This is a genomic window from Streptomyces bambusae, assembly GCF_019400985.1.
In the GTDB taxonomy this organism is placed as follows: Bacteria; Actinomycetota; Actinomycetes; order Streptomycetales; family Streptomycetaceae; genus Streptomyces; species Streptomyces bambusae_A.
This window is the reverse complement of sequence record NZ_WTFF01000009.1, coordinates 1-55,939: the sequence shown is the minus strand read 5'-3', so window position 1 is coordinate 55,939 and position 55,939 is coordinate 1. Positions and strand designations below refer to the sequence as shown.

59 protein-coding genes and 1 tRNA gene (1 of these 60 cut by a window edge) are annotated in these 55,939 nt (G+C 68.5%); 49 read left to right on the top strand and 11 right to left on the bottom strand.

What is annotated here, in order from left to right; all coding sequences use genetic code 11:
• Both GPJ59_RS03005 and GPJ59_RS03000 read right to left on the bottom strand, forming a co-directional pair.
• Positions 1-609, bottom strand: the 5' portion of a protein-coding gene (locus GPJ59_RS03005) for an adenosine deaminase (protein ID WP_219664755.1). Its footprint begins 411 nt before the window's first position; only the first 609 of its 1,020 coding nucleotides appear in the window; the start codon lies at positions 607-609; its stop codon lies off the left edge, out of view.
• A gap of 335 nt (positions 610-944) precedes the next feature.
• A complete protein-coding gene (locus GPJ59_RS03000; protein WP_219664754.1) occupies positions 945-2,171 on the bottom strand; it encodes a pyridoxal phosphate-dependent aminotransferase in 1,227 nt (408 codons plus the stop codon).
• 203 nt (positions 2,172-2,374) lie between these two features.
• On the opposite strand from GPJ59_RS03000, the gene GPJ59_RS02995 reads away from it, so the two are divergent.
• From GPJ59_RS02995 to GPJ59_RS02950, 10 genes are all read left to right on the top strand, one after another.
• Positions 2,375-2,447, top strand: a tRNA-Trp gene (locus tag GPJ59_RS02995).
• Positions 2,448-2,552: 105 nt separating this feature from the next.
• On the top strand, positions 2,553-2,834 hold the full coding sequence (gene secE / locus GPJ59_RS02990; RefSeq protein ID WP_219664753.1) for a preprotein translocase subunit SecE: 282 nt from the start codon (positions 2,553-2,555) through the stop codon (positions 2,832-2,834).
• Positions 2,835-2,918: 84 nt separating this feature from the next.
• Positions 2,919-3,836, top strand: coding sequence for a transcription termination/antitermination protein NusG (gene nusG, locus GPJ59_RS02985; protein ID WP_219664752.1), 918 nt, complete (start codon positions 2,919-2,921; stop codon positions 3,834-3,836).
• A gap of 182 nt (positions 3,837-4,018) precedes the next feature.
• A complete protein-coding gene (gene rplK, locus GPJ59_RS02980) occupies positions 4,019-4,453 on the top strand; it encodes a 50S ribosomal protein L11 (protein ID WP_219664751.1) in 435 nt (144 codons plus the stop codon).
• A gap of 89 nt (positions 4,454-4,542) precedes the next feature.
• Positions 4,543-5,271: a 50S ribosomal protein L1 gene (gene rplA / locus GPJ59_RS02975; protein WP_219664750.1), complete on the top strand. Its 729-nt coding sequence runs from the start codon at positions 4,543-4,545 to the stop codon at positions 5,269-5,271.
• A 161-nt stretch (positions 5,272-5,432) separates the two neighbouring features.
• Positions 5,433-6,296, top strand: a complete 864-nt coding sequence (locus GPJ59_RS02970) for an LppX_LprAFG lipoprotein (protein ID WP_219664749.1) — start codon at positions 5,433-5,435, stop codon at positions 6,294-6,296.
• A 303-nt stretch (positions 6,297-6,599) separates the two neighbouring features.
• On the top strand, positions 6,600-7,130 hold the full coding sequence (gene rplJ / locus GPJ59_RS02965; protein ID WP_219664748.1) for a 50S ribosomal protein L10: 531 nt from the start codon (positions 6,600-6,602) through the stop codon (positions 7,128-7,130).
• Positions 7,131-7,242: 112 nt separating this feature from the next.
• A complete protein-coding gene (rplL, locus tag GPJ59_RS02960) occupies positions 7,243-7,626 on the top strand; it encodes a 50S ribosomal protein L7/L12 (protein WP_219664747.1) in 384 nt (127 codons plus the stop codon).
• Between the two features lie 563 nt (positions 7,627-8,189).
• Entirely contained in the window at positions 8,190-11,672 is a 3,483-nt protein-coding gene (gene rpoB, locus GPJ59_RS02955; protein WP_219664746.1) for a DNA-directed RNA polymerase subunit beta, read from the top strand.
• A gap of 98 nt (positions 11,673-11,770) precedes the next feature.
• Complete coding sequence (locus tag GPJ59_RS02950; RefSeq protein ID WP_219664745.1) at positions 11,771-15,670, top strand: DNA-directed RNA polymerase subunit beta'; 3,900 nt, start codon at positions 11,771-11,773, stop codon at positions 15,668-15,670.
• A gap of 196 nt (positions 15,671-15,866) precedes the next feature.
• Here the strand turns inward: GPJ59_RS02950 and GPJ59_RS02945 are convergent, their stop codons facing one another.
• Complete coding sequence (locus tag GPJ59_RS02945; protein WP_258023772.1) at positions 15,867-18,434, bottom strand: YfhO family protein; 2,568 nt, start codon at positions 18,432-18,434, stop codon at positions 15,867-15,869.
• A 457-nt stretch (positions 18,435-18,891) separates the two neighbouring features.
• Between GPJ59_RS02945 and rpsL the strand changes: the two genes are divergently transcribed.
• From rpsL to tuf, 4 genes are all read left to right on the top strand, one after another.
• Complete coding sequence (gene rpsL / locus GPJ59_RS02940) at positions 18,892-19,263, top strand: 30S ribosomal protein S12 (RefSeq protein WP_007265893.1); 372 nt, start codon at positions 18,892-18,894, stop codon at positions 19,261-19,263.
• 2 nt (positions 19,264-19,265) lie between these two features.
• The gene (rpsG, locus tag GPJ59_RS02935) at positions 19,266-19,736 is read left to right on the top strand and encodes a 30S ribosomal protein S7 (protein ID WP_125642252.1); all 471 of its coding nucleotides are present in this window, start codon (positions 19,266-19,268) and stop codon (positions 19,734-19,736) included.
• Positions 19,737-19,775: 39 nt separating this feature from the next.
• Positions 19,776-21,902 (top strand): elongation factor G, encoded by a 2,127-nt coding sequence (fusA, locus tag GPJ59_RS02930; RefSeq protein WP_219664744.1) that lies wholly within the window; start codon positions 19,776-19,778, stop codon positions 21,900-21,902.
• A 151-nt stretch (positions 21,903-22,053) separates the two neighbouring features.
• Positions 22,054-23,247, top strand: a complete 1,194-nt coding sequence (gene tuf, locus GPJ59_RS02925; protein WP_219664743.1) for an elongation factor Tu — start codon at positions 22,054-22,056, stop codon at positions 23,245-23,247.
• A gap of 160 nt (positions 23,248-23,407) precedes the next feature.
• Here the strand turns inward: tuf and GPJ59_RS02920 are convergent, their stop codons facing one another.
• From GPJ59_RS02920 to GPJ59_RS02910, 3 genes are read right to left on the bottom strand one after another with little or no spacing between them, the layout of a single operon-like run.
• Entirely contained in the window at positions 23,408-23,884 is a 477-nt protein-coding gene (locus GPJ59_RS02920) for a hypothetical protein (protein WP_219664742.1), read from the bottom strand.
• Complete coding sequence (locus GPJ59_RS02915; RefSeq protein ID WP_258023771.1) at positions 23,874-28,328, bottom strand: putative T7SS-secreted protein; 4,455 nt, start codon at positions 28,326-28,328, stop codon at positions 23,874-23,876. The genes GPJ59_RS02920 and GPJ59_RS02915 overlap by 11 nt, the downstream gene beginning before the upstream one ends.
• Positions 28,328-28,987, bottom strand: coding sequence for a hypothetical protein (locus tag GPJ59_RS02910; RefSeq protein ID WP_219664741.1), 660 nt, complete (start codon positions 28,985-28,987; stop codon positions 28,328-28,330). The genes GPJ59_RS02915 and GPJ59_RS02910 overlap by 1 nt, the downstream gene beginning before the upstream one ends.
• A gap of 193 nt (positions 28,988-29,180) precedes the next feature.
• On the opposite strand from GPJ59_RS02910, the gene GPJ59_RS02905 reads away from it, so the two are divergent.
• From GPJ59_RS02905 to truA, 32 genes are all read left to right on the top strand, one after another.
• Complete coding sequence (locus GPJ59_RS02905; protein WP_219664740.1) at positions 29,181-30,356, top strand: hypothetical protein; 1,176 nt, start codon at positions 29,181-29,183, stop codon at positions 30,354-30,356.
• A gap of 487 nt (positions 30,357-30,843) precedes the next feature.
• The gene (gene rpsJ, locus GPJ59_RS02900) at positions 30,844-31,152 is read left to right on the top strand and encodes a 30S ribosomal protein S10 (protein ID WP_003948644.1); all 309 of its coding nucleotides are present in this window, start codon (positions 30,844-30,846) and stop codon (positions 31,150-31,152) included.
• Positions 31,153-31,166: 14 nt separating this feature from the next.
• Positions 31,167-31,811: a 50S ribosomal protein L3 gene (rplC, locus tag GPJ59_RS02895; protein WP_003956465.1), complete on the top strand. Its 645-nt coding sequence runs from the start codon at positions 31,167-31,169 to the stop codon at positions 31,809-31,811.
• Between the two features lie 5 nt (positions 31,812-31,816).
• The gene (gene rplD, locus GPJ59_RS02890) at positions 31,817-32,467 is read left to right on the top strand and encodes a 50S ribosomal protein L4 (RefSeq protein WP_219664739.1); all 651 of its coding nucleotides are present in this window, start codon (positions 31,817-31,819) and stop codon (positions 32,465-32,467) included.
• Positions 32,467-32,787: a 50S ribosomal protein L23 gene (rplW, locus tag GPJ59_RS02885; protein ID WP_219664738.1), complete on the top strand. Its 321-nt coding sequence runs from the start codon at positions 32,467-32,469 to the stop codon at positions 32,785-32,787. The genes rplD and rplW overlap by 1 nt, the downstream gene beginning before the upstream one ends.
• 39 nt (positions 32,788-32,826) lie before the next feature.
• Entirely contained in the window at positions 32,827-33,663 is an 837-nt protein-coding gene (gene rplB, locus GPJ59_RS02880) for a 50S ribosomal protein L2 (RefSeq protein ID WP_125642230.1), read from the top strand.
• A gap of 12 nt (positions 33,664-33,675) precedes the next feature.
• Positions 33,676-33,957: a 30S ribosomal protein S19 gene (gene rpsS, locus GPJ59_RS02875; protein WP_166628878.1), complete on the top strand. Its 282-nt coding sequence runs from the start codon at positions 33,676-33,678 to the stop codon at positions 33,955-33,957.
• 43 nt (positions 33,958-34,000) lie between these two features.
• Positions 34,001-34,348, top strand: a complete 348-nt coding sequence (rplV, locus tag GPJ59_RS02870) for a 50S ribosomal protein L22 (RefSeq protein WP_030201575.1) — start codon at positions 34,001-34,003, stop codon at positions 34,346-34,348.
• Entirely contained in the window at positions 34,348-35,181 is an 834-nt protein-coding gene (gene rpsC / locus GPJ59_RS02865; RefSeq protein ID WP_219664737.1) for a 30S ribosomal protein S3, read from the top strand. The genes rplV and rpsC overlap by 1 nt, the downstream gene beginning before the upstream one ends.
• Before the next feature lie 5 nt (positions 35,182-35,186).
• Complete coding sequence (gene rplP, locus GPJ59_RS02860; RefSeq protein ID WP_030653642.1) at positions 35,187-35,606, top strand: 50S ribosomal protein L16; 420 nt, start codon at positions 35,187-35,189, stop codon at positions 35,604-35,606.
• The gene (gene rpmC, locus GPJ59_RS02855; RefSeq protein WP_125540842.1) at positions 35,606-35,830 is read left to right on the top strand and encodes a 50S ribosomal protein L29; all 225 of its coding nucleotides are present in this window, start codon (positions 35,606-35,608) and stop codon (positions 35,828-35,830) included. The genes rplP and rpmC overlap by 1 nt, the downstream gene beginning before the upstream one ends.
• Positions 35,830-36,111 carry a 30S ribosomal protein S17 gene (rpsQ, locus tag GPJ59_RS02850; RefSeq protein WP_219664736.1) on the top strand — a complete coding sequence of 94 codons (282 nt, stop codon included), beginning with the start codon at positions 35,830-35,832 and terminating at the stop codon, positions 36,109-36,111. The genes rpmC and rpsQ overlap by 1 nt, the downstream gene beginning before the upstream one ends.
• A 103-nt stretch (positions 36,112-36,214) precedes the next feature.
• Positions 36,215-36,583, top strand: a complete 369-nt coding sequence (gene rplN, locus GPJ59_RS02845) for a 50S ribosomal protein L14 (RefSeq protein ID WP_003956455.1) — start codon at positions 36,215-36,217, stop codon at positions 36,581-36,583.
• Positions 36,584-36,585: 2 nt separating this feature from the next.
• Entirely contained in the window at positions 36,586-36,897 is a 312-nt protein-coding gene (rplX, locus tag GPJ59_RS02840) for a 50S ribosomal protein L24 (RefSeq protein ID WP_219664735.1), read from the top strand.
• On the top strand, positions 36,897-37,448 hold the full coding sequence (gene rplE / locus GPJ59_RS02835) for a 50S ribosomal protein L5 (RefSeq protein WP_219664734.1): 552 nt from the start codon (positions 36,897-36,899) through the stop codon (positions 37,446-37,448). The genes rplX and rplE overlap by 1 nt, the downstream gene beginning before the upstream one ends.
• A 5-nt stretch (positions 37,449-37,453) precedes the next feature.
• The gene (locus GPJ59_RS02830) at positions 37,454-37,639 is read left to right on the top strand and encodes a type Z 30S ribosomal protein S14 (protein ID WP_003956452.1); all 186 of its coding nucleotides are present in this window, start codon (positions 37,454-37,456) and stop codon (positions 37,637-37,639) included.
• A gap of 220 nt (positions 37,640-37,859) precedes the next feature.
• Complete coding sequence (gene rpsH, locus GPJ59_RS02825; RefSeq protein ID WP_030201558.1) at positions 37,860-38,258, top strand: 30S ribosomal protein S8; 399 nt, start codon at positions 37,860-37,862, stop codon at positions 38,256-38,258.
• A 20-nt stretch (positions 38,259-38,278) separates the two neighbouring features.
• Entirely contained in the window at positions 38,279-38,818 is a 540-nt protein-coding gene (gene rplF / locus GPJ59_RS02820) for a 50S ribosomal protein L6 (RefSeq protein ID WP_219664733.1), read from the top strand.
• A 4-nt stretch (positions 38,819-38,822) separates the two neighbouring features.
• Entirely contained in the window at positions 38,823-39,206 is a 384-nt protein-coding gene (gene rplR / locus GPJ59_RS02815; RefSeq protein ID WP_030201553.1) for a 50S ribosomal protein L18, read from the top strand.
• Between the two features lie 45 nt (positions 39,207-39,251).
• Positions 39,252-39,857 (top strand): 30S ribosomal protein S5, encoded by a 606-nt coding sequence (rpsE, locus tag GPJ59_RS02810; protein ID WP_030201551.1) that lies wholly within the window; start codon positions 39,252-39,254, stop codon positions 39,855-39,857.
• Entirely contained in the window at positions 39,857-40,039 is a 183-nt protein-coding gene (gene rpmD, locus GPJ59_RS02805; protein ID WP_005313525.1) for a 50S ribosomal protein L30, read from the top strand. The genes rpsE and rpmD overlap by 1 nt, the downstream gene beginning before the upstream one ends.
• 2 nt (positions 40,040-40,041) lie before the next feature.
• Positions 40,042-40,497 carry a 50S ribosomal protein L15 gene (rplO, locus tag GPJ59_RS02800; RefSeq protein WP_219664732.1) on the top strand — a complete coding sequence of 152 codons (456 nt, stop codon included), beginning with the start codon at positions 40,042-40,044 and terminating at the stop codon, positions 40,495-40,497.
• A gap of 189 nt (positions 40,498-40,686) precedes the next feature.
• On the top strand, positions 40,687-42,000 hold the full coding sequence (gene secY, locus GPJ59_RS02795) for a preprotein translocase subunit SecY (protein WP_219664731.1): 1,314 nt from the start codon (positions 40,687-40,689) through the stop codon (positions 41,998-42,000).
• Positions 42,000-42,647 (top strand): adenylate kinase, encoded by a 648-nt coding sequence (locus GPJ59_RS02790; protein ID WP_219664730.1) that lies wholly within the window; start codon positions 42,000-42,002, stop codon positions 42,645-42,647. Before secY ends, GPJ59_RS02790 begins: the two co-directional genes overlap by 1 nt.
• A gap of 109 nt (positions 42,648-42,756) precedes the next feature.
• Complete coding sequence (gene map / locus GPJ59_RS02785) at positions 42,757-43,608, top strand: type I methionyl aminopeptidase (RefSeq protein WP_219664729.1); 852 nt, start codon at positions 42,757-42,759, stop codon at positions 43,606-43,608.
• Between the two features lie 194 nt (positions 43,609-43,802).
• Positions 43,803-44,024, top strand: coding sequence for a translation initiation factor IF-1 (gene infA / locus GPJ59_RS02780; RefSeq protein WP_003956442.1), 222 nt, complete (start codon positions 43,803-43,805; stop codon positions 44,022-44,024).
• Positions 44,025-44,097: 73 nt separating this feature from the next.
• Complete coding sequence (gene rpmJ, locus GPJ59_RS02775; RefSeq protein ID WP_003956441.1) at positions 44,098-44,211, top strand: 50S ribosomal protein L36; 114 nt, start codon at positions 44,098-44,100, stop codon at positions 44,209-44,211.
• Between the two features lie 187 nt (positions 44,212-44,398).
• The gene (gene rpsM, locus GPJ59_RS02770; protein WP_007265919.1) at positions 44,399-44,779 is read left to right on the top strand and encodes a 30S ribosomal protein S13; all 381 of its coding nucleotides are present in this window, start codon (positions 44,399-44,401) and stop codon (positions 44,777-44,779) included.
• Positions 44,780-44,833: 54 nt separating this feature from the next.
• Positions 44,834-45,238, top strand: a complete 405-nt coding sequence (rpsK, locus tag GPJ59_RS02765) for a 30S ribosomal protein S11 (RefSeq protein ID WP_003956432.1) — start codon at positions 44,834-44,836, stop codon at positions 45,236-45,238.
• 155 nt (positions 45,239-45,393) lie between these two features.
• Positions 45,394-46,416, top strand: a complete 1,023-nt coding sequence (locus GPJ59_RS02760; protein ID WP_219664728.1) for a DNA-directed RNA polymerase subunit alpha — start codon at positions 45,394-45,396, stop codon at positions 46,414-46,416.
• A 166-nt stretch (positions 46,417-46,582) separates the two neighbouring features.
• The gene (gene rplQ / locus GPJ59_RS02755) at positions 46,583-47,074 is read left to right on the top strand and encodes a 50S ribosomal protein L17 (protein ID WP_219664727.1); all 492 of its coding nucleotides are present in this window, start codon (positions 46,583-46,585) and stop codon (positions 47,072-47,074) included.
• 141 nt (positions 47,075-47,215) lie between these two features.
• Positions 47,216-48,079, top strand: coding sequence for a tRNA pseudouridine(38-40) synthase TruA (gene truA, locus GPJ59_RS02750; RefSeq protein ID WP_219664726.1), 864 nt, complete (start codon positions 47,216-47,218; stop codon positions 48,077-48,079).
• A gap of 12 nt (positions 48,080-48,091) precedes the next feature.
• Here the strand turns inward: truA and GPJ59_RS02745 are convergent, their stop codons facing one another.
• From GPJ59_RS02745 to GPJ59_RS02730, 4 genes are all read right to left on the bottom strand, one after another.
• Positions 48,092-48,961, bottom strand: a complete 870-nt coding sequence (locus tag GPJ59_RS02745) for a GNAT family N-acetyltransferase (RefSeq protein ID WP_219664725.1) — start codon at positions 48,959-48,961, stop codon at positions 48,092-48,094.
• Positions 48,962-49,047: 86 nt separating this feature from the next.
• Entirely contained in the window at positions 49,048-49,212 is a 165-nt protein-coding gene (locus GPJ59_RS02740; RefSeq protein ID WP_219664724.1) for a hypothetical protein, read from the bottom strand.
• Positions 49,209-50,333 carry a radical SAM protein gene (locus GPJ59_RS02735; RefSeq protein ID WP_219664723.1) on the bottom strand — a complete coding sequence of 375 codons (1,125 nt, stop codon included), beginning with the start codon at positions 50,331-50,333 and terminating at the stop codon, positions 49,209-49,211. The genes GPJ59_RS02740 and GPJ59_RS02735 overlap by 4 nt, the downstream gene beginning before the upstream one ends.
• A gap of 276 nt (positions 50,334-50,609) precedes the next feature.
• Complete coding sequence (locus GPJ59_RS02730; RefSeq protein ID WP_219664722.1) at positions 50,610-50,747, bottom strand: hypothetical protein; 138 nt, start codon at positions 50,745-50,747, stop codon at positions 50,610-50,612.
• Between the two features lie 420 nt (positions 50,748-51,167).
• Here GPJ59_RS02730 and GPJ59_RS02725 point away from each other — a divergent pair, with 420 nt between their 5' ends.
• Positions 51,168-52,526, top strand: a complete 1,359-nt coding sequence (locus GPJ59_RS02725) for a helix-turn-helix domain-containing protein (RefSeq protein WP_219664721.1) — start codon at positions 51,168-51,170, stop codon at positions 52,524-52,526.
• Here the strand turns inward: GPJ59_RS02725 and GPJ59_RS02720 are convergent.
• The gene (locus GPJ59_RS02720; RefSeq protein ID WP_219664720.1) at positions 52,496-53,029 is read right to left on the bottom strand and encodes an NUDIX hydrolase; all 534 of its coding nucleotides are present in this window, start codon (positions 53,027-53,029) and stop codon (positions 52,496-52,498) included. The genes GPJ59_RS02725 and GPJ59_RS02720 overlap by 31 nt on opposite strands.
• A gap of 214 nt (positions 53,030-53,243) precedes the next feature.
• Between GPJ59_RS02720 and GPJ59_RS02715 the strand changes: the two genes are divergently transcribed.
• Together GPJ59_RS02715 and GPJ59_RS02710 are read left to right on the top strand one after the other, a co-directional pair.
• A complete protein-coding gene (locus tag GPJ59_RS02715) occupies positions 53,244-54,872 on the top strand; it encodes an ABC-F family ATP-binding cassette domain-containing protein (protein WP_219664719.1) in 1,629 nt (542 codons plus the stop codon).
• Positions 54,873-54,919: 47 nt separating this feature from the next.
• Positions 54,920-55,939, top strand: a 1,020-nt coding sequence (locus GPJ59_RS02710) for a glycosyltransferase family 87 protein (RefSeq protein ID WP_219664718.1), incomplete at its 3' end; no start/stop codon positions are given.

Genomic DNA, 55,939 nt, shown 5'->3' with positions numbered 1-55,939 from the left:
CTCACCCCCGTGCGGCGCCGCGAGCAGACCGCCCTCACGGGCGATGGCGAAGGCCCGGTCGAAGTCACGGGCCATGCCGCGCCGCTCGTCGTTGGACAGGCCGAAGCCGACGATGCCGCGGTCGGCGTGGCGTACGGCCAGCCGGGCCAGGGTGCGGGCGTCCAGGGGGTGCTTCATGCGGTTCGCGGCGATCAGCACGCGGATGCCGAGGCCGGTGTCGCGGGAGGCGGCGTCGACGGCGTCGAGGATGATCTCCACGGCCGGGATCAGCCCGCCCAGGTGGGGCGCGTACGAGGTGGGGTCCACCTGGATCTCCAGCCAGCCCGCGCCGTCCCGTACGTCCTCCTCCGCGGCCTCGCGGACCAGCCGGCGGATGTCGTCCGGCTCGCGCAGACAGCTGCGGGCGGCGTCGTAGAGCCGCTGGAAGCGGAACCAGCCGCGCTCGTCGGTGGCCCGGAGCTTGGGGGGCTGACCCGCGGTGAGGGCGTCGGGGAGGCGGACGCCGTACTTGTCGGCGAGCTCCAGCAGGGTCGACGGGCGCATCGAGCCCGTGAAGTGCAGGTGGAGGTGGGCCTTCGGCAGAAGCGTGAGATCGCGTGCGTGCTCCATCTGGTGATCCTGCCGCATCTGTCACCCGATCGGCAGCCGATTCCCTGAACGGGAGCTTGCCCGAACCTGAATACGAAGGTGGGGGGTGGGGTGGGGCCGGGCCGCTGCGCGGAGCTGATCCCCTCCCCGCCCCTTCCCGGAACTGGGGCTCCGCCCCAGACCCCGCGCCTCAAACGCCGGCGGGGCTGGTAAAGGCCGGGGCTCCGCCCCAGACCCCGCGCCTCAAACGCCGGCGGGGCTGGAGAGTTAACGCCAACGGGGCTGGAGAGTGAAAGCCGGAGCGGCGTCGCCCCGCTCGGGGTGACGCCGCTCCGTACTGCGGAACCGCCGGAGGCCTACGCCTTGGCCTCCGCCAGCAGCTTCTGGATCCGGGACACGCCCTCGACCAGGTCCTCGTCGCCCAGCGCGTACGACAGGCGCAGGTAGCCCGGGGTGCCGAAGGCCTCGCCCGGGACGACCGCGACCTCGGCCTCGTCCAGGATCAGCGAGGCGAGCTCCGCGGAGGTCTGCGGGCGCTTGCCGCGGATCTCCTTGCCGAGGAGCGCCTTGACCGACGGGTAGGCGTAGAACGCGCCCTCCGGGGTCGGGCAGACCACGCCGTCGATCTCGTTGAGCATCTTCACCATCGTCCGGCGGCGGCGGTCGAAGGCCTTGCGCATCTCCGCGACGGCCTCCAGGTCGCCGGAGACGGCTGCGAGCGCGGCGACCTGGGCCACGTTCGAGACGTTCGAGGTGGCGTGCGACTGCAGGTTCGTCGCGGCCTTGACGACGTCCTGCGGGGCGATGACCCAGCCCACGCGCCAGCCCGTCATCGCGTACGTCTTGGCGACGCCGTTGACGACGATGCACTTGTCGCGCAGGGCCGGCACCAGCACCGGCAGGGAGGTGAACTTCGCGTCGCCGTAGACGAGGTGCTCGTAGATCTCGTCGGTCAGCACCCACAGGCCGTGCTCGGCGGCCCACTCGCCGATCGCCTTCGCGTCCTCCTCGCTGTAGACCGCGCCGGTCGGGTTCGAGGGGGAGACGAACAGGACGACCTTGGTGCGCTCGGTGCGCGCGGCCTCCAGCTGCTCGACGGAGACCCGGTAGCCGGTGGTCTCGTCGGCGACGACCTCGACCGGGACGCCGCCGGCCAGCCGGATCGACTCCGGGTAGGTGGTCCAGTACGGAGCCGGGACGATGACCTCGTCACCCGGGTCCAGGATCGCGGCGAAGGCCTCGTAGATGGCCTGCTTGCCGCCGTTGGTCACCAGCACCTGCGACGCGTCGACCTCGTAGCCCGAGTCGCGCAGCGTCTTCGCGGCGATCGCTGCCTTCAGCTCCGGCAGGCCGCCGGCGGGCGTGTAGCGGTGGTACTTCGGGTTGCGGCAGGCCTCGACCGCGGCCTCGACGATGTAGTCCGGGGTCGGGAAGTCGGGCTCGCCCGCGCCGAAGCCGATCACCGGGCGCCCGGCGGCCTTGAGGGCCTTGGCCTTGGCGTCCACGGCGAGCGTGGCGGACTCGGAAATGGCGCCGATACGGGCGGACACCCGGCGCTCGGAGGAAGGCGTTGCAGAGGTCATGCGGCCCATCGTCCCAGACGGTGCGGGCCCGCGGCGCGACGTTTCAGGGAGCGGACGATGACCGTCCGCAAGCCGTACGGATCATTCCTGTTCGACGTCGGGGCCGGGACCACGTACACTCACCTGTCGTTGGACCTCGCCAGCCGCAGGAAAGCGTGCGCACTCCGTGCACCCGCTCGGATGCGGTAGGTTGGGGGACGCAAAGGGTCGTAGCTCAATTGGTAGAGCACTGGTCTCCAAAACCAGCGGTTGGGGGTTCGAGTCCCTCCGGCCCTGCTCCACACTCCTTCGCCGGATGTGTGCGCAGGTACGTACTTCGATGCACCGCCGTGCGGCTCAACCGGGCGCGGCACGGCCATGACCCGGATTCAGGTGAGAGACGTGACGGACGCCCTGGGCTCCATCGACATGCCTGACGCCGAGGACGCGACCCGCGACAAGAAGGCCCGTAAGGGTGGCAAGCGCGGGAAGAAGGGCCCTCTGGGCCGTCTCGCGCTGTTCTACCGCCAGATCGTCGCGGAACTCCGCAAGGTCGTCTGGCCCACTCGTAGCCAGCTGACGACGTACACCACCGTGGTGATTGTCTTCGTGGTCATCATGATCGGTCTGGTTACCGTGATTGACTATGGGTTCCAGGAAGCCATCAAGTTCGTCTTCGGCTGATCCCCGCGGAGGGCGGCGCCTTGATGGGTGCCGCCCGTTTTCGCATGTTCCACCCATTTTTGTATCCAGGAAGAAGCAGCCACCGTGTCTGACCCGAACCTGAACGTGAGCCCCGACTCCGTCGAGTCCGTCGAGGACGAGCTCGACATCGTCGAGGCGGCGGACGCTGTGGACCCTGACGAGGCCGAGCTCGCCGACGCCGCCGAGGCCGGCGTGCCCGCCGAGGACGCCGCCCTGCACATCGAGGACGACTCCGAGACCGCCGACGAGGACGTCGACGAGGACGTCGAGTCCTACGAGGACGAGACCGACGAGGTCGAGGCCGACGAGGACGCCGTCGTCGAGGCCGCTGCCGAGGAGGCTCCGGAGGAGCCGGCCGAGCCCGTCGACCCCATCGAGGCCCTGCGCGAGGAGCTGCGCACGCTCCCCGGCGAGTGGTACGTGATCCACACCTACGCCGGCTACGAGAAGCGCGTGAAGGCGAACCTCGAACAGCGTGCCGTCTCGCTGAACGTCGAGGAGTTCATCTACCAGGCCGAGGTGCCCGAGGAAGAGATCGTCCAGATCAAGAACGGCGAGCGCAAGAACGTCCGGCAGAACAAGCTGCCCGGCTACGTGCTCGTCCGCATGGACCTGACGAACGAGTCCTGGGGCGTCGTCCGCAACACGCCCGGCGTCACCGGCTTCGTGGGCAACGCCTACGACCCGTACCCGCTGACCCTGGACGAGATCGTCAAGATGCTCGCCCCGGAGGCCAAGGAGAAGGCCGAGAAGGCCGCCGCCGAGGCCGCCGGTCTGCCGGCGCCCGCCGTCAAGCGCACCGTCGAGGTCCTGGACTTCGAGGTCGGCGACTCGGTCACCGTCACCGACGGCCCGTTCGCCACGCTCCAGGCCACCATCAACGAGATCAACGCCGACTCGAAGAAGGTCAAGGGCCTCGTCGAGATCTTCGGCCGCGAGACCCCCGTCGAGCTGAGCTTCGACCAGATCCAGAAGAACTGATCCACTCCGTACGGATCTTCTGGGCGAAAGCTTCCGGACAGGTCAGGCCGGCCCCGCTGGGGCGGTCTGACCTGCTCGGTTTTAAGCCCCGCACCCATACCCGTTATCGTGGTGCGGTATGCCTCCATCCGGATGACCCGGATCGGCGGCTGGAAAACTCTCACTAGGACCCGGAGAGAGCAATGCCTCCCAAGAAGAAGAAGGTCACGGGGCTTATCAAGCTCCAGATCAATGCCGGTGCGGCCAACCCGGCCCCGCCGGTCGGCCCCGCGCTGGGTCAGCACGGCGTCAACATCATGGAGTTCTGCAAGGCCTACAACGCCGCGACCGAGTCGCAGCGTGGCATGGTCGTGCCGGTGGAGATCACGGTCTACGAGGACCGCTCCTTCACCTTCGTGACCAAGACTCCGCCGGCCGCCCGCCTGATCCTCAAGGCCGCGGGTGTGGACAAGGGCTCCGGCGAGCCCCACAAGACCAAGGTCGCCAAGCTGACGCGCGACCAGGTCCGGGACATCGCCACCACCAAGATGCCCGACCTGAACGCCAACGACCTCGACGCCGCCGAGAAGATCATCGCCGGCACCGCCCGCTCCATGGGCATCACGATCGAGGGCTGAGTTCAGCCTCCAGCAGTACCTAGTGGTAGGGCCAAGCGCTGGTCCGCACCACGACTCCACACCCTGAAGCAATACACACAGGAGCAGAAGTGAAGCGCAGCAAGAATCTCCGCGCTGCGGACGCCAAGGTCGACCGGGAGAAGCTGTACGCCCCGCTCGAGGCCGTCCGTCTCGCCAAGGAGACCTCCTCGGTCAAGTTCGACGCCACCGTCGAGGTCGCCTTCCGCCTGGGTGTTGACCCGCGCAAGGCCGACCAGATGGTCCGTGGCACCGTGAACCTCCCGCACGGCACCGGTAAGACCGCCCGGGTCCTGGTCTTCGCGACCGGTGACCGTGCTGCGGCCGCGGAGGCCGCTGGCGCCGACATCGTCGGCAACGACGAGCTGATCGACGAGATCGCCAAGGGCAACCGCCTGAACGAGTTCGACGCGGTTGTCGCCACCCCGGACCTCATGGGCAAGGTCGGCCGCCTCGGCCGCGTGCTCGGTCCGCGTGGTCTGATGCCGAACCCGAAGACCGGCACCGTGACGATGGACGTGGCCAAGGCCGTCACCGACATCAAGGGCGGCAAGATCGAGTTCCGCGTCGACAAGCACTCGAACCTGCACTTCATCATCGGCAAGGTCTCCTTCACCGATGAGCAGCTGGTCGAGAACTACGGCGCGGCCCTGGAGGAGATCCTCCGTCTGAAGCCGTCCGCCGCGAAGGGCCGCTACCTGAAGAAGGCCGCCCTGACCACCACCATGGGCCCCGGCATCCAGCTGGACCCGAACCGCACCCGCAACCTCCTCACCGAGGAGGACCCGGCCGCGGTCTGAGCCTCGTAACGGCTCTCTGAGTGGCTGAAACGGGCCCTCTGCCTCCCTTTGCGGGCGGCGGAGGGCCCGTTTTTCTTGTGCTGTGCGAACCCTGTGCGATTACTGTCAGACCTGACACGTAGAGTCACTCGTAGTAACAGCAGCACCATGGGGGGAACACCATGAACGTGAAGTACCGCAAGACCGCCGGTGCCGTCCTGGCCGCCGTCCTGCTCGCAGGAGGCGCGACCGCGTGCGAGGGCGGTAAGGACGGCAAGAAGGACAAGGGCGCCTCCGCGCCGTCCCAGGCCGCCCAGAAGCCCGCCGAGGCGGCGCCGGCCACGTACCTGGAGAAGACGAAGAAGAAGTCGGAGGAGATCAACTCCCTCCGGTACACCATGTCGGGCACGGCCGCGGGGGAGAACATCTCCGGCGAGACCAGCATGCGGATCAAGCCCACCGTGGCCATGTCCATGAAGATGGCCTCGCCCGAGAAGCCGGGGGAGAGCGTGGAGATCCGCCTCCTCGACGGCGCCGTGTACATGGGCTCCGAGGGCAAGTGGCTGAAGTTCGACCTCAAGGCCCTGGCCCCGGACCAGGCCAAGCAGCTGGACGCGCTCGGCGCCGGCCAGCAGCAGGGTGAGAACCCGGGGGACAAGGCCGGGAACCTCAGTGCCGCCAAGGACCTGAAGAAGGTCGGCGAGGAGACCGTGGACGGGCAGAAGACCACGCACCTGACCGGCACCGTCACCCTCGACCAGCTCAAGGCCCAGAGCGCCACCGCCACGCCTGAGGCCAAGGCGCGGCAGGAGAAGAACCTCAAGGAGATGGAGGCCCAGGGCATCAAGGACCTGGTCATGGACATCTGGATCGACGAGAACGACCAGACCAAGCAGTTCCGCACCCGCGGCCAGGGCACCTCGGGCCCGCTGGACATGACCATCAAGTTCCTGGACATCAACAAGCCGGTCGAGGTGACCGCGCCGCCGGCCGACCAGGTCATGGACCTCGCCGAGCTGGGCGGGGCCGGGCAGCAGCAGGGCTGAGCCGGCCGGCCGGCGGTCGGGCGGAGCCGGGGTCCCTCGTCGGAGGCCGGGAGGGCGATTTGCCCTCCCGGGGGCGGGTCACGTACAGTTCCACAGAAGCCAAAGACCGCTGGTCGTCGCTGTGTCCGTCAGGGCCCGGTGACCGAAGGATCCGCTCAGAGCGGGCGACCCGCGCAGGTGACACTGGAAAAGCTCCCGGACTCGTTCCGGTCGAGCACTGCCCCGTGCGCCTGCGCCCGGGGCGCTTTGTTTTGTCAGCCCCTTCTGAGCGGTCCTCATCACCCGGAAGGAGGCCGACGCACCATGCCGACGCCCAACAAGGCTGCATCGGTGGCCGAGCTCACGGACGCGTTCCAGAGCTCCAACGCCGCCGTGCTGACCGAGTACCGGGGTCTCACCGTCGCGCAGCTCAAGACGCTGCGTCGCTCTCTCGGTGAGAACGCCCAGTACGCCGTGGTGAAGAACACGCTGACCAAGATTGCGGCCAACCAGGCCGGGATCACCGCGCTGGACGAGCACTTCGCTGGTCCGACCGCGGTCGCCTTCGTCACCGGTGACCCGGTGGAGTCGGCGAAGGCCCTGCGTGACTTCGCCAAGGAAAACCCGAACCTCATCATCAAGGCCGGCGTCCTTGACGGCAAGGCGCTGTCGGCCGATGAGATCAAGAAGCTTGCGGACCTCGAGTCCCGCGAGGTTCTGCTCGCCAAGCTGGCGGGTGCCATGAAGGGCAAGCAGTCCCAGGCTGCCGCGCTCTTCCAGGCGCTCCCGTCGAAGCTCGTCCGCACCGTGGACGCGCTTCGCGCCAAGCAGGCCGAGCAGGGCGGTGCCGAGTAATTCGGCTCGCGCATTGATCCGCGCCGCCTAGTGCGCGGGTCGTAGCGGGCCGTTACGCCCGCCTTTCGATACATCTCGGCACCAGCCGAATTACGTGGAAGGATCGCCCATCATGGCGAAGCTGTCTCAGGACGACCTGCTCGCTCAGTTCGAGGAGATGACCCTCATCGAGCTCGCCGAGTTCGTGAAGGCCTTCGAGGACAAGTTCGACGTCACCGCCGCCGCCCCGGTCGCCGTTGCCGCCGCCGGCGTCCCCGGTGCCCCGGCCGAGGCCGCTGAGGAGAAGGACGAGTTCGACGTCATCCTCACCGGCGCCGGCGACAAGAAGATCCAGGTCATCAAGGTCGTGCGTGAGCTGACCTCCCTGGGTCTGAAGGAGGCCAAGGACCTCGTCGACGGCACCCCGAAGCCGGTCCTCGAGAAGGTCAACAAGGAGGCCGCTGAGAAGGCCGCCGAGTCCCTCAAGGCTGCCGGTGCGGCCGTCGAGGTCAAGTAACACCTCCGAGGCCGCCTGACGGCCTCTGACGAAGGGCGATCACCCGAAAGGGTGGTCGCCCTTCGGCGTATCCGCAGTGCCTGACTTGCCCCGCTCTCGTTGGGGAGTATGGTGATCTTCGTTGCCCTGCTGCCGGGTCCGGCGATGATCCGCACGGAGCAGGGGGCCTTGACGAACGGCACGCGGCGCGCAATTCTCAGGACCGTCGCCAGGTCGATCCGGATCCGAGGCATGGATCGACTACGAAGAGGGCAGTATTGATACGCGCTCTGTGCACGAGGGCCGCAGCGTTGATCGCAGGGTTGGTTTGAACAACAGTGGGGAAGGCCTGTTGCCGGACTCCGGAAACCTGGTCTGGACATCAGTGAGCCAAGTGGCTACACTGACCCTTTGCGCTGCCTGTTAGCTGTCCCCTGCCCGTCGCCAGGGGCATGCCCACGCTGAACCACACTGACTGAGCGTCTCTGACCTGGCCTTTTGGTCGGATCAGGAGTCATCCGTCTTCTGTGTCGGCTGGGACCGGTACGCGCGTAGTGAGTCCGAGCCCTCGGAAGGACCCCCTCTTGGCCGCCTCGCGCAACGCCTCGACCAATACGAACACTGGCGCCAGCACCGCCCCGCTGCGCATCTCCTTTGCAAAGATCAAGGAGCCCCTCGAGGTCCCGAACCTCCTGGCGCTGCAGACCGAGAGCTTTGACTGGCTGCTCGGCAATGCGGCCTGGAAGGCTCGCGTCGAGTCTGCCCTTGAGAGTGGACAGGACGTCCCCACCAAGTCCGGTCTGGAAGAGATCTTCGAGGAGATCTCGCCGATCGAGGACTTCTCCGGGTCGATGTCGCTGACCTTCCGCGACCACCGCTTCGAGCCGGCGAAGAACTCCGTCGACGAGTGCAAGGAGCGCGACTTCACGTACGCCGCGCCCCTGTTCGTCACGGCCGAGTTCACGAACAACGAGACCGGTGAGATCAAGTCTCAGACGGTCTTCATGGGCGACTTCCCGCTCATGACCAACAAGGGCACCTTCGTGATCAACGGCACCGAGCGTGTCGTCGTGTCGCAGCTGGTGCGCTCCCCCGGTGTCTACTTCGACTCCTCCATCGACAAGACGTCCGACAAGGACATCTTCTCCGCCAAGATCATCCCGTCCCGGGGTGCCTGGCTGGAGATGGAGGTCGACAAGCGCGACATGGTCGGCGTCCGTATCGACCGTAAGCGCAAGCAGTCCGTCACCGTCCTCCTGAAGGCTCTCGGCTGGACCACCGAGCAGATCCTCGAGGAGTTCGGCGAGTACGAGTCCATGCGCGCCACCCTGGAGAAGGACCACACCCAGGGCCAGGACGACGCGCTGCTCGACATCTACCGCAAGCTGCGTCCGGGCGAGCCGCCGACCCGCGAGGCCGCGCAGACGCTGCTGGAGAACCTGTACTTCAACCCGAAGCGCTACGACCTCGCGAAGGTCGGCCGCTACAAGGTCAACAAGAAGCTCGGCGCGGACGAGCCGCTCGACGCCGGTGTGCTGACCACCGACGACATCATCGCCACGATCAAGTACCTCGTGAAGCTCCACGCGGGCGAGGTCGAGACCGTCGGTGAGAACGGCACGAACATCGTCGTCGAGGTCGATGACATCGACCACTTCGGCAACCGTCGTCTGCGCAACGTCGGCGAGCTCATCCAGAACCAGGTCCGCACGGGTCTGGCCCGCATGGAGCGCGTCGTGCGCGAGCGCATGACCACCCAGGACGTCGAGGCGATCACGCCGCAGACCCTGATCAACATCCGGCCGGTCGTCGCCTCCATCAAGGAGTTCTTCGGCACCAGCCAGCTGTCGCAGTTCATGGACCAGAACAACCCGCTGTCCGGGCTGACGCACAAGCGTCGTCTGTCCGCGCTCGGCCCGGGTGGTCTGTCCCGTGAGCGGGCCGGCTTCGAGGTCCGAGACGTCCACCCGTCGCACTACGGCCGCATGTGCCCGATCGAGACCCCTGAAGGCCCGAACATCGGTCTGATCGGCTCGCTCGCCTCCTACGGCCGCGTCAACGCGTTCGGCTTCGTCGAGACCCCGTACCGCAAGGTCGTCGACGGCCAGGTCACCGACGAGGTCGACTACCTGACCGCCGACGAGGAAGACCGCTTCGTCATCGCCCAGGCCAACGCGCGCCTGGACGAGGAGCTGCGCTTCGCCGAGGGCCGCGTCCTGGTCCGCCGCCGTGGCGGCGAGGTCGACTACGTCCCCGGCACCGACGTCGACTACATGGACGTCTCGCCGCGCCAGATGGTGTCCGTCGCCACCGCGATGATCCCCTTCCTGGAGCACGACGACGCCAACCGCGCCCTCATGGGCGCGAACATGATGCGCCAGGCCGTTCCGCTCATCAAGGCGGAGGCCCCGCTGGTCGGCACCGGCATGGAGTACCGCTGTGCGGTCGACGCCGGTGACGTCATCAAGGCGGAGAAGGACGGTGTCATCCAGGAGGTCTCGGCCGACTACGTCACCGTCGCCAACGACGACGGCACGTACACCACGTACCGCGTCGCGAAGTTCTCCCGCTCCAACCAGGGCACCTCGGTCAACCAGAAGGTCGTCGTCAACGAGGGCGACCGCGTGGTCGAGGGCCAGGTCCTGGCCGACGGTCCCGCCACCGAGCTCGGCGAGATGGCGCTCGGCAAGAACCTGCTGGTCGCGTTCATGCCGTGGGAGGGCCACAACTACGAGGACGCGATCATCCTGTCGCAGCGCCTCGTGCAGGACGACGTCCTCTCCTCGATCCACATCGAGGAGCACGAGGTCGACGCCCGTGACACCAAGCTGGGCCCCGAGGAGATCACCCGGGACATCCCGAACGTCTCCGAGGAGGTCCTCGCCGACCTCGACGAGCGCGGCATCATCCGGATCGGTGCCGAGGTCGTCGCCGGCGACATCCTGGTCGGCAAGGTCACCCCGAAGGGTGAGACCGAGCTGACCCCCGAGGAGCGCCTGCTCCGCGCGATCTTCGGTGAGAAGGCCCGTGAGGTCCGTGACACCTCGCTGAAGGTCCCGCACGGCGAGACCGGCAAGGTCATCGGCGTCCGCGTCTTCGACCGCGAGGAGGGCGACGAGCTTCCCCCGGGCGTGAACCAGCTGGTCCGCGTCTACGTCGCCCAGAAGCGCAAGATCACCGACGGTGACAAGCTCGCCGGCCGCCACGGCAACAAGGGTGTCATCTCCAAGATCCTCCCGATCGAGGACATGCCCTTCCTGGAGGACGGCACCCCGGTCGACATCATCCTCAACCCGCTCGGCGTCCCGTCCCGAATGAACCCGGGACAGGTCCTCGAGATCCACCTCGGCTGGCTCGCCAGCCGCGGCTGGGACGTCTCCGGCCTCGGGGACGAGTGGGCCCAGCGCCTGCAGGCCATCGGCGCCGACTCCGTCGCCCCCGGCACCAACGTCGCGACCCCGGTCTTCGACGGTGCCCGTGAGGACGAGCTCGCCGGCCTCCTGCAGCACACGATCCCGAACCGCGACGGCGAGCGCATGGTGCTCCCGTCCGGCAAGGCGCGCCTGTTCGACGGCCGCTCCGGCGAGCCGTTCCCGGACCCGATCTCGGTCGGGTACATGTACATCCTCAAGCTCCACCACCTGGTCGACGACAAGCTGCACGCGCGTTCGACCGGTCCGTACTCGATGATCACGCAGCAGCCGCTGGGTGGTAAGGCGCAGTTCGGTGGCCAGCGCTTCGGTGAGATGGAGGTGTGGGCGCTGGAGGCATACGGCGCCGCGTACGCCCTCCAGGAGCTGCTGACCATCAAGTCCGACGACGTCACCGGCCGCGTGAAGGTCTACGAGGCCATCGTCAAGGGCGAGAACATCCCCGAGCCGGGCATTCCCGAGTCCTTCAAGGTGCTCATCAAGGAAATGCAGTCGCTCTGCCTCAATGTGGAGGTGCTGTCCTCGGACGGCATGTCCATCGAGATGCGCGACACCGACGAGGACGTCTTCCGCGCGGCGGAGGAGCTCGGTATCGACCTGTCCCGGCGCGAGCCGAGCAGCGTCGAAGAGGTCTGACGGGCCCGGCGGGGGCTCCACAAGAGCCCCCGCCGTCCCCGGGACCGTTTCAGACCACTGATCAAGAGACACGACCCCGAAAGAGGGATTGACGCACAGTGCTCGACGTCAACTTCTTCGACGAGCTGCGGATCGGCCTTGCCACCGCGGACGACATCCGTACCTGGTCGCACGGCGAGGTAAAGAAGCCGGAGACCATCAACTACCGCACCCTGAAGCCCGAAAAGGACGGACTCTTCTGCGAGAAGATCTTCGGTCCGACCCGGGACTGGGAGTGCTACTGCGGCAAGTACAAGCGTGTCCGCTTCAAGGGCATCATCTGTGAGCGGTGTGGCGTCGAGGTCACCCGCGCCAAGGTGCGCCGTGAGCGGATGGGCCACATCGAGCTGGCCGCTCCCGTCACCCACATCTGGTACTTCAAGGGCGTCCCGTCGCGCCTGGGCTACCTGCTGGACCTGGCGCCGAAGGACCTCGAGAAGGTCATCTACTTCGCCGCGTACATGATCACGTTCGTGGACGAGGAGCGTCGTACCCGCGACCTGCCGTCCCTGGAGGCCCACGTCTCCGTCGAGCGCCAGCAGATCGAGAACCGCCGTGACGCGGACCTCGAGGCCCGCGCCAAGAAGCTGGAGACGGACCTCGCCGAGCTCGAGGCCGAGGGTGCCAAGGCCGACGTGCGCCGCAAGGTGCGCGAGGGCGCCGAGCGCGAGATGAAGCAGCTCCGCGACCGCGCGCAGCGCGAGATCGACCGCCTCGACGAGGTGTGGAACCGCTTCAAGAACCTCAAGGTCCAGGACCTGGAGGGCGACGAGCTCCTCTACCGCGAGCTGCGTGACCGCTTCGGCACGTACTTCGACGGCTCGATGGGTGCCGCGGCGCTGCAGAAGCGCCTGGAGTCCTTCGACCTGGAGGAGGAGGCCGAGCGCCTCCGCGAGATCATCCGTACCGGCAAGGGCCAGAAGAAGACCCGTGCGCTCAAGCGCCTCAAGGTCGTCTCCGCGTTCCTGCAGACCAGCAACAGCCCCAAGGGCATGGTCCTGGACTGCGTCCCGGTCATCCCGCCGGACCTGCGTCCGATGGTGCAGCTGGACGGTGGCCGCTTCGCGACCTCCGACCTGAACGACCTGTACCGCCGTGTGATCAACCGCAACAACCGCCTGAAGCGCCTGCTCGACCTCGGTGCCCCCGAGATCATCGTGAACAACGAGAAGCGGATGCTCCAGGAGGCGGTCGACGCCCTCTTCGACAACGGCCGTCGCGGCCGCCCGGTCACGGGCCCCGGCAACCGTCCGCTGAAGTCCCTCAGCGACATGCTGAAGGGCAAGCAGGGTCGATTCCGTCAGAACCTGCTCGGCAAGCGAGTCGACTACTCGGCGCGTTCCGTCATCGTCGTCGGCCCGCAGCTGAAGCTGCACCAGTGCGGTCTGCCCAAGGCCATGGCGCTGGAGCTCTTCAAGCCGTTCGTGATGAAGCGCCTGGTCGACCTGAACCACGCGCAGAACATCAAGTCGGCCAAGCGCATGGTCGAGCGCGGCCGCACCGTCGTGTACGACGTCCTCGAAGAGGTCATCGCCGAGCACCCGGTGCTGCTGAACCGTGCGCCCACGCTGCACCGCCTCGGCATCCAGGCCTTCGAGCCGCAGCTGGTCGAGGGCAAGGCCATCCAGATCCACCCGCTCGTCTGCACCGCCTTCAACGCGGACTTCGACGGTGACCAGATGGCCGTGCACCTGCCGCTGTCCGCGGAGGCGCAGGCCGAGGCCCGCATCCTGATGCTGTCCTCGAACAACATCCTCAAGCCGGCCGACGGCCGTCCGGTCACGATGCCGACCCAGGACATGGTCCTCGGTCTGTTCTTCCTGACCACCGACGGTGAACTGCGCGACACCAAGGGCGAGGGCCGTTCCTTCGGCTCCACGGCCGAGGCGATCATGGCGTTCGACGCCGGTGAGCTCGCGCTGCAGTCGCAGGTCGACATCCGCTTCCCCGTGGGCACCATCCCGCCGCGCGGCTGGGTCCCCCCGGTCGCCGAGGAGGGTGAGCAGGAGTTCCAGCCGGGCGACAGCTTCCGCCTGCGGACCTCCCTGGGCCGTGCGCTCTTCAACGAGCTGCTGCCCGAGGACTACCCGTTCGTCGACTACTCGGTGGGCAAGAAGCAGCTCTCCGAGATCGTCAACGACCTGGCCGAGCGCTACCCCAAGGTCATCGTGGCGGCGACGCTCGACAACCTGAAGGCGGCCGGCTTCCACTGGGCGACCCGTTCCGGTGTCACCGTGGCCATCTCCGACGTCGTCGTGCCCGAGGCCAAGAAGGCCATCGTCGCGGGCTACGAGGCGCAGGACGAGAAGGTCCAGAAGCAGTACGAGCGCGGTCTGATCACCAAGGACGAGCGCACGCAGGAGCTCATCGCGATCTGGACCAAGGCGACCAACGAGGTCGCCGAGGCGATGAACGCGAACTTCCCCAAGACCAACCCCATCTTCATGATGGTTGACTCGGGTGCCCGAGGAAACATGATGCAGATGCGGCAGATCGCCGGTATGCGTGGTCTGGTGTCGAACGCGAAGAACGAGACCATCCCGCGTCCGATCAAGGCGTCCTTCCGCGAGGGCCTGTCCGTGCTGGAGTACTTCATCTCCACCCACGGTGCCCGTAAGGGTCTGGCCGACACCGCCCTGCGTACCGCCGACTCGGGTTACCTGACCCGTCGTCTGGTGGACGTCTCGCAGGACGTGATCATCCGCGAGGAGGACTGCGGCACCGAGCGCGGTCTGAAGCTGAAGATCGCGGTCCGCGGCGAGGACGGCGTCCTGCGCAAGGCCGACGACGTCGAGACCTCCGTGTACGCCCGCATGCTGGCCGAGGACGTCGTCGTCGACGGCAAGGTCATCGCGCCGGCGAACGTGGACCTCGGCGACGTCCTGATCGACGCCCTGGTCGCCAACGGCGTCGAGGAGGTCAAGACCCGCTCGGTCCTGACCTGTGAGTCCGCGGTCGGCACCTGTGCCTTCTGCTACGGACGCTCGCTCGCCACCGGCAAGCTGGTCGACATCGGTGAGGCGGTCGGCATCATCGCCGCCCAGTCCATCGGTGAGCCCGGTACCCAGCTGACGATGCGTACCTTCCACACCGGTGGTGTGGCCGGTGACGACATCACCCAGGGTCTGCCGCGTGTCGTCGAGCTCTTCGAGGCCCGTACCCCGAAGGGTGTCGCCCCGATCTCCGAGGCCGCCGGCCGCGTGCGGATCGAGGAGACCGAGAAGACCAAGAAGATCGTCATCACGCCGGACGACGGCTCCGACGAGACCGCCTACCCGATCTCGAAGCGTGCGCGCGTCGAGGTCACCGAGGGCGACCACGTCGAGGTGGGCCAGAAGCTCACCGCGGGTGCCACCAACCCGCACGACGTGCTGCGCATCCTCGGCCAGCGGGCCGTCCAGGTCCACCTGGTCGGCGAGGTCCAGAAGGTCTACAACTCGCAGGGCGTGTCGATCCACGACAAGCACATCGAGATCATCATCCGGCAGATGCTCCGCCGCGTGACGATCATCGAGTCCGGCGACGCCGAGCTGCTCCCGGGCGAGCTCGTCGAGCGCTCGCGCTTCGAGTCCGAGAACCGTCGGGTCGTGACGGAGGGTGGCCACCCGGCCTCCGGCCGTCCGCAGCTGATGGGTATCACCAAGGCCTCGCTGGCGACGGAGTCCTGGCTGTCGGCCGCCTCCTTCCAGGAGACGACCCGAGTCCTGACGGACGCGGCGATCAACGCCAAGTCCGACAGCCTCATCGGCCTCAAGGAGAACGTCATCATCGGTAAGCTCATCCCGGCCGGTACGGGCCTGTCCCGCTACCGCAACATCCGGGTCGAGCCCACCGAGGAGGCGAAGGCCGCGATGTACTCGGCCGTCGGCTACGACGACATCGACTACTCGCCCTTCGGCACCGGCTCCGGCCAGGCTGTCCCGCTGGAGGACTACGACTACGGCCCGTACAGCGGCTAAGAGTCACTGAAGAAGCCCCTGCCCACTCCGAAAGGAGCGGGTCAGGGGCTTCTTCGCGTTTCGGGGGCTCACCGGTCACGGGAGGTGGTGCAGCCGCGTCCGTCACGGGAGGTGGTGCGCCGCGTCCGTCACGGGAGGTGGTGCGCCGCGTCCGCGGGTGCGGCCGTACGGCCTCCCGGATCATCCGGCCGGCCGGTCAGTGCACTGATCGCAGAGCCGGTGCGTCCTCGGAACCGGACGGCGCGGCGGTGGCCGGGGTGGGCCGGCGGCGGCGGGAGATGGCCGTGGCCGTGAGGAGGGTCAGGAGGGCCAGGGCGGCGCCCGCCAGGCCGGGGAGGAGGCCCCTGGGGGTGAAGGTGCACGTGAGGCTGGTCGTGCCCGGGGGGAGGTCGAAGGCGAGGAGCCCGTGGAAGGGCCTGGCCGGCAGGGAGCACTGCCAGCCCGGGGCGGCCGTGGTGGAGACGACGGCGGTGCCGGTGCTGCCCGGAGGCAGGGTGGCCTTCAGGGTGTGGCCGCCGGCCTCGACGCGCGTGGCGCCCGTCGCGGTCAGCCCGCGGACCGCAGCGTCCAGCTGTGCGCGGTCCAGGCAGCCGATCGGGTGCTCGGGGGCCGTGGCGCCCCCGTCGTCGTCCGGACGGACCGTGACCGCGAGATTGCCGGAGGAGGGGACCGGGCCGAGCGGTACGACGCCCGTCATGCGGTGCTCCAGCGGCTGCTCGCTGTGCGGGCCGGCCAGGGTGCCGCGGAGCTCGGGGGAGTACCAGAAGGCCTGGGAGCCGGGGGTGCAGCGGGCGGTGTACGTCTGCTCGGCCGCCGCGGCGCCGCGGGCCACGGCCGGGACCTCGTACACGGCGGAGCCCAGGACGTTCTCCTGGCGCGCGTACACGCTGTCGGCGGGGGCCGGCGAGGTGAACGGCGCCGGGCGGACCGTGACCAGCGGCGGAGCGGGGAAGCGGTCGGCCTCCCACAGGGCGCCGGCGTCGCCGGCCGGGCGGACCCGGGCGCCGATGGCGAAGATCGCGTCGAGCACGGGGTTGTCGGCGCCGAAGACGGTCCGGCCGTCGTTCTTGTAGCCGTAGCCCAGGGGCTCCAGGGCCTGGAAGGTGGCCGCCGGGAGGTAGCTGCTGTAGTACTGCGGGCCCTCCGCGCGCAGGGCGAGGGCGTCGTTGTACGAGGTCTGCGGGGAGCCGGAGTCCGTGCGGTACGCCGGCCAGCCGGATGCCCGCCGCACCGCCTCGGCGTGCTCGTTGATCGAGCGGCTGGAGGTGGCGGTCGGCTTGGCCCAGCGTTCGCGGGCGCGTCGGGCATCGGCGCCCGCGGCGGCGACGGCCGACTCGGCGAACACCACGCCGGCCATCAGCACGGCGGCGACCGGGACCAGGACCCGCCGCTTCCCGCCCGGCTTCCCGCCCGGCCTCTCGCCCGCCGTCCCGCCCGGCCTCTCGCCCAGCCACAGCAGGACCAGCGCCAGCAGGGAGACGCCGCCGCCACCGAGCACGGCCGGCCAGGTCCAGCCCCCGAAGTCGTCGGTGTGGCGGAGCAGGAAGGCCGCCGCCACCAGCACGGCCGCGCCGGCCGCCACGTGCAGCGGCCGCGGGCGGGCGGCCAGCGCCAGCCAGGCCACGACGACCAGCATCCCGGAGAACACGAAGGCCTCGCGGTACGGATTGCCGTTCGGCACCGCCAGGCCGTGCCACACGAACTGGGTCGGCGGGAACTGGAACGAGGCCGCCACGGCCGCGACCGCCGCCGTCCACACCAGCCGCGTACGGCGGGCGACGGCCGTGTTGAACAGGAACGACACGGCCAGGATCAGCCCGAGCGAGGCGATGTACAGCCGCGGCCGGCCGCCCCACAGATGGGTGGCGGGCAGCATCCCGCTGAAGAAGATCTCCGACCGGACCGGCTCGAAGGACGCGGCCCCGGTCGGCTGCGCCGCCCCGCTGGAGAGGAACGACGGCAGCAGGAGGGGGAGGGTGAGGAGCACGCCGGTCACGGCCGCCGCGGACGCCCGCCCCAGCGCACGCAGCCTCTGCCGGCCGGTCAGGTCGAGCACGATCAGCCGGACGGCCAGCAGCACGACCGCCGCCATCGTGGCCATCATGGCGGTGTAGAAGTTGCCCAGCCAGGCGAGCGCGACCAGCAGGGTCGCGGCGGACCAGCGGCGCTCCTGGAGGCACCATTCCACGGCGATGCCGAGCATCGGCAGGGCGGCCAGGCCCCACAGCCACATGGGGATGTACGAGGCGTCGGACAGGGCCCAGCCGCACAGGCCGTACGTCGCCCCGAGCACGCCCCGCTGCCACCACGGGCCCGGCGCCAGCCGGCCCAGGTACACCGTCATCAGGGCGGCCGCCAGGCCCATCGTCAGCGGGGTGACCACGAAGACGGCGAGGTCCACGTGCTCGCGCGGGACCAGGACGGCCAGCCAGGACAGCGGGTTGCCGAGGTAGGTGTGGTAGTCGGAGAGGAACTGCTGGCCGAAGCCGCCGCGCCAGCTGAACAGCAGGTCGCCGGCCGCCTCCCCGTGCACCAGGTCCCACAGCGCCCGGTGGAAGGGGACGTACTGGTGTGCCTGGTCGTTGATCGCCCGGCCGGTGTTGCCGAAGGGGAAGGTGCCGCGCGCCACCCAGGCCGTGCAGAACGCGCCCGAGGCGAGGAGGAAGGCCAGCAGGGGACCGTAGAGGGCGCCCGGCCACCCGGCCGGCCACCGCGGACTCCGCAGGCTCCGAGGACTCCGTGGACGGCTGTTCGGGGTCCCCAATGTGCTGCTCCTGCTCCCTGTGGTCGCGGCCGGCGCTCGGCGTGGACGTGCCGGATCGTCGGGCAGTGTAGTTCGCCGGGCGATGCGTGCCGTTCCGTACCGATCCGCGCGAGTCCTGCGCTCGCACCCTGCGCGCGGGTGCGAGCGGGGGCGCGAGCGGGGGCGCGAGCCGTGGTGGCGGGCCTCGCGCAGCCGTCGTACGGGCCGTCGTACGGGGCCTGCGGCGGGGCTTTTGTTTTGACCGGAGTGAGTGCGGTAGGTACGCTCAGACCTTGTGCCTGGGGTGTGCTCGGGCTCCTGTGCGTGTCGACAACCGCACGCGAGCCGTATCAGCCACCGCGATCCTCGATCGTTTCCGCACTTCGCGGAAGCGTTCCGGATCCGACACACCCGACCGCGTGGGTCGGCAAAGTTCCAGGTTAGCTTTACTACACGGCACACAGAAACCGGAGAAGTAGTGCCTACGATCCAGCAGCTGGTCCGTAAGGGCCGGCAGGACAAGGTCGAGAAGACGAAGACGCCCGCGCTCGAGGCTTCGCCCCAGCGTCGCGGCGTCTGCACGCGTGTGTTCACGACCACCCCGAAGAAGCCGAACTCGGCCCTCCGTAAGGTCGCGCGTGTGCGTCTGACCTCGGGCATCGAGGTCACGGCCTACATTCCGGGTGAGGGACACAACCTGCAGGAGCACTCGATCGTGCTCGTGCGTGGTGGCCGTGTGAAGGACCTGCCGGGTGTTCGTTACAAGATCATCCGCGGTGCGCTTGACACCCAGGCTGTCAAGAACCGCAAGCAGGCCCGCAGCCGCTACGGCGCCAAGAAGGAGAAGTAAGAATGCCTCGTAAGGGCCCCGCCCCGAAGCGCCCGGTCATCATCGACCCGGTCTACGGTTCTCCTCTGGTGACCTCGCTCATCAACAAGATCCTCCTGAACGGCAAGCGCTCCACCGCCGAGCGCATCGTCTACGGCGCCATGGAAGGCCTCCGCGAGAAGACCGGCAACGACCCGGTCATCACGCTGAAGCGCGCGCTGGAGAACGTCAAGCCGTCCCTCGAGGTCAAGTCCCGCCGCGTCGGTGGCGCGACCTACCAGGTCCCCGTCGAGGTCAAGCCGGGTCGCCAGTCGACCCTGGCCCTCCGCTGGCTCGTGGGCTACTCCCGCGCCCGTCGCGAGAAGACCATGACCGAGCGCCTCATGAACGAGCTGCTGGACGCCTCCAACGGCCTCGGCGCTTCGGTCAAGAAGCGCGAGGACACGCACAAGATGGCCGAGTCCAACAAGGCCTTCGCGCACTACCGCTGGTAGTCGCAACCCCCATCGAGACCGAGAGAAGACTGAGCCGATATGGCTACCACTTCGCTTGACCTGGCCAAGGTGCGCAACATCGGCATCATGGCCCACATCGACGCGGGCAAGACGACCACCACCGAGCGCATCCTGTTCTACACCGGTGTGTCTTACAAGATCGGTGAGGTCCACGACGGCGCCGCCACGATGGACTGGATGGAGCAGGAGCAGGAGCGCGGCATCACCATCACGTCCGCCGCGACGACCTGCCACTGGCCGCTCGAGAACGTCGATCACACGATCAACATCATCGACACCCCGGGCCACGTGGACTTCACGGTCGAGGTGGAGCGTTCGCTCCGCGTCCTCGACGGTGCCGTCACGGTGTTCGACGGTGTGGCCGGTGTTGAGCCGCAGTCCGAGACGGTGTGGCGCCAGGCCGACCGTTACGGCGTGCCCCGCATCTGCTTCGTCAACAAGCTCGACCGCACCGGCGCCGAGTTCCACCGCTGCGTCGACATGATCAAGGACCGCCTGGGCGCGGTTCCGATCGTGATGCAGCTCCCCATCGGTGCCGAGGCCGACTTCCAGGGTGTCGTCGACCTCGTCACGATGAAGGCGTTCGTCTGGTCCGCCGAGGCGACCAAGGGCGAGATGTACGACATCGTCGACATCCCGGCCACGCACACCGAGGCCGCTGAAGAGTGGCGCGGCAAGCTGGTCGAGACCGTCGCCGAGAACGACGACGAGATCATGGAGCTCTTCCTGAACGGCGACGAGCCGTCCGTGGAGCAGCTGCACGCCGCCGTCCGTCGCATCATCCTCAGCTCCGGCAAGGGTGGCGGCACGACCGTCACCGCGGTGTTCTGTGGCACGGCGTTCAAGAACAAGGGTGTTCAGCCCCTGCTCGACGCCGTCGTCCGCTACCTGCCGTCGCCCCTGGACATCGAGGCCATCGAGGGCCACGACGTCAAGGACGCCGAGGTCGTCGTGAAGCGCAAGCCGTCCGACGACGAGCCCCTCTCGGCGCTGGCGTTCAAGATCATGAGCGACCCGCACCTCGGCAAGCTCACCTTCGTCCGGGTTTACTCGGGCCGCCTGGAGTCCGGCTCTTCGGTGCTGAACTCCGTCAAGGGCAAGAAGGAGCGCATCGGCAAGATCTACCGCATGCACGCGAACAAGCGTGAGGAGATCGACTCGGTGGGCGCCGGCGACATCGTCGCCGTCATGGGCCTGAAGCAGACCACCACCGGTGAGACGCTGTGCGACGAGAAGAACCAGGTGATCCTGGAGTCCATGGACTTCCCGGCGCCGGTCATCCAGGTCGCGATCGAGCCCAAGTCCAAGGGTGACCAGGAGAAGCTGGGTGTCGCCATCCAGCGCCTCGCGGAGGAGGACCCCTCCTTCCAGGTCCACTCGGACGAGGAGACCGGCCAGACCATCATCGGCGGTATGGGCGAGCTGCACCTCGAGGTGCTGGTCGACCGCATGCGCCGTGAGTTCAAGGTCGAGGCCAACGTCGGCAAGCCGCAGGTGGCCTACCGCGAGACGATCCGCAAGGCCGTCGAGCGCGTGGACTACACGCACAAGAAGCAGACCGGTGGTACGGGTCAGTTCGCCAAGGTCCAGATCGGCATCGAGCCGATCGAGGGTGGCGACGCCTCGTACGAGTTCGTGAACAAGGTCACCGGTGGCCGCATCCCCAAGGAGTACATCCCCTCGGTGGACGCGGGTGCTCAGGAGGCCATGCAGTTCGGCATCCTGGCCGGCTACGAGATGACCGGCGTCCGCGTCATCCTCCACGACGGCGCGTACCACGAGGTCGACTCCTCCGAGCTCGCGTTCAAGATCGCCGGTTCGCAGGCCTTCAAGGAGGCCGCGCGCAAGGCCAGCCCCGTGCTGCTCGAGCCGATGATGGCCGTCGAGGTCACCACGCCCGAGGACTACATGGGCGAGGTCATCGGCGACATCAACTCCCGCCGTGGCCAGATCCAGGCCATGGAGGAGCGTCACGGCGCCCGCATCGTCAAGGGCCTCGTGCCGCTGTCGGAGATGTTCGGCTACGTCGGAGACCTCCGCAGCAAGACCTCGGGTCGCGCAAGCTACTCGATGCAGTTCGACTCCTACGCCGAGGTTCCCCGGAACGTCGCCGAGGAGATCATCGCGAAGGCCAAGGGCGAGTAACTCTTCCGAGTTCACGCTTTAGGCTTGTCACCGGAGCCTCTGGGGCAACAGGAGTCACCACTTCTCGTTGCCCCGGAGGGCCGGCATTCCAGCAAAGATCACCTGGCGCCGATGAGTAAGGCGTACAGAACCACTCCACAGGAGGACCCCAGTGGCGAAGGCGAAGTTCGAGCGGACTAAGCCGCACGTCAACATCGGCACCATCGGTCACATTGACCACGGTAAGACGACCCTCACGGCCGCCATTACCAAGGTGCTGCACGACGCGTACCCGGACCTGAACGAGGCCTCGGCCTTCGACCAGATCGACAAGGCTCCTGAGGAGCGCCAGCGCGGTATCACCATCTCCATCGCGCACGTCGAGTACCAGACCGAGGCGCGTCACTACGCCCACGTCGACTGCCCGGGTCACGCGGACTACATCAAGAACATGATCACCGGTGCCGCGCAGATGGACGGCGCCATCCTCGTGGTCGCCGCCACCGACGGCCCGATGCCGCAGACCAAGGAGCACGTGCTCCTGGCCCGCCAGGTCGGCGTTCCGTACATCGTCGTCGCCCTGAACAAGGCCGACATGGTGGACGACGAGGAGATCCTGGAGCTCGTCGAGCTCGAGGTCCGTGAGCTCCTGTCCGAGTACGAGTTCCCGGGCGACGACCTGCCGGTCGTCCGCGTCTCCGCGCTCAAGGCCCTCGAGGGCGACAAGGAGTGGGGCGAGAAGCTCCTCGGCCTCATGTCCGCCGTGGACGAGGCCATCCCGACCCCCGAGCGTGACGTCGACAAGCCGTTCCTGATGCCGGTCGAGGACGTCTTCACGATCACCGGTCGTGGCACCGTCGTCACCGGTCGTATCGAGCGCGGTCTGCTCAAGGTCAACGAGACCGTCGACATCATCGGCATCCGTCCGGAGAAGACCACCACCACGGTCACCGGCATCGAGATGTTCCGCAAGCTGCTCGACGAGGGCCAGGCCGGTGAGAACGTCGGTCTGCTGCTCCGCGGCATCAAGCGCGAGGACGTCGAGCGCGGCCAGGTCATCATCAAGCCGGGCTCGGTCACCCCGCACACCGAGTTCGAGGCCCAGGCCTACATCCTGTCGAAGGACGAGGGTGGCCGTCACACCCCGTTCTTCAACAACTACCGCCCGCAGTTCTACTTCCGTACCACGGACGTGACCGGCGTCGTGACCCTCCCCGAGGGCACCGAGATGGTCATGCCGGGCGACAACACCACCATGTCCGTCCAGCTGATCCAGCCGGTCGCCATGGAGGAGGGCCTGAAGTTCGCCATCCGTGAGGGTGGCCGGACCGTCGGCGCCGGCCAGGTCACCAAGATCACGAAGTAAGTTCCGACTTCTTCGGGTCCGACCTGGCAGCCCGCCAGCGGGCAACTGGTTCGACCGAAGGGCCCCGTCCCACCGCGCAAGCGGGGGGACGGGGCCCTTTGTCGTTCACGGCGTCAGCCGCGGCTGGGTGGTCCGGCAGCGTCACCTGCGCCGTCGTCCGTCACCACGGAGCGGCGTTCGGTTTGCGGTGCCACCACCAGTGCGCGGGGTCGGCATCCCTGCGCCTGCGCCGCAGCCAAGGGTCCAGCTCTCCCGTGACGTCCTCGGCCGTGCACGCGTCGAAACGCGCGTCCAGCGATCCCAGCAGGGACGACAGTTCTCGCCTGGGACCTTCGGGCATTCGGGAAAGTGCGCCTTCCAGGGCGTCCCGGTGGTCGAGATCGTTCTCGAACTCGCTGAAGAGGTACTGGTCGTTCGGAGGCCTCTTGCCCTCCAGGAATCCGATCAGACGTTCCCAGCTCAGGAACCGGTTCTTGAGCGAGTGCGCGGGGGTGACGATGCGGCTGCGGATCGCCGGCCCCGCGCGGAGCCTCTCGGCCTCCAGCTGCGCCCGATCGGCCTTCGAGACCTCCCGCAGGGTTTCCGCAGACAGCCTGCGCCAGCGGTCTTCCGATTCCGTGGCTGCACTAATCGCCATTGATCTGCTCCAAGAAGTAGTCGTATCCCCGGCTCGGCTGCATGAAGGTCCCGTTGTCCCCTTCGCGGATGATCATGGTCTGTGTCGGGTCGTCCCACCATGCCCAGCGCGGCGTTCCTGAGGGGGTGTTCCGCATCCTGATTCCCGGAGTTGCCCTCATCGTGTCTTCGATGTACTCGGCCACATCGTCCGGGTGCACGCCGGCAATGGAGCGCTGCGAGGCGTGGGCTGCGATCTTGTCGGCGACGAGCGAGACGTTCCCCTTCTGGCTCGCAGCGTCTCGCTTGCCGATTTCGTAGGCCGCCAGCCCCAGAGGGTCCGACCACGTGTAGGGGTTGGGGACATAGGCCCGGGGGTTCGGGGACGGGGCCAGGCCCAGGGGGTCCGGGGTGAGGTAGCGGGCTGTGGCCGGGTCGTAGGTGCGGAAGACGTTGTGGTGGAGGCCCGTCTCCGGGTCGAAGTACTGGCCCGGGAAGCGGAGCGGGGTGTACGTCGTCGCGTCGCGGTTCCAGCTCGTCGTGCCCCAGAGCGTGCGGCGGGTGTGCCATGCCGGGGCGCCGTCCTCGTCCAGCAGGTGGGTCGGGGTGCCGACCAGGTCCGTGACGATCGAGAAGAAGCGGTCGTCCGTCGTGCCGAGGACGCGTTCCGCCTGGGTGAGCGGGTGCAGGCCGTCATGGGTCCAGGTGAGGGTGACCCGGGCATCCGTCGTCTGTTCGCAGAGGGTGGTCCCGTCCCAGGTGAAGAGGACCTCCTCGGCGACCTCGCCCGTCGGTGACAGGCGCTGCTTCGCGGTGCGGCGGCCCAGGGGGTCGTAGGTGTAGCGCCACACCGTGCCGTCGGGCGTGATCACCGCGGCGAGCTGGTCCTCGGCGTTCCACTCGTAGCGCCAGGTCTCCGGCTTGCGTGACAGGCGGGTCTTCCGGCGCAGCGTGACCCGGCCGAGGGCGTCGTACTCGTAGCGGTAGGCGCCGGCCCGGGTGATGCGGGTGCCCTCGTACGTCCGCTCGCCGCGCGCCTCGGCGCCCGGGTGGCGCTCGGGCCAGGTCGCGGAGGTCTGGTTGCCGGCATGGTCGTAGGCGTAGCGCTCCGACCAGCGGGGCTCCTCCACGGCCGTGACGCGGCCTGCCGTGTCGAGGGTGAAGTGGCGGTCGTCGACCGCGGTGACATGGCCGTCGGCCCGGTACGCGTAGTCCCGGCGCAGGCCCGCGAAGCGCTGCGTGGTCAGGCGGCCGCGCGTGTCGTACTGCTGGGTGAGGGCGGCTGCGCCGGCGCCGGTGAGCGTACGCGTGAGCTCCCGGCCGGCCGCGTCGCGCTCGAAGGTCAGGGTGCGGCCCGAGGTGGTGAGCGTCGCACGGCGGCCCGCCGGGTCGTACGTCCAGACGGACTCGGCACCGGTGGGCGTGGCACGCGCCGTGCGCCGGCCGACGAGGTCGTGGTCGTAGGTGACGGTGCGGCCGTTCACCGTTTCGGAGCGGAGCCGTCCCGCACCGTCGCGGAGCCAGGTGACGGTCGTGGTCGCGGAGGTCGCGGCCGCCAGGGCGTCCGAGGCGTCGTACGTGTACGTGGTGGAGCCGTCGGGCGTGGTCTTGCGGGTGACCTGGCCGAGGGCGTTGTGCTCGTAGCGCGTCGTGGCGCCGACGGCGTTCGTACGGGCGGTCAGGCGGCCGGCCACGTCATAGGTGTAGGTGGTCGTCCGGCCGTCGTAGTCGGTCTCCGAGGCGAGGCGGCCCGTCGGGTCGTAGGCGTAGCTCCAGGTCAGGCCCAGCGGGTCGGTGACCGACGTCAGGCGGAGCTCGGTGTCGTGGGTGAAGGTGTACCGCGCCCCGTCCGGGGTCGTCCGGGACGTCAGGAGATCGAAGTCGCCGTACTCGCTGGACGTCACCCCGCCCGCGGCGTCGGTGTGGCTGAGGCAGTTGCCCTCGCCGTCGTACGTCCAGGACTCCGACGTGCCGTCCGCGTGCGTGCGGTGCAGCAGGTGGCCTTCGGCGCTCCAGGTCAGGCGGGTCGGGCGGCCCAGGGGGTTCGTGATCACGGTCGGGCGGCCGAAGGCGTCGTGCGTGTACGCCGTCCTCGCGCCCAGGGGGTCCGTCGTCGCCGTGACCCGGCCGGCCGCGTCGCACTCGACCGTCGTCACGTGGCCGAGGGCGTCCGTGACCGAGGCCAGGTGGCCGCGCTCGTCGTACGAGAAGCGGGTCGTGGCACCGGCAGGGTCGGTGATCGAGGTGCGGTTGCCGCGCTCGTCGTACGTCTGGCGGACAACCGTGCCGTCCGGGTCGACCGCCTTCACCGGGAGCCCGAGCGCGTTGTACTCGGCTCGCGCCTCCCGGCCGTCGGGGCGGCTGACGGAGCGGAGAAGGCCCTGGTCGTCGTACGTCAGGCCGGTGGTGTGGCCCAGGGGGTCCGTGCGGGAGAGGAGGCGGTTGTAGAGGTCGTACGTCGACGTCGTGACGGCCCCCGCGGGGTCGGTCTCGGCCACGACCTGGGCGCGGTCGTTGATCGTGTAGAGCGTTCGGGCGCCGAGGGAGTCGGTGACCGTGGTCTGCCCGTCCCCGTAGGCGAAGCGGATGTCCAGGTGGCCGTTCCCGCCGGACTGGGCCACGCAGCGGTGCCGGTCGTCGTAGACGTAGTGGAAGCTGCGGTCGTTGGTGTCGGTCCAGCTGGTGATCCGGCCCTCGGGGTCGTACGTGAAGCGCAGGGGGATGCCCGAGGAGTTCGTCACCTCGGTGAGGTGGCCCTCGGTGTAGCCGTAGCGGAGCACCGGTGTGCCGTCCGCCAGGGACAGGCCCGTGATCCGGCCGTCCGACACGGTGAGGGCCAGGTCGTAGCCGCCGCTGTGGGTGATCGACAGGGGCGTGCCCTGCTCGTCGTACGCGTACGAGATCCACGCGCCGTTGCGGTCGCTGAGCTGCACGAGCAGGCCGGTCGCCGAGAAGTGGCGGATGTGGCCCGTGGCCGGGTCGGTGACCGTGTACGTGCCGTCGGGCTCCTGCACCAGGGGCCAGCGCCGGCCGAGTGAGGGGAGGACGGGACGGCCGGGCGCCGCCGGGTGCGGGTAGGTGAGGAGGCTGCCGTCCTCGCCGACCAGGACCAGCCCTTCCGCGTCGATCTCCAGGCGCTGGTCCACGGTGGAGGCCCAGGTGGGCCCGAACCAGCGGCCGCTACGGCGGGCAGATTCGAAAGTTCGGCCGAATATGAGCGGTAATGACCCGGAGAGGACGAGGTCGGTCTGGGGCAGGACCATTCGGCCGGTGGCCACGTCCACCGGGTCGCCCTCGCAGATCAGATCCGTACCGGAACGGGACGTACCGTGCGGATCGGCGTCCGCCTGGTCCCTGGGCGTCTTCCGGGGTAGGTCGTCGAGGAGGCGGGCCGCTCCGGCGGCGCCGCGGGCCCCGCCGGCCGCTGCGCCGAGACCCTTCGAGCCGACGGCTTCCGGCAGGAGCTTCCCGCCGAATTCGGAGGGGTCCTGCAACGCGCTGTCGGCCATGGCCTTGGCGGTGGCGGCGGGGTCGTTGGCGGCCGTGAGGAAGTTGGCACCCATGCTGTTGAGGCCCATGGCGTGCTCGGTCGGGTGGGTCATGTTGTACGGGTCGTTGGAGTTGAGCGCTCGGGCGAGGTTGGCCAGGCCGGCCACGCCCTTGGTGATGCCGCCGACGAAGTGGTTGGCCTGGGCGCTGTTGCGTACGAACTCGGTCAGCGCGATGTCCTTCGCCGAGACCTTCGGTGCCGCGTCCCGGGCCTGCGCCAGGGCCCGGGCCGACGTGGCGGCGACGTCGTCGCGCTGGCGGCGCGCCTCGGCAAGCTTCTGGCGGGCCGCCGTGATGCCGTCCGCGCCCGGATCGGTGAAGCCGGCGGGGCGGGCGGGCAGCGGGTCCCGGCGGGACTTCACGGCGCTCTCGTAGTCCTTGACCCACGTGTCGTACGCGGTGCGGGCGTTCTCCGAGAGTTCGACGGCGGCCTTGTACTCGTCGAGGGCCTCCTTGGCCAGGCCCTGCGCCCACGCCACGGTGTCGGCGAACCGGCCGACCGCCGCGGCCGCCGTCTCGAAGGCGGCCGCGGCGGCGAACCAGCGGGGGGCCGACTCCTGCACGGAGGCGCGGAAGGCGTCCGCCGTCGCACCTGAGATGCCGCCCGTCGCGAGCCGCTTCAGCCCCTCACCGGTGCGGAGGAAGGCCGCGTGGAAGTCACGCAGGTGCCCGGCGGTCGCCCGAAGGCTTGCGGGGCTGCCGTGGACCAGTTGCTTCGGGTCGTCCGTCTGGCCGAGCTCGACCTCGTCGACCTCGGCGCCGAGGCGGTTCGCCGCGGAGTTGGACGTGTTGCGGACGGCGTTCGCGCCGGACTGCCAGCCGACGTCCTCCAGCGCGTCGGCGGTCTTGTCGCCCAGCCATTCGACGGTTTCGCCCGCGAAGGCGGCGCCCCGCTCCAGCCAGTTCTCGTCGCCCATCAGAAGCTGCCGCCCTGGTCGGAGCCCAGCTGGTCGGAGCCCTGCCGGTCGGGGGCCGGCTCGCCCGGGGCCTGACCGCCCCTGACCTGGTCGAGGGCCGCGCGGTCCATGCCCGTGGCGTCGGCGGCCCGCTCCAGAAAGTCCCCTCCGATGCCTTCGTTCATCAGGCCCTGCTTGGTGGCGGCCCAGGTGCGGTCGAACTCCTCCCGGGTCTGCCGGGCCTGCTCGGGGGTCTCCCGGGTGAACATGTGGTCCGCGAAGATGGCGTCCAGCGACTTCCGCTCGACCTCGTCCTCCGACGCGTACGGATTGCCGATGCCGGCGTTGGCCAGCACCTTGAAGGCACCCTTGCGGTACTGGTCCTCCTCCCAGAGCGACCCTGCCGCGATGCCCAACTGGTGCGCGAGCCCGCTGGTCCTGATCACCAGGCTGCTCACGCCCGCGTCCCAGCGGTCGCAGAACTCCTCCAGTGCCGCGGCCACCGAGGGGTGGCCGGCCTCCAGACCGGTCAGCGTGAGCTTGTGCAGACCGGAGCCGGCTGCGGCCGACGTCTCCATCGTGAACTCGCGGAACTCGCCGATCGCGGACCGTAACCCGTCCTGGATGTTCTGCACCGCCACCGGGTCCATCACCAGGTCTTCGCTGCTGTCACTGCTCAAGATCCCCACCCCCAGGTTTTCGAGGAGGCTAGGGGACGGGGCCGACAGCGCTTGTCCTCCGGGGGCGGATCCGGCCAGGTGGGGCGGTGATTACGGGCGGGTCTCGGGGGGAGGGGCGGGGGATGGATTTCGGTCAGGGCGTGAGATGCTCCGCGGCGCATGGTCATGACAGACAGGGTGGGGAACGGCAGTAGTGGGACAGAGCGACGAACAGCGGTCCGTCAGTGATGAGGAGTGGGCCGCGTTCATGCGGCGGGCCGAGCAGGGGGCCGGGGCGGCGCCCGAGGAGCCGTCCGCGCGGGCGCGGATGGTGACCGAGCGGCTGCGCCGGGAGGACGAGGAGCGGGCCGGGGCGCAGAAGAAGCGCTTCGGGCGGAAGGGCAAGCCCGTGCGGAACGAGCCGGAGGGCTGGCGGACCGGGCCCGCCTGGCAGGAGATGGAGGGGCGGAGGAAGCCCGGGCCGGTCCGGATCGCCCTGATCCTCCTTCTGATCGCCGGGCTCGCGCTGATCGCGATGCGGCCCGAGCTGCTGATCGACCGGATCACGGGGAAGGCCGAGGGCGCGGCCAAGGGGCGGCAGCCGCTGCCCGCCGAGACGGTACGGCCCTCCGCGGCGCCGGACGACATGTACCCGGACCGCGGCACCCTGAAGGAGCCGTTCCGCGGGTCGCCGGCCGTCCAGTGGGCCGACGGGGCCGCGGGCATCGAACTGCCCGAGGCCAAGGCGGTCAACGGGGTGTCCCAGGAGCAGATCGCCGCGCACCTGGGCCGGGCGAAGGAGTTCCTGGTCGCGGCCAACCTGGACCCCGCCACGCTGCGCGGCGAGCGGCCCGAGCGCGCGCTGAAGCTGCTGGACCCGCTGGACAAGGAGACCAAGGACCTGGCCGAGAAGTCGCTGGCCCGGCCCACGGCCACCGACGACCCGCTGATGATGTTCACCCGGTTCAAGCCGTCCGAGGTGCAGCCGGCCGGCCCGGTGGTCAAGGTCCGCGGGCACATGGAGCTGAAGCCGGGCGAGGCCCAGGGGCAGGCCGAGGTGGTGGCGGACTACACCTTCGTCTACCCGGTGGTCAGGCCCGGCGGCAGTGGCGTGGAGCGCACGATCGTGCGGCGGCAGCTCACCTTCTCCGTCGTGGACACCCGCAGGTGGCAGAGCACGGCCGGCACGCTCTGGGTGCGCCAGTTCCAGCACGAGATCGCCAACAGCTCCTGCGACACCTCCGACGGCTTCCTGCACCCCGAGTTCCCGGGCTCCGCGCCGGCCACGAACGGCCCGACGCCGTCCGGCCCGCCGGTCGATCCGTACGACCGGAGCAAGAGCCTGGACCAGAACGGGCAGGAGGGGTGCGGGGTCGTCTCCCGTACCTGAGCAGGCCCGGGACGGGGCCGGAAGCGGCCCCGTTCCCGCCCCGCGCGGCGGACCGCATGCCGCGGTTTGATCTCCTCGCCGGGCGGGGTATTCTCTACGGCCCCGATTGGCGCAGTACGTGTCTCGTATGGCAGACTGTCGGGGTTGCTCGGTTGAGTGCCGATGCTGCGCGCCTCCCGCCGGGAGGACCGGAAGCGAGTCCCACAGTACTCGTCGCCTTCACCTGCCCCTCGGGGCAGCAATGGGGCGGACGTACGGGAATCTTCCGGGAAGCGTGGGCGGGGTGCCGACCAGGCACTCGGTGGGTGTCTCTCCCCCGAAGCGTGGCCCCGGCGGGCCGCATCCCCTTGGTAAGGGAATTTCCGTATGGGAATTTTCTGAGAGGGAACGCGACACGCCCGACCGCGTGGGTCGGAGGGAGGCGGCGTGAAAGCGCAGCCGACCGAGTTCCAGAGCGTTTGACTAGACAAAGGACTACTGAGTAGCCATGGCGGGACAGAAGATCCGCATCCGGCTCAAGGCCTACGACCACGAGGTCATCGACTCCTCGGCGAAGAAGATCGTCGAGACGGTGACCCGCACTGGTGCGTCGGTCGCGGGCCCGGTGCCGCTGCCCACTGAGAAGAACGTGTACTGCGTCATCAAGTCGCCGCACAAGTACAAGGACTCGCGCGAGCACTTCGAGATGCGCACGCACAAGCGCCTGATCGACATCCTCGACCCGACGCCCAAGACCGTTGACTCGCTGATGCGCCTGGACCTTCCGGCCGGCGTCGACATCGAGATCAAGCTCTGAGAGGCGCGGAGAAGATGGCTAAGCAGATCAAGGGCGTCCTGGGCGAGAAGCTCGGCATGACCCAGGTCTGGGACGAGAACAACCGTGTCGTCCCGGTGACCGTCGTCAAGGCCGGGCCCTGCGTTGTCACCCAGGTCCGTACCAATGACGTCGACGGCTACGAGTCGGTCCAGATCGCCTTCGGCGAGATCGACCCGCGCAAGGTGAACAAGCCCCTCAAGGGCCACTTCGCCAAGGCCGACGTGACCCCGCGCCGCCACCTGGTGGAGCTCCGTACCTCCGACGCCAGCGAGTACACGCTCGGCCAGGAGATCACCGCTGCCGTGTTCGAGTCCGGCGTCAAGGTTGACGTCACGGGCAAGAGCAAGGGCAAGGGCTTCGCCGGTGTCATGAAGCGCCACAACTTCCGTGGTCTGGGTGCCGGTCACGGTACGCAGCGCAAGCACCGCTCTCCCGGTTCCATCGGTGGCTGCGCCACCCCGGGCCGTGTGTTCAAGGGCCTCCGCATGGCTGGCCGCATGGGCAACGAGCGGGTCACCACCCAGAACCTGACCGTTCACGCCGTTGACGCGGAGAAGGGCCTGCTGCTCATCAAGGGCGCGGTTCCTGGTCCGAACGGCGGCCTCGTCCTGGTCCGCACTGCGGCCAAGGGGGCCTGAGGACTATGAGCACCATTGACATTCTGTCGCCTGCCGGCGACAAGACCGGGACCGTCGAGCTCCCGGCCGAGATCTTCGACGCCAAGGTCAGCGTTCCGCTGATCCACCAGGTCGTCGTCGCGCAGCTGGCCGCGGCCCGTCAGGGTACGCACAAGGTCAAGACGCGTGGCGAGGTCCGCGGTGGTGGCAAGAAGCCGTACCGCCAGAAGGGCACCGGCCGCGCCCGTCAGGGTTCGACCCGTGCGCCGCAGTTCGCCGGCGGTGGCGTCGTGCACGGCCCCGTGCCGCGTGACTACTCGCAGCGGACCCCAAAGAAGATGAAGGCCGCCGCCCTGCGTGGCGCCCTCACCGACCGGGCCCGTCACTCCCGCATCCACGTCGTCTCCGGCGTGGTCGAGGGTGCCGCCTCCACCAAGGCCGCCAAGACGCTGTTCGGCAAGATCTCGGAGCGCAAGAACCTGCTCCTGGTCGTCGAGCGTGCCGACGAGGCCGCGTGGCTGTCCGCCCGCAACCTGCCCCAGGTGCACATCCTGGAGCCGGGCCAGCTGAACACGTACGACGTGCTCGTCTCGGACGACGTGGTCTTCACCCAGGCCGCTTTCGAGTCCTTCGTGTCTGGCCCCAAGGCCGCCGAGACCGAAGGGAACGAGGGCTGATGTCTGAGGCCACGATCACCAGCAAGACCTTCACGGACCCGCGCGACCTGCTGATCAAGCCGGTCGTCTCCGAGAAGAGCTACGCGCTGCTGGACGAGAACAAGTACACGTTCATCGTCGACCCCCGCGCCAACAAGACCCAGATCAAGCAGGCCGTCGAGGCGGTCTTCTCGGTCAAGGTCGCCGGGGTGAACACGATCAACCGCCAGGGCAAGCGCAAGCGCACCCGCACCGGTTTCGGTAAGCGCGCCAACACCAAGCGCGCCATCGTGACCCTTGCCGAGGGCGACCGTATCGACATCTTCGGCCAGGCCTCCTAACGGAGCGCCCTGGTCCGAATATCGGACGAGGACTGAGAAATGGGTATCCGCAAGTACAAGCCGACGACTCCGGGCCGTCGTGGCTCCAGCGTCGCCGACTTTGTCGAGATCACGCGGTCCACGCCGGAGAAGTCGCTGGTCCGTCCCCTGCACAGCAAGGGCGGCCGTAACAACGCCGGTCGTGTGACCGTTCGCCACCAGGGTGGCGGACACAAGCGCGCCTACCGTGTGATCGACTTCCGTCGTCACGACAAGGACGGCGTGCCGGCCAAGGTCGCGCACATCGAGTACGACCCCAACCGCACCGCGCGCATCGCCCTCCTGCACTACGCGGACGGCGAGAAGCGCTACATCATCGCTCCGCGCGGCCTGAACCAGGGCGACCGGATCGAGAACGGCCCGACGGCCGACATCAAGCCCGGTAACAACCTGGCCCTCCGCAACATCCCGGTCGGTACCACGATCCACGCGATCGAGCTCCGTCCCGGCGGCGGTGCCAAGTTCGCCCGTTCCGCGGGTGCCTCCGTGCAGCTGCTGGCGAAGGAAGGTGCCATGGCGCACCTCCGTATGCCGTCCGGTGAGATCCGCCTGGTCGACGTGCGCTGCCGCGCCACCGTCGGCGAGGTCGGCAACGCCGAGCAGTCGAACATCAACTGGGGCAAGGCCGGCCGCATGCGCTGGAAGGGCGTCCGCCCGACCGTCCGCGGTGTCGCCATGAACCCGGTCGACCACCCGCACGGTGGTGGTGAGGGCAAGACCTCCGGTGGTCGCCACCCGGTCAGCCCGTGGGGTCAGAAGGAAGGCCGTACTCGTTCGCCCAAGAAGGCGTCGAACAAGTACATCGTCCGCCGCCGCAAGACGAACAAGAAGCGCTAGGAGCGGGTTTAGATGCCGCGCAGTCTCAAGAAGGGGCCCTTCGTCGACGACCACCTCATCAAGAAGGTGGACGCCCAGAACGAAGCCGGCACCAAGAACGTCATCAAGACCTGGTCCCGTCGCTCGATGATCATCCCGGCCATGCTCGGCCACACGATCGCGGTGCACAACGGCAAGACCCATGTCCCGGTGTTCGTCACCGAGTCCATGGTCGGCCACAAGCTCGGCGAGTTCTCGCCGACTCGCACCTTCCGCGGCCACGTCAAGGACGACCGGAAGTCGAAGCGCCGCTAATCGCGGGGTGGGAACGACTATGACTTACACCGAAGGGACAACCATGGAAGCCAGGGCCCAGGCGCGGTACATCCGCGTCACGCCCATGAAGGCCCGCCGTGTGGTGGACCTCATCCGTGGCATGGACGCCACGGAGGCCCAGGCGGTCCTGCGTTTCGCCCCGCAGGCCGCGTCTGTGCCGGTCGGCAAGGTGCTCGACAGCGCCATCGCCAACGCCGCGCACAACTACAACCACACGGACGCCTCCTCGCTCTTCATCAGCGAGGCGTTTGTTGACGAGGGCCCGACCCTGAAGCGGTTCCGTCCGCGCGCCCAGGGCCGTGCCTACCGGATCCGCAAGCGGACCTCCCACATCACCGTGGTCGTCAGCAGCAAGGAAGGAACCCGGTAATGGGCCAGAAGGTAAACCCGCACGGGTTCCGGCTCGGCATCACCACCGACTTCAAGTCGCGTTGGTACGCCGACAAGCTGTACAAGGACTACGTCAAGGAAGACGTCGCCATCCGTCGGATGATGACGTCCGGCATGGAGCGCGCCGGCATCTCGAAGGTTGAGATCGAGCGCACCCGTGACCGTGTCCGCGTGGACATCCACACCGCCCGTCCGGGCATCGTCATCGGCCGCCGTGGCGCCGAGGCCGACCGCATCCGCGGCGACCTCGAGAAGCTCACCGGCAAGCAGGTCCAGCTGAACATCCTCGAGGTCAAGAACCCCGAGGTCGACGCTCAGCTCGTGGCCCAGGCCGTTGCCGAGCAGCTGTCCTCCCGCGTCTCCTTCCGTCGGGCCATGCGCAAGAGCATGCAGTCCGCCATGAAGGCCGGCGCCAAGGGCATCAAGATCCAGTGTGGCGGCCGTCTCGGCGGCGCCGAGATGTCCCGCTCGGAGTTCTACCGCGAGGGTCGTGTGCCGCTGCACACGCTGCGCGCGAACGTCGAGTACGGCTTCTTCGAGGCCAAGACCACCTTCGGCCGCATCGGCGTGAAGGTCTGGATCTACAAGGGCGACGTCAAGAACATCGCCGAGGTCCGCGCCGAGAACGCTGCGGCCCGTGCGGGTAACCGCCCGGCCCGTGGTGGCGCTGACCGCCCCGCCGGCCGTGGTGGCCGCGGTGGCGAGCGTGGCGGCCGTGGCGGCCGCAAGCCGCAGCAGGCTGCTGCGACCGAGGCCCCCAAGGCCGAGGCCGCTGCCGCCGCTCCGGCCGAGAGCACCGGAACGGAGGCCTGACCGACATGCTGATCCCTCGTAGGGTCAAGCACCGCAAGCAGCACCACCCCAAGCGCCGCGGTATGGCCAAGGGTGGCACTGAGGTGTCGTTCGGTGAGTACGGCATCCAGGCGCTCACGCCGGCGTACGTGACGAACCGCCAGATCGAGGCCGCTCGTATCGCCATGACCCGCCACATCAAGCGTGGCGGCAAGGTCTGGATCAACATCTACCCGGACCGCCCGCTCACGAAGAAGCCTGCCGAGACCCGCATGGGTTCCGGTAAGGGTTCCCCGGAGTGGTGGATCGCGAACGTGCACCCGGGCCGGGTCATGTTCGAGCTGTCCTACCCGAACGAGAAGATTGCGCGTGAGGCTCTGACTCGTGCGGCTCACAAGCTGCCGATGAAGTGCCGGATCGTCAAGCGCGAGGCAGGTGAGTCGTGATGGCGGCCGGTACCAAGGCGTCGGAGCTGCGCGAGCTGGGCAACGAGGAGCTCGTTGCCAAGCTGCGCGAGGCCAAGGAAGAACTGTTCAAGCTCCGCTTCCAGGCGGCGACCGGACAGCTCGAGAACAACGGCCGGCTCAAGGCCGTCCGCAAGGACATCGCCCGGATCTACACCCTGATGCACGAGCGTGAGCTCGGTATCGAGACGGTGGAGAACGCCTGATGAGCGAGAAGAACGTGACTGAGAAGACTGAGCGCGGTTTCCGCAAGACCCGTGAGGGTCTGGTCGTCAGCGACAAGATGGACAAGACCGTCGTCGTCGCCGTCGAGGACCGTGTCAAGCACGCGCTGTACGGCAAGGTCATCCGCCGTACCAACAAGCTCAAGGCGCACGACGAGCAGAACGCCGCCGGCATCGGCGACCGCGTCCTCCTGATGGAGACCCGGCCGCTGTCCGCCACCAAGCGGTGGCGCGTCGTCGAGATCCTCGAGAAGGCCAAGTAATTAGTTCGAGGGGCCTCCCTCGAATTCGTTCCGCCAGGCTCGGCAGGGGCCGTCGTGAAAGCGGCGCCCCTGCCGGGAACCGGCAGACACACAGGAGATAGACGTGATCCAGCAGGAGTCGCGACTTCGCGTCGCCGACAACACTGGTGCCAAGGAGATCCTTTGCATCCGTGTTCTCGGTGGTTCGGGTCGCCGCTACGCGGGCATCGGTGACGTCATCGTCGCCACCGTCAAGGATGCGATCCCCGGTGGCAACGTGAAGAAGGGTGACGTCGTCAAGGCGGTCATCGTTCGCACCGTCAAGGAGCGCCGCCGCCAGGACGGCTCGTACATCCGCTTCGACGAGAACGCCGCCGTCATTCTGAAGAACGACGGCGACCCTCGCGGCACCCGTATCTTCGGCCCGGTGGGCCGTGAGCTGCGCGAGAAGAAGTTCATGAAGATCATCTCGCTCGCGCCGGAGGTGCTGTAAGCATGAAGATCAAGAAGGGCGACCTGGTACAGGTCATCACCGGTAAGGACAAGGGCAAGCAGGGCAAGGTCATCCAGGCCATGCCGGCTGAGAACCGCGTCCTGGTCGAGGGTGTCAACCGGGTCAAGAAGCACACCAAGGCCGGCCAGAACCAGGCCGGTGGCATCGTGATCACCGAGGCCCCGATCCACGTGTCCAACGTTCAGCTGGTCGTGGAGAAGGACGGCAAGAAGGTCGTCACCCGCGTCGGTTACCGCTTCGACGACGAGGGCAACAAGATCCGCGTTGCCAAGCGCACGGGTGAGGACATCTGATGGCTACCACTCCGCGTCTGAAGACGAAGTACCGCGAGGAGATCGCGGGCAAGATGCGTGACGAGTTCAAGTACGACAACGTCATGCAGATTCCCGGCCTCGTGAAGATCGTGGTCAACATGGGTGTGGGCGACGCCGCCCGCGACTCCAAGCTGATCGACGGCGCCATCCGCGACCTCACCACGATCACCGGTCAGAAGCCGGCCGTCACCAAGGCCCGCAAGTCCATCGCGCAGTTCAAGCTGCGTGAGGGTCAGCCGATCGGTGCCCACGTCACCCTCCGTGGCGACCGCATGTGGGAGTTCCTGGACCGCACCCTGTCGCTCGCGCTGCCGCGCATCCGCGACTTCCGCGGCCTGTCCCCGAAGCAGTTCGACGGCCGTGGCAACTACACCTTCGGTCTCACGGAGCAGGTCATGTTCCACGAGATCGACCAGGACAAGATCGACCGCGTCCGGGGTATGGACATCACCGTGGTCACCACGGCGACCAACGACGACGAGGGTCGCGCCCTCCTTCGTCACCTCGGCTTCCCCTTCAAGGAGGCGTAAGCGAGATGGCGAAGAAGGCTCTGATTGCCAAGGCTGCTCGTAAGCCCAAGTTCGGTGTGCGTGCGTACACCCGCTGCCAGCGCTGCGGCCGCCCGCACTCCGTGTACCGCAAGTTCGGCCTCTGCCGCGTGTGCCTCCGTGAGATGGCTCACCGTGGCGAGCTGCCGGGCGTGACCAAGAGCTCCTGGTAAACCCTTCTGTCCTTTGGACGTTGGGTCTGCCGGTAACTCTCGGTAAGCATCTGGGTCGGCGGAGGCCCTCCCCCCATGCCGTAGGCTAGTGGGGTTGGGCGTCCGCCGCCCGTACGACTTACTACGCCGTAGGTCCCCGCACCGCACCCGTCCCGTCTCTGTACGGGGAGAGGGATGGCGCATACAGGAAACCCCGGCGAGAGAGGCCGAAGGCCACTTCATGACCATGACTGACCCCATCGCAGACATGCTCACGCGTCTGCGTAACGCTAACTCGGCGTACCACGACACCGTCGTGATGCCGCACAGCAAGATCAAGTCGCACATCGCGGAAATCCTCAAGCAGGAGGGTTTCATCACCGGCTGGAAGGTCGAGGACGCCGAGGTCGGCAAGAACCTCGTTCTCGAGCTGAAGTTCGGTCCGAACCGCGAGCGCTCGATCGCCGGCATCAAGCGCATCTCGAAGCCGGGTCTGCGCGTGTACGCGAAGTCCACCAACCTGCCGAAGGTTCTCGGCGGCCTGGGCGTGGCGATCATCTCCACGTCCCACGGTCTCCTGACCGGCCAGCAGGCGCAGAAGAAGGGCGTGGGTGGGGAAGTCCTCGCCTACGTCTGGTAGTCGGGAACGGAGGAAAAGCTATGTCTCGTATTGGCAAGCTCCCCATCCCGGTTCCCGCCGGCGTGGACGTCACCATCGATGGCCGCACGGTCACCGTCAAGGGCTCCAAGGGCACCCTGACGCACACCGTCGCCGCTCCGATCGAGATCGTTAAGGGCGAGGACGGCGTTCTGAACGTCACCCGTCCGAACGACGAGCGTCAGAACAAGGCCCTCCACGGCCTGTCCCGCACGCTGGTGGCCAACATGATCACCGGTGTGACCACGGGATACACCAAGGCGCTCGAGATCAGCGGTGTCGGTTACCGCGTTGCCGCGAAGGGCTCCGACCTGGAGTTCCAGCTCGGCTACAGCCACCCGATCCTGGTGGAGGCGCCCGAGGGCATCTCCTTCAAGGTCGAGTCGCCGACCAAGTTCTCGGTCGAGGGCATCGACAAGCAGAAGGTCGGCGAGGTCGCCGCCAACATCCGCAAGCTGCGGAAGCCCGACCCGTACAAGGCCAAGGGTGTCAAGTACGCGGGCGAGGTCATCCGCCGCAAGGTCGGAAAGGCTGGTAAGTAAAGCCATGGCATACGGTGTGAAGATCGCCAAGGGCGACGCTTACAAGCGCACTGCGAAGCAGCGCCGCCACATCCGCATCCGCAAGACCATCTCCGGTACGGCCGAGCGTCCGCGCCTGGTCGTCAACCGGAGCAACCGCGGCATCACCGCCCAGGTCATCGACGACCTCAAGGGTCACACCCTGGCGTCGGCGTCCCACCTGGACGCGTCGATCCGTGGTGGCGAGGGTGACAAGTCCGCGCAGGCCAAGCAGGTCGGTGCCCTGGTCGCTGAGCGCGCCAAGGCCGCCGGCGTCGAGGCCGTCGTGTTCGACCGTGGTGGCAACAGGTACGCCGGGCGCATTGCCGCTCTGGCTGACGCCGCCCGCGAAGCCGGGCTGAAGTTCTAAGCCCCGGTTCCGGGACTAACGGACGTAACAGAGAGAGGTAATCCAATGGCTGGACCCCAGCGCCGCGGCAGCGGTGCCGGTGGCGGCGAGCGGCGGGACCGGAAGGGTCGCGACGGTGGCGCTGCTGCCGCCGAGAAGACCGCGTACGTTGAGCGCGTAGTCGCGATCAACCGCGTCGCCAAGGTTGTCAAGGGTGGTCGTCGTTTCTCCTTCACCGCGCTGGTCGTGGTGGGTGACGGTGACGGCACCGTGGGTGTCGGTTACGGCAAGGCCAAGGAGGTGCCGGCCGCCATCGCCAAGGGTGTTGAGGAGGCCAAGAAGCACTTCTTCAAGGTCCCCCGTATCCAGGGCACCATCCCGCACCCGATCCAGGGTGAGAAGGCTGCGGGCGTCGTCCTGCTGAAGCCTGCTTCCCCCGGTACCGGTGTTATCGCCGGTGGCCCGGTGCGCGCCGTCCTGGAGTGCGCCGGCGTTCACGACATCCTGTCGAAGTCGCTCGGCTCCGACAACGCGATCAACATCGTGCACGCGACCGTGGAGGCCCTGAAGGGCCTGCAGCGCCCCGAGGAGATCGCGGCTCGCCGTGGTCTGCCGCTCGAGGACGTTGCCCCCGCGGCTCTGCTTCGTGCGCGTGCCGGGGCGGGTGCGTAATGGCTCGCCTCAAGATCACGCAGACGAAGTCGTACATCGGCAGCAAGCAGAACCACCGCGACACCCTGCGTTCGCTCGGGCTCAAGCGCCTGAACGACGTGGTCGTCAAGGAGGACCGCCCCGAGTTCCGCGGCATGGTGCACACCGTCCGCCACCTCGTGACGGTTGAGGAGGTCGACTGATCATGGCGGAGAACAACCCGCTCAAGATCCACAACCTCCGTCCCGCCCCGGGCGCCAAGACCGCCAAGACCCGTGTGGGTCGTGGTGAGGCGTCGAAGGGTAAGACGGCCGGTCGTGGTACCAAGGGCACGAAGGCCCGCTACCAGGTTCCGGAGCGCTTCGAGGGTGGGCAGATGCCCCTCCACATGCGCCTCCCGAAGCTGAAGGGCTTCAAGAACCCGTTCCGCACCGAGTTCCAGGTCGTGAACCTGGACAAGCTGGCCGCGCTCTACCCGCAGGGTGGCGAGGTCACGGTGGCCGACCTGGTCGCCAAGGGCGCGGTGCGCAAGAACAGCCTCGTCAAGGTCCTGGGCCAGGGCGAGATCTCCGTGGCGCTGCAGGTTTCGGTTGACGCCGTTTCCGCCTCCGCCAAGGAGAAGATTGCCGCCGCCGGCGGCACGGTCACCGAGCTCGTCTAAGACGGGTTCAGTGGCTCATAGCGAGTGAAACCTGACCGGGGATGCCTCACAAATGGGGCATCCCCGGTTGGTCGTTCCACGGGGGGCGCAGACGCCGGTAAGGTGGCCTGCACCTTTGCTTTGTCGTATACGTCGATTCCTTCAGACCGTCACCTCTGACGCAACAGCGCGGGGGTCGCAGGAGGCACCGTGCTCACCGCGTTCGCCCGGGCGTTCAAGACGCCCGACCTGCGCAAGAAGCTGCTCTTCACGCTCGGCATCATCGTGCTGTTCCGGCTCGGGTCCCATGTCCCCGTACCCGGCGTGAGCTACAAGTACGTCCAGCAGTGCGTGGACCAGGCTGGTAGCACCAACAGCCTGTTCGGGCTGGTCAACATGTTCAGCGGCGGTGCGCTGCTGCAGATCACGATCTTTGCGCTCGGCATCATGCCGTACATCACGGCGAGCATCATCCTGCAGCTGCTGACCGTGGTCATCCCGAAGCTGGAGAACCTCAAGAAGGAGGGGCAGTCCGGCACGGCGAAGATCACGCAGTACACGCGTTATCTGACGGTCGCGCTCGCGATCCTCCAGGGCACCGGCCTCGTCGCCACCGCCCGCTCCGGCGCCCTGTTCCAGGGCTGCGCGGTCGCCAGCCAGATCGTGCCCGACCGCTCGATCTTCACCACGGTCGTCATGGTCGTCACCATGACCGCCGGTACCTGCGTCGTCATGTGGCTCGGTGAGCTCGTCACCGACCGCGGCATCGGCAACGGCATGTCCATCCTGATGTTCATCTCGATCGCCGCCGGCTTCGTCGGTGCGCTGTGGCAGATCAAGCTCCAGGGCAAGATCGCCGACGGCTGGGTCGAGTTCGGCGTCGTCATCCTGGTCGGCCTCGCGATGGTGGCCCTCGTCGTCTTCGTCGAGCAGGCCCAGCGACGGATCCCCGTCCAGTACGCGAAGCGCATGATCGGCCGGCGCGCCTACGGCGGTACGTCCACGTACATCCCGCTGAAGGTCAACCAGGCGGGTGTGATTCCTGTCATCTTCGCGTCGTCGCTGCTCTACATCCCGGCCTTGATCGTTCAGTTCAGCGGGTCCACCGCAGGCTGGGCGACCTGGATCAACAAGCACTTCGTCAAGGGAGACCACCCCTACTACATCGCGACGTACTTCCTCCTGATCGTCTTCTTCGCCTTCTTCTATGTGGCGATTTCGTTCAACCCGGAGGAAGTCGCGGACAACATGAAGAAGTATGGTGGCTTCATCCCGGGTATCCGGGCGGGCCGTCCTACTGCCGAGTACCTGAGCTACGTGCTCAACCGGATCACCTGGCCGGGGTCGCTGTACCTGGGTCTCATCGCTCTTGTGCCGACGATGGCGTTGGCCGGCTTCGGAGCGAACCAGAACTTCCCGTTCGGCGGGACGAGCATCCTCATCATCGTGGGTGTGGGTCTGGAAACCGTGAAGCAGATCGAGAGCCAGCTCCAGCAGCGTAATTACGAAGGGTTCCTCCGCTGATGCGTATCGTCCTCGTCGGGCCTCCCGGTGCGGGCAAGGGAACGCAGGCCGCGTTCCTTGCCAAGAACCTGTCGATCCCGCACATCTCCACGGGTGACCTGTTCCGCGCCAACATCAGCCAGAACACTGAGCTGGGCCAGCGCGCCAAGGCGTTCATGGACGCCGGTGACCTCGTCCCCGACGAGATCACCATCGGTATGGCCAAGGACCGGATGGAGCAGCCCGACGCGGCGAACGGCTTCCTCCTCGACGGATTCCCGCGCAACGTGTCGCAGGCCGAGGCCCTCGACGCCATGCTCACCGACGCCGGCATGAAGCTGGACGCCGTCCTCGACCTGGAGGTCGAGGAGGACGAGGTGGTCAAGCGCATCGCCGGCCGCCGGATCTGCCGCAACGACTCGGCCCACGTCTTCCACGTCTCGTACGCCCCGCCGAAGACCGACGGTGTCTGCGACACCTGCGGCGGCGAGCTGTACCAGCGCGGCGACGACTCCGAGGGCACCGTCCGCAACCGGCTGGAGGTCTACCACACGCAGACCGAGCCGATCATCGACTACTACAAGGCCCAGGGCCTGCTGAGGACGATCTCCGCCCTCGGCGACGTCCAGGACGTCACCCAGCGCGCCATGGACGCGCTGAAGAAGTAGTCCTCGCGCTTCTGCGCAGCTCGTAGCCCCGTACGGCCGCGGTGTCCACCGGACCCCGCGGCCGTACTGTTGAGAAGTCCCGTTTCGAAGGTGGAAGGCACACATTCCGATGGTCCAGCTGAAGACCCCCGAGCAGATCGCGAAGATGCGGGAGGCGGGTCTGGTCGTCGCCGCCATTCACGCGGCGACCCGGGAGGCGGCCGTGCCCGGCGCCACCACGCGGGACCTGGACATGGTCGCCCGCAAGGTGATCGCCGACCACGGCGCGAAGTCGAACTTCCTCGGCTACGGCGGCTTCCCCGCGACCATCTGCACCTCGGCCAACGAGGTCGTGGTCCACGGCATCCCGGACGACAAGACGGTCCTCAAGGACGGCGACATCATCTCGATCGACGCCGGCGCGATCGTGGACGGCTGGCACGGCGACGCGGCCTTCACGGCCTTCGTCGGCACCGGTCACGCCCCGGAGCTGATCGAGCTGTCCCGGGTGACCGAGGAGTCCATGTGGGCGGGCATCGCGGCGATGAAGCTCGGCAACCGCCTGGTGGACATCTCCCGCGCCATCGAGATGTACATCAAGCGCCAGCCGCGCCCGGCCACCGGTGACCACAGCTTCGGCCGGTTCGGGATCATCGAGGACTACGGCGGCCACGGCATCGGCACCGAGATGCACATGGACCCCCACCTGCTGAACTACGTCGCCCGCAAGCGCGGCAAGGGCATCAAGCTGGTCCCGGGCGTGTGCCTGGCCATCGAGCCGATGGTCTCCCTGGGCACCGCCCGCACCGAGGTCCTGGCGGACGACTGGACGGTCATCACGACGGACGGCTCCTGGTCCTCGCACTGGGAGCACTCGGTGGCGCTGACCGAGGAGGGCCCGATCGTCCTGACGGCGCCGGACTGCGGCAAGGAGAAGCTCGCGCAGTACGGCATCACGACCGCTCCGGACCCGCTGGGCTGAGCCTCCCGGTCCGGACTGGCTGAGCCTCAGGGCTGAGCCTCGGCCGGCCGGAGTAATGATCTAGAGTGATGGGCAAACTTTCCGGATTCGTCTTTCTGGGTGCCCTGACGTAGACTGACTCGTCGGCTCACGTGCATCCCCATGCCTGCATGGTGCACGGAGCTGATCAAGGTAGCCGATTCGAAAGGCGAAGCGTGGCCAAGAAGCAAGGTGCCATCGAGATCGAGGGCACCGTGATCGAGTCCCTCCCGAACGCCATGTTCAAGGTGGAGCTCCAGAACGGTCACAAGGTCCTCGCGCACATCAGCGGAAAGATGCGGATGCACTACATCCGTATCCTCCCGGATGACCGGGTCGTCGTGGAGCTCTCTCCGTACGACCTGACGCGTGGCCGGATCGTCTACCGATACAAGTAGATCTTGTCCCTGCTCCCGCCTGGGCGTCCGTCCCGGCGCGGGTGGTGGCACTGACCCGGAGAACCTTAAGAAAATGAAGGTCAAGCCGAGCGTCAAGAAGATCTGCGACAAGTGCAAGGTGATCCGCCGTCACGGCCGGGTCATGGTCATCTGCGACAACCTGCGCCACAAGCAGCGCCAGGGCTGACGCACGCCGACCGACCTGCACCTCTCGCAGATCTTCGCGCGACGCACGTAATACGTACATACGCAGAGCCCGCCCAGCCCGCAAGGGTCGGCGGCACCTCCGGCGGGGGCCGGGGACCCGGTTCGTACCTCGTACGGCGGCCGGGAGCGGCTCTGCGGAAGACCCCCGAACACACAGGAGCCATTGAATGGCACGCGTTTCCGGTGTTGACATCCCGCGCGAAAAGCGCGTGGAGATCGCACTCACCTACGTCTTCGGTATCGGGCGCACCCGGTCCAAGGAGATCCTCGCCTCCACCGGCGTGAACCCGAACACCCGCGTTCGTGACCTGGCCGAAGAGGACCTCGTCAAGATCCGCGAGTACGTGGACGCCAACCTCCGCACCGAGGGTGACCTCCGCCGCGAGATCCAGGGCGACATCCGCCGCAAGATCGAGATCCAGTGCTACCAGGGCATCCGCCACCGCCGTGGCCTGCCGGTGCACGGTCAGCGCACCAGCACGAACGCGCGTACCCGCAAGGGCCCGCGTCGCGCGATCGCCGGCAAGAAGAAGCCGGGCAAGAAGTAGTCCTGTTCAGCGGTCTTGCGCTGTAGGACCGACCACCTCCCGTAGGAGTACGACATGCCCCCCAAGGGTCGTCAGGGCGCTGCCAAGAAGGTGCGCCGCAAGGAAAAGAAGAACGTCGCTCACGGCCACGCGCACATCAAGAGCACGTTCAACAACACCATCGTCTCGATCACGGACCCGTCCGGCAACGTGATCTCCTGGGCCTCCGCCGGCCACGTCGGCTTCAAGGGCTCGCGCAAGTCCACCCCCTTCGCCGCGCAGATGGCCGCCGAGTCGGCCGCCCGCCGCGCGCAGGAGCACGGCATGCGCAAGGTCGACGTCTTCGTCAAGGGTCCGGGTTCCGGCCGCGAGACCGCGATCCGCTCCCTCCAGGCCACCGGCCTCGAGGTCGGCTCGATCCAGGACGTCACCCCCACCCCGCACAACGGCTGCCGTCCGCCGAAGCGGAGGCGCGTCTGACCTCAGGTGCGTTACGCATCTGTGGCTGATGTGGGATTCCGGGCGACATGCCCCCTTCGGGGGCGTGTCGCCCGTACCCTTGCTTTTACCGCTGTGCCCCGTGCAGCGGCTGTCGGGCGTCAAATGGTGGGCGTCCACGACTGAAGGAAAAAGACATGCTTATCGCTCAGCGTCCTTCGCTGACCGAAGAGGTCGTCGACGAATACCGCTCCCGGTTCGTGATCGAGCCGCTGGAGCCGGGCTTCGGCTACACCCTCGGCAACTCCCTGCGCCGCACGCTCCTCTCCTCGATCCCGGGTGCCGCTGTCACCAGCATCCGCATCGACGGTGTCCTGCACGAGTTCACCACCGTGCCGGGCGTCAAGGAGGACGTGACCGACCTCATCCTCAACATCAAGCAGCTGGTCGTCTCCTCGGAGCACGACGAGCCGGTCGTGATGTACCTGCGCAAGCAGGGCCCCGGTGTGGTCACCGCCGCCGACATCGCGCCCCCGGCCGGTGTCGAGGTGCACAACCCGGACCTCGTCCTCGCCACGCTGAACGGCAAGGGCAAGCTGGAGATGGAGCTGACCGTCGAGCGCGGTCGCGGCTACGTCTCCGCCGTCCAGAACAAGCAGCTGGGCCAGGAGATCGGCCGTATCCCGGTCGACTCCATCTACAGCCCGGTCCTCAAGGTCACCTACAAGGTCGAGGCGACCCGAGTCGAGCAGCGCACCGACTTCGACAAGCTGATCGTCGACGTCGAGACCAAGCAGGCCATGCGCCCGCGCGACGCCATGGCGTCCGCCGGCAAGACCCTGGTCGAGCTGTTCGGTCTGGCCCGCGAGCTCAACATCGACGCCGAGGGCATCGACATGGGCCCGTCCCCGACGGACGCCGCCCTGGCCGCCGACCTGGCGCTGCCGATCGAGGAGCTGGAGCTCACCGTTCGGTCGTACAACTGCCTCAAGCGCGAGGGCATCCACTCCGTGGGTGAGCTCGTCGCCCGCTCCGAGGCCGACCTGCTCGACATCCGCAACTTCGGTGCGAAGTCGATCGACGAGGTCAAGGCGAAGCTGGCCGGCATGGGCCTGGCCCTCAAGGACAGCCCGCCCGGATTCGACCCGACCGCCGCGGCGGACGCCTTCGGCGCCGACGACGACGCGGATGCGGGCTTCGTCGAGACCGAGCAGTACTGAGCTCGGGCCTCACGGTCCGTACGCGGGCGCGGGTGCGCTGTGCTTGACCGCGCAGTTCCCCGCGCCCCTTCCGGGGCGCACGCCCCGGTCTCCGACAGGTAACCGCCTGCTCGGACACTGACTCCGGTACCTGACACGGCCGGGGCAGACACCAAGGAGAATCACCATGCCGCGTCCCACCAAGGGCGCCCGCCTCGGCGGCTCCGCCGCGCACGAGAAGCTGCTCCTCGCGAACCTCGCGAAGTCGCTCTTCGAGCACGGCCGCATCACCACGACCGAGGCCAAGGCCCGCCGCCTGCGTCCGGTCGCCGAGCGCCTGATCACCAAGGCGAAGAAGGGCGACATCCACAACCGTCGCCTGGTGCTGCAGACGATCACGGACAAGGGCGTCGTCCACACGCTCTTCACCGAGATCGCCCCGCGCTACTCCGAGCGCCCGGGTGGCTACACCCGCATCACCAAGATCGGCAACCGTCGTGGCGACAACGCCCCGATGGCTGTGATCGAGCTGGTCGAGGGCGAGATCGCCAAGAAGGCGACCGTCGCCGAGGCCGAGGCCGCCACCAAGCGCGCCGTCAAGGAGGCCGACGAGGCCGCCAAGACCGAGGCCACCGAGACCGAGGCCCCGGCCGAGGTCGAGGAGACCAAGGAGGCCTGAGGGTCCTCCCCGCGTGAGCGGGGGTGATCCCGAGGCCTGATCCGGTTCCCGGATCGGATCGCCTTCAGCCGTAAGGCCTGGAACGGGTCCGTCCCCTCACGGGGGGCGGGCCCGTTCCGCGTGTTTGAGAGGATGTGGCACGTGAGTGACGAGGTGGAGCCCGGTTTCGTCCGGGTGCGGCTGGACCTGTCGTACGACGGCAAGGACTTCTCCGGCTGGGCGAAGCAGACCGCGCGGCGGACCGTCCAGGGCGAGCTGGAATCGGCCCTGCAGACCGTGATGCGGCTGCCCTACCCGGTCGAGCTGACCGTGGCCGGGCGGACCGACGCGGGCGTGCACGCCCGGGGCCAGGTGGCCCATCTCGACCTGGCGCAGGCCGTCTGGGACGAGCACCGGGACGTGCTGATGCGCCGCCTCGCCGGCCGGCTGCCGCACGACGTGCGCGTGTGGAGGGTGGCCGAGGCCCCGGCCGGCTTCAACGCGCGCTTCTCGGCGATCTGGCGCCGCTACGCCTACCGCGTCGGCGACCACAAGGGCGGGGTGGACCCGCTGCTCCGCGGGCACGTGCTCTGGCACGACTGGCCGCTGGACGTGGACGCCATGAACGAGGCCGCCCGGACCCTGCTCGGCGAGCACGACTTCGCCGCGTACTGCAAGAAGCGCGAGGGCGCCACCACCATCCGTACGCTCCAGCAGCTGAGCTGGGAGCGGGACGCCGACGGGATCGTCACGGCGACGGTCCGGGCGGACGCCTTCTGCCACAACATGGTCCGCTCGCTCGTGGGCGCCCTGCTCCACGTCGGTGACGGGCACCGGCCGGTGGACTGGCCGGGCAAGGTGCTGGCCGCGGGCGTACGGGACTCCGCGGTGCACGTCGTACGGCCGCACGGGCTGACCCTGGAAGAGGTCGGCTACCCCGCGGACGACCTACTGGCGGAGCGGAACCGCCAGGCCCGCAACCTCCGCACCCTCCCGGGCCGCGAACCCTCCCCGGGCTGCTGCTGAGCCCGGCCCGGGCTACGCCGGTGTGGTGTGGGTGAAGCCGAGGGAGGTCAGTCCTTCGGCCTGGCACAGCCGGTCGGACGGGCCGCCGACCTCGGTCTGGAGGAGCTGGTAGGCGGCGCCGTGGGACTGGCCCCAGTGCATCGCGGCCCGCCACAGGGCGCGGCCCAGGCCCTGCCCTCGCGCCTCGGGCAGGACGGCGAAGTACTGGGGCATGAGCTGGGGGCATCCGATCGCGTCGGGGCGTACTTCCATGGGGCCGATCGCGCCCACGATGCGGTCCTCGACGGCCGCGGCGAGGACCGGGCCGCACCGGCCGGCCCGCATCCGGGCGTGGAGGAAGGCCAGGCCGTCGGCTGCCATGGCCGTGGCGAACGGCGCGAAGGTCTCCTGCACGACGGTCGGCCAGTCGGTCACGGGGCGCACCGGGCCGCTGGGGGCTGGGCACGGGCAGGCGGTGAAGTCCTTCAGCTGGATGCGGGTGCCGCGCGGGAAGCCGGTCTCGGGGCCGAGCGGGCGCACGACCCGGGCTTTCATCGCGTCGTGCGCGGTGGCGAGCTTCACCGCCAGCTCGGCGGCTTCATCCACGACGCTGCCCCGGTGTCCGTAGGCGAAGACCTTGACGGTGCCTTGTCCGCGCCGGGTGAGGGTGGGGATGAGGGTGTGGTCGGGCTGGTGGACCACATCGCCGCGGAGGACCGTCTCGTCCTTCTCGCTGCTCCAGCGCCGGTCCTTGTCGTAGTGGAGAAAGGACCGGTCAGTGACGGCCGCTCGCAGGGTGTCCTCGAAGAGGTCGACGGTGAGCGCGTGCGGGTGGACGGGGCCGAGAGTCGGCACGACCGGCGCGGTCAGTACCGGCCGCAACCAGTCCCAGCGGAAGAACATGAGCGGCACCCTAGCGGTCGGCCGGTCAGCGCTCAGGCCCCACGCGAACACGCCGGGGCCTGAGCGGAGCCGACTGGATCTGTCGGTCAGTGGGGGTTGTCGTCGCCGGCGTCGCAGGAGCACTCCGCGCTCTCCACGACGTCGTCCAGGTCCAGGACGGCGGTCACCGAGAGGGCGGCGACGGGCGGTGCCGAGCGGCGCGCCGAGGTCGGCGGGCCCGGCAGAAGGTCCACCAGTACGGGAGGGGTCATGATGAGTTCTCCTTGTCGCCGTGTTGGCAGTAGCTGTGCAGCGGCGCCTTGGCTTCCTGGTAGTGCTTGGCCAGGGGGCGGCAGACCCGGCAGGTGCCGGACAGGACGCAGCCCTCGCACCCTCCGGTGCGAAGCATGAGGCGGTCGGCGATGGCGCCGAGCCGGGTGAGGCCGTCGATGCCTTCGGCCATGAGGTCGATCTGGTCGTCCCGGCCGACCTTGCAGATCGACACCTTGGCGTGAGGGTCGGCGTGGAAGAAGGTGTGTCCCGCGTTGCAGCCGGAGAACGGCTTGCGCTGCCGCAGGTGGGCGGCGGACTGAGCAAGCAGCGGCTCGCCGCCGCCGTAGATCGTGGGCGTCATGTTCGTGTAGGCGTGGTTCTCGACGTTCCACTGATCGGCGAGGGCGGCCATCTCGTCCGCCTCGGAGGCGTTGTCCTCCGTCACCACGACGTTGATGCGCAGAGGCAGACCCGCCTCGCGTGCGGCGTCCATGCCACGCCGGAACGCCTTCCACGCGCCACGGCGCTGCGTGAGCGCGTCGAAGGACTCCTCGCTCGCCCCGTACATGCTGACGACCAGCCGGTAGGGCGGGCAGTCCCGGAAGAGCCCCAGGAGGTCCGGCCGCCAGAGCAGCGAACCGTTGGTGGAGACGGTGAGCATCATCCCGGCCTGCCAGGCGTACCGGTAGGCGCCCTGGAAGTCCGGGTCCATGGTGGGCTCGCCGCCGGTGATCTGGAGCCAGAGGACGCCGGCCTCGCGCATGATGTCCAGCAGCCGCACCTTGTCCTCCCAGCTGAGCCCGGAGAAGGGGCGCTCGCCGAGGTAGCAGTGCTTGCAGCCGAAGTTGCAGCCGAGGTTGATCTCCCAGGACGCGCGGCAGTAGCCGTACGGGGACGGCTCGCGCACCAGCACCGTGCCCTGCGCGGGCCGGCCGCTCAGGTCGACACCCCAGACGTCGGCAGCGATCTGCACCGCCCAGGTGGGCAGGTCCTCACCTTCGGTGGCGGCCTGCCGCAGGCCCTCGTAGTGGGCAAGGGGAATGCGGGCCCCGGCCCTCGCACCGGGCTTGAGGAGCAGGTGTCCGTCGAGGAACGGAGATGCGATCAGCGCGTGGGCCATCAGCGGGCTTCCTTAAAGATCACGGAATGCGGCGGCAGGCGTAAGCCCTGACGGCCGGCGCGGCAGTAGATCTCGCCGAGCCCGTTGCAGGTGCCGCAGCTCTTGCCGGACGAGTCGGCGCCGCTGCCGCCGCAGTCCCCGCAACTCTCGTTGCGAGGAGGAAGGGGGCGCCGGAACCGGACGAGTGGTGCGCTTTCCATCCAGGAACTCCATGCAGAAGAAGGGCCGGATCGGCAGGGCTGGCAGGCAGGAAGTCCGAGGTGAAGATCCCTTGGGTCAGCGGCCGGGGTCACCGGCCACGGCCAGAGCGACCACCAGGACGCTGACGGCGGCGACGTACAGCAGTACGGCGAGCTGCTGACGCCAGCTCCAGGGGTCGCGCTCCCTCAGCCGTGCTTGAGGTAAGCCGTCCACTAAGAGGCCCCCGGCTTGACGGCCACCGGGCGAAGGGCGGCGGCCGATACCGACTTGCCGCCGCAGCGCGGGCACTCGCACGGCGGGTAGCTGCTGGGGTTCGAGAGGATGTCGAACGGGTCGCCTTGCAGCACCCGCGTACTCGGCGACCACGTCCGGCCCGAATCCCGTGACACCCGCAGGCTCATCAAGATGCGGGGTTCGGTGCCCGGGTCCGAGGCCGCCCGGAGGGCCGTTCGCTCTGAGTCAGGAGTGCCACCGTGTGTCTCCAAGGCGGTCGTCCTCTGTCGCTTCGCCATGTGCAGAAGCTTCGCCAGCGGGGGCAGTGGCCAGAAAGGTCCAGCGGATTACCCAACTTGGGTAACATCACGTTCCGTTGAGGCCCTGCCGCGATCCGTAGTCTCCTCCGGAGCGTGACCCATGCCCGAGCCACGTCGCACGAAGGAACTCCCGCCCAGCCTGCTGACCGATCCCCAGATGATCGACGCTTGCCGAGTCCGCGACTTCACGCGGGTGTTCCGGCTGGTCAAGACGCGGGCAGGCATCTATCCGTCGATGATCGCCCGGCAGTGCGAGCTGACCCCGAGCCGTGTCGGCGAAGTCATCGCGGGCCGGCGGCAGCTAGTCCACATGGACGTGATCGAGCGGATTGCCGATGGCCTGCGCATCCCCGGCCACATGCTCGGGCTTGCCCGACGCGGGTGGGAGACGCCACCCGCCTTGATCGTGGCCGAGCGGGAACCGCACGAGGCCGTCAGCGACACAGCAGGGCCGAAGCCGCTCAGTGCGCTACCGGGCGTGGAAGTGGACAGCATCCTGGCCCTGGCCGCCGGGACGAATCCGAGCCCGTCCACGCTGCACGCCTTACGCTCCTCGATCGAGGACTACTGGCGCAGGGACGACGAGCACGGGGGCGAGACCCTGAGACCGGCCGTCGTCGGGCAGCTGCGGTACGTCGAGGGGTTGCTGAAGGATCAGCGCCCGACGCCGATACAGAACGGCCTGTATGGCATCGCGGCGGAGCTGGCACGGCTGACCGGGTGGACGTACTTCGACGCCCGGCAGTACCACCAGGCCCGCGCCTACTTCTCGGAAGCTCTGCACCTGGCCAGGGAGATTGACGACCACCCCTTCATGGCCAACGTGCTGGCCTGCATGAGCCTGCAAGCCACCTACCAGGACAAGCCGGCGGACGCGCTGGCGCTGGTGTCCGCAGCCCAGGACCAGGCCCGAGCGGCAGTCGGCACGACGCCGAGAGTCCGGGCGATGCTGGCCATGCGCGAGGCGTTCGCCCACGCGACCTTGGGCGACCGGACGGCGACCCATACCGCGATCTCCGAGGCCCACAGTCAGTTCGGCCGGATCAAGGCGGACGACCCGGACCCGGCATGGGTGACCTACTTCGATGAGCCGAAGCTCATCGTGGATACCGGCATCGCGCATGGCCGTCTCGGCGAAGCCGCGATCGCTGAACCGTTGATCGCGGACGCTCTGGAGAGGGAGGACCCTGCGAACCAGCGAGGCCGGGCATTCCATGCCTTCTGGCTCGCCCGTACCCAGCTCCAGCGCGGGAAGCTCGACCAGGCGTGCCACACGGCGATAGAGGCGCTGGTGCCCGCCGCAGCGGTGTCGTCCGAGCGGGTGGCCGGGCACCTTCGCGAGTTCTACGAGCAGCTTGCGCCGTATCGCGAGGTGCCGGCCGCGGTCGCCTTCGAGGCACGTCTACGGGCGGTGCTTCCTGCTCCAGGTCAGCGAACGCCTTCGTCCATCAGGACGTAGAGGAGGCCGACGAGGGAGCCGCTGCTGACGATCTCGCGGCGGTCGATCATGCCCCGGATGTTCGCCAGGGGGATCCACTCGATCCGGTCCGACTCGTTCTTCTCGGTCGGCGGCCCGTCGTACGTGGCGCCGTCAGCCCGGAACAGGTGGTGCTGGGAGTCCGTGATGCCGTTCGCCGGTTCGGCGTAGACGAGCGGCTTCATCGGGCCCGGACGCCAGCCGGTCTCTTCGAGGACTTCACGGGCGGCAGCCTCGCCGGGGGTCTCGTCGGCTTCGACCAGGCCCATGGGCAGTTCCCAGGCCCACGCGTCAGTGATGAAGCGGTGGCGCCACATCATCAGGACCTCTTGGCGGTCGTTGATCACGGCGGCCACGGCCAGGTGGCGGAGCTTGACGACGTGGTGTTCCCAGCGGTGCCCGTCCGGCGTCTCCACGTCGGTGAGCCACAGGTTCACCCACTTGTTCTCGTAGATCGGACGTTCCCCGTGGATCTTCCACTGCATCGCTGCGGCCCCTCTCGATCGGCCTCCAGCATCGCAGAGCCAGGCTGAACTGCAGCCAGCTTCGGGCCAATTCACGTCACAGTGACGAATACGGCGAGGCGTCAGGCGTGGGTCTGGGCCCAGTGGACCAGGTGTGGACCGCAGAGGCGTTTCCCGCAGCACCCTCTCGAAAAACGTTTTGGTCCTCGCCGCCCCGGTCGGGACAATCCCCGGCATGGGACATCTCGAAGCCGGCCATCTGGAGTACTACCTGCCCGACGGGCGGGTGCTGCTGCCTGATGTGTCCTTCCGGGTCGGTGAGGGGTCCGTCGTTGCCCTCGTGGGGGCGAACGGCGCCGGCAAGACCACGTTGCTGAAGCTGCTGTCCGGCGAGCTGCAGCCGCACGGCGGCGGCGTCACCGTCAGTGGCGGGCTCGGGGTGATGTCGCAGTTCGTGGGGTCGGTCCGGGACGCGTCCACCGTTCGTGACCTGCTGGTCTCGGTGGCGCAGCCGCGGATCCGGGCGGCCGCGGAGGCCGTGGACCGCGCCGAGCATCTGATCATGACAGTCGATGACGAGGCCGCGCAGATGGCGTACGCGCAGGCGCTCAGCGACTGGGCGGACGTCCAGGGCTACGAGGCGGAGACGCTGTGGGACGTGTGCACCATGGCCGCGCTGGGGGTCCCGTACGACAAGGCGCAGTTCCGCGAGGTGCGCACGCTCTCGGGCGGTGAGCAGAAGCGGCTGGTCCTGGAGGCGCTGCTGCGCGGGCCCGACGAGTGCCTGCTGCTGGACGAGCCGGACAACTACCTCGACGTGCCCGGCAAGCGGTGGCTGGAGGACCAGCTGAAGGCCACCCGCAAGACGGTGCTGTTCGTCAGCCACGACCGGGAGCTGCTGTCCCGGGCCGCGGAGAAGATCGTGAGCCTGGAGCCGAGCCCGGCGGGCACGGACGTGTGGGTGCACGGCGGGGGATTCGACACGTACCACGCGGCGCGCAAGGAGCGCTTCGCGCGGTTCGAGGAGCTCAAGCGGCGCTGGGACGAGGAGCACGCACGGCTGAAGGCCCTGGTGCACCGGCTGCGCCAGCAGGCGGCGATCAGCCCCGACATGGCCTCCCGCTACCGGGCGATGCAGACCCGCTTCCAGAAGTTCGAGGAGGCGGGCCCGCCGCCGGAGCCGCCGCGGGAGCAGGAGATCCGGATGCGGCTGAAGGGCGGACGGACCGGTGTCCGCGCCCTGACCTGCAAGAACCTGGAGCTCACCGACCTGATGAAGCCCTTCGACCTGGAGGTCTTCTACGGGGAGCGGGTCGCGGTGCTCGGCTCGAACGGCTCGGGCAAGTCGCACTTCCTGCGGCTGCTGGCCGCGGACGCCGAGCGTCCCGTCGCCCACACGGGGGAGTGGAAGCTCGGCGCCCGGGTGGTGCCCGGCCACTTCGCGCAGACCCACGCGCACCCGGAGCTGTTCGGCAGGTCGCTCGTCGACATCCTGTGGACGGAGCACGCCAAGGACCGGGGCGGGGCGATGTCCGTGCTGCGCCGGTACGAGCTGGAGCGCCAGGGCGACCAGCCGTTCGAGAAGCTCTCGGGCGGCCAGCAGGCGCGGTTCCAGATCCTGCTGCTGGAGCTCCAGGGCACCACGGCGCTGCTGCTGGACGAGCCGACGGACAACCTGGACCTGGAGTCGGCGGAGGCCCTCCAGGACGGCTTGGAGGCGTACGAGGGCACGGTGCTGTGCGTGACGCACGACCGCTGGTTCGCCCGCTCCTTCGACCGCTACCTGGTCTTCGGGTCGGACGGGGTGGTCCGGGAGACCACCGAGCCGGTGTGGGACGAGCGCAGGGTGGAACGCGCGCGCTGAGGCGTGACGACAAGGGGGCGTGACGACACGGGCTAGCATCGGGGCCCATGACGTGGGTCAGGCAGGGTTCCTGGGACCGGGTGCCCGGTCGGCTCCTCGCTCCGGCGCCGCGGGCCTGGTGGGCCGCGGCGCTGGTCGTCGTCCTCTCGGTGGCGGTGTCGACGAGCCTGCGGGAGAACGGCGGCTCGGACAACGCCTTCGTGGTGCGGGCCGCGGACGCCCTGCTGTCGGGGGTCTCGCCGTACGAGGACAAGCGCTTCCTGTACCTGCCGAGCGCGGTGCTGATGGCGGTGCCGGAGGCGCTGCTGCCGCCCGTGGTGCTGCGGTGGGTGCTGCCGCTGGTGATGTCGGCGCTGCTGGCGGCCGGCTGGTGGGCGGCGCTGCGGCTGTTCCGGGTGCCGGTGCGGTCGCGGTTCGCGGTCGGCGGCTGGGGGCTGCTGGCCCTGGCCTACAGCCCGTACCTGAACCTCGTGCTGATCGGGAACTGGACCTCGCTGTCGGCGGCCGCGCTGCCGCTGGCGCTGCTGCTGGCCGTGAAGGGCCGGTGGGCGGGGGCCGGGCTGGTGGTGGGGCTGGCGATCGCGGCCAAGCCGATGCTGGTGCCGGTGGGGCTGGTGTTCCTGCTGGCGCGGCAGTGGCGGGGGCTTGCGGTGGCGGTGGCCGTGCCGGTCGCGCTGTCCCTGGCGGGCGCCCTGGCGATGCCGAGCCCGACCCTGTTCTTCACCAAGACCCTGCCGTTCCTGCTGCGCGGCCAGGACTCGTACGCCCTGGTCTGGGACGCCTCGCCGATCGCCGTGCTGCCCCGGCTGGGGGTGCCGCAGCCGGTGGCGGTGGCCCTGGCGGGCGCCGGGGCCGCGGTGGGCCTGTGGGCGGCGTGGCGCCGCTGGCGGCGCGCGGGGGCCGTGCAGTCCCCTGTCGATCTTTATCTGTTCGAAGCGGGGGCAGAAGAAGCGCGTGGCACGGCGGGGCGAGTACGGGAGGCGGCCGGACGGCTGGCAGCCGGAAGGATGGCAGTTGGAGGGGCAGCAGCCGAACGGACGGCAACCGGACGGATGGCAGCAGGCGGG

Coding starts and splice junctions, on each gene's coding strand:
- rplW (WP_219664738.1), top strand. CDS start 32,467: ATGTCTGAGGCCACGATCACCAGCAAGACCTTCACGGACCCGCGCGAC.
- rplP (WP_030653642.1), top strand. CDS start 35,187: ATGCTGATCCCTCGTAGGGTCAAGCACCGCAAGCAGCACCACCCCAAG.
- rplD (WP_219664739.1), top strand. CDS start 31,817: ATGAGCACCATTGACATTCTGTCGCCTGCCGGCGACAAGACCGGGACC.
- rpmD (WP_005313525.1), top strand. CDS start 39,857: ATGGCTCGCCTCAAGATCACGCAGACGAAGTCGTACATCGGCAGCAAG.
- fusA (WP_219664744.1), top strand. CDS start 19,776: ATGGCTACCACTTCGCTTGACCTGGCCAAGGTGCGCAACATCGGCATC.
- GPJ59_RS02790 (WP_219664730.1), top strand. CDS start 42,000: ATGCGTATCGTCCTCGTCGGGCCTCCCGGTGCGGGCAAGGGAACGCAG.
- rpsE (WP_030201551.1), top strand. CDS start 39,252: ATGGCTGGACCCCAGCGCCGCGGCAGCGGTGCCGGTGGCGGCGAGCGG.
- rplK (WP_219664751.1), top strand. CDS start 4,019: ATGCCTCCCAAGAAGAAGAAGGTCACGGGGCTTATCAAGCTCCAGATC.
- GPJ59_RS02745 (WP_219664725.1), bottom strand. CDS start 48,961: ATGTTCTTCCGCTGGGACTGGTTGCGGCCGGTACTGACCGCGCCGGTC.
- GPJ59_RS02830 (WP_003956452.1), top strand. CDS start 37,454: ATGGCGAAGAAGGCTCTGATTGCCAAGGCTGCTCGTAAGCCCAAGTTC.
- GPJ59_RS02920 (WP_219664742.1), bottom strand. CDS start 23,884: ATGGCGATTAGTGCAGCCACGGAATCGGAAGACCGCTGGCGCAGGCTG.
- GPJ59_RS02715 (WP_219664719.1), top strand. CDS start 53,244: ATGGGACATCTCGAAGCCGGCCATCTGGAGTACTACCTGCCCGACGGG.
- GPJ59_RS02970 (WP_219664749.1), top strand. CDS start 5,433: ATGAACGTGAAGTACCGCAAGACCGCCGGTGCCGTCCTGGCCGCCGTC.
- rplJ (WP_219664748.1), top strand. CDS start 6,600: ATGCCGACGCCCAACAAGGCTGCATCGGTGGCCGAGCTCACGGACGCG.
- rplX (WP_219664735.1), top strand. CDS start 36,586: ATGAAGATCAAGAAGGGCGACCTGGTACAGGTCATCACCGGTAAGGAC.
- rplR (WP_030201553.1), top strand. CDS start 38,823: ATGGCATACGGTGTGAAGATCGCCAAGGGCGACGCTTACAAGCGCACT.
- rplL (WP_219664747.1), top strand. CDS start 7,243: ATGGCGAAGCTGTCTCAGGACGACCTGCTCGCTCAGTTCGAGGAGATG.
- rplB (WP_125642230.1), top strand. CDS start 32,827: ATGGGTATCCGCAAGTACAAGCCGACGACTCCGGGCCGTCGTGGCTCC.
- rplO (WP_219664732.1), top strand. CDS start 40,042: ATGGCGGAGAACAACCCGCTCAAGATCCACAACCTCCGTCCCGCCCCG.
- rplC (WP_003956465.1), top strand. CDS start 31,167: ATGGCTAAGCAGATCAAGGGCGTCCTGGGCGAGAAGCTCGGCATGACC.
- GPJ59_RS03000 (WP_219664754.1), bottom strand. CDS start 2,171: ATGACCTCTGCAACGCCTTCCTCCGAGCGCCGGGTGTCCGCCCGTATC.
- rplE (WP_219664734.1), top strand. CDS start 36,897: ATGGCTACCACTCCGCGTCTGAAGACGAAGTACCGCGAGGAGATCGCG.
- rpmJ (WP_003956441.1), top strand. CDS start 44,098: ATGAAGGTCAAGCCGAGCGTCAAGAAGATCTGCGACAAGTGCAAGGTG.
- rpsQ (WP_219664736.1), top strand. CDS start 35,830: ATGAGCGAGAAGAACGTGACTGAGAAGACTGAGCGCGGTTTCCGCAAG.
- rplV (WP_030201575.1), top strand. CDS start 34,001: ATGGAAGCCAGGGCCCAGGCGCGGTACATCCGCGTCACGCCCATGAAG.
- rpsH (WP_030201558.1), top strand. CDS start 37,860: ATGACCATGACTGACCCCATCGCAGACATGCTCACGCGTCTGCGTAAC.
- rplF (WP_219664733.1), top strand. CDS start 38,279: ATGTCTCGTATTGGCAAGCTCCCCATCCCGGTTCCCGCCGGCGTGGAC.
- GPJ59_RS02760 (WP_219664728.1), top strand. CDS start 45,394: ATGCTTATCGCTCAGCGTCCTTCGCTGACCGAAGAGGTCGTCGACGAA.
- rpsM (WP_007265919.1), top strand. CDS start 44,399: ATGGCACGCGTTTCCGGTGTTGACATCCCGCGCGAAAAGCGCGTGGAG.
- map (WP_219664729.1), top strand. CDS start 42,757: ATGGTCCAGCTGAAGACCCCCGAGCAGATCGCGAAGATGCGGGAGGCG.
- rpsJ (WP_003948644.1), top strand. CDS start 30,844: ATGGCGGGACAGAAGATCCGCATCCGGCTCAAGGCCTACGACCACGAG.
- GPJ59_RS02720 (WP_219664720.1), bottom strand. CDS start 53,029: ATGCAGTGGAAGATCCACGGGGAACGTCCGATCTACGAGAACAAGTGG.
- rplQ (WP_219664727.1), top strand. CDS start 46,583: ATGCCGCGTCCCACCAAGGGCGCCCGCCTCGGCGGCTCCGCCGCGCAC.
- rpsC (WP_219664737.1), top strand. CDS start 34,348: ATGGGCCAGAAGGTAAACCCGCACGGGTTCCGGCTCGGCATCACCACC.
- rpsK (WP_003956432.1), top strand. CDS start 44,834: ATGCCCCCCAAGGGTCGTCAGGGCGCTGCCAAGAAGGTGCGCCGCAAG.
- rpsS (WP_166628878.1), top strand. CDS start 33,676: ATGCCGCGCAGTCTCAAGAAGGGGCCCTTCGTCGACGACCACCTCATC.
- GPJ59_RS02915 (WP_258023771.1), bottom strand. CDS start 28,328: ATGGGCGACGAGAACTGGCTGGAGCGGGGCGCCGCCTTCGCGGGCGAA.
- GPJ59_RS02740 (WP_219664724.1), bottom strand. CDS start 49,212: ATGACCCCTCCCGTACTGGTGGACCTTCTGCCGGGCCCGCCGACCTCG.
- rpsG (WP_125642252.1), top strand. CDS start 19,266: ATGCCTCGTAAGGGCCCCGCCCCGAAGCGCCCGGTCATCATCGACCCG.
- GPJ59_RS02725 (WP_219664721.1), top strand. CDS start 51,168: ATGCCCGAGCCACGTCGCACGAAGGAACTCCCGCCCAGCCTGCTGACC.
- rpmC (WP_125540842.1), top strand. CDS start 35,606: ATGGCGGCCGGTACCAAGGCGTCGGAGCTGCGCGAGCTGGGCAACGAG.
- GPJ59_RS02735 (WP_219664723.1), bottom strand. CDS start 50,333: ATGGCCCACGCGCTGATCGCATCTCCGTTCCTCGACGGACACCTGCTC.